We start from the raw sequence: 50,792 nt of genomic DNA, 5'->3' as shown, positions 1-50,792 counted from the left end.
GCCGCGGGGCGTGCCAGGGTGCGCGCGGGGCTGGCGGCCATGTCGGAGGCGCGCTCCTGCAGGCGGCTCGGCGCGGCCTGCTCGGGCGCGTTTTCCAGGCTGGACAGCGTGTCTTCCGCCGTGGCCATGACTTCCACGCCATTGGCGGTGGGGCGGTTGGACAGGATGAGGGTGCCGTCCCCGAAGGCCATGCGCGCCTTGGCCAGGGCCTCACGCGAGGTGGGGGCGGTGAAGCGTTTGATGTTCATGCGGATGCACCTTTGAGGATCGGGCCAATGCGGATGGTGTGGGTTTCAGGGATCTCGCTGTGGGCGAGCACCTGCAGCCGGGGCGCGACGCGGCGCACCAGGCGGGAAATGGCGTTGCGGATGGCGTCGGGCACCAGCAGGCAGGCGGGCATGCCCAGTTCTTCCTGCTTCATGGCGACTTCGGCGGCCTTCTGCGTGAGGATGTCGGCCACGCCCGGGTCGAGCGATGGGCCGGCGTTGTTGCTCAGGGCCTGCACCAGCAGGCGCTCCAGGCCAGGTTCGATGGCGATCACGTTCAGCTCGCGCGTCGGGCCGTAGATCTGCTGCACGATGGCGGGCGACAGCGCGATGCGCACGCGGCGGGCCAGTTCCACCGGGTCGGTGGTGGCGCCGGCATGTTCGGCCAGCGTCTCGATGATGGTGCGGATGTCGCGGATGTGCACAGACTCTTCCAGCAGCAGCTGGAGGACTTTCTGGAACGTTGCGATCGACACCATTTTGGGAACCACTTCCTCGATGAGCTTGGGGGCCAGTTTTGCCACGTGTTCCACGAGTTGCTGGGTTTCGGTGCGACTCAGGAGCTTGGCGGCTTGAACTTGCATCAAGTGTGACAAATGCGTCGCCATCACGGTTTCTGAATCAACGACCGTAAAACCCGCCATTTGTGCCGCTTCCTTCTGGTGTTCGTCGATCCAGTGGGCGGGCAGGCCGAATGCGGGGTCGGTCGTGGGCGTGCCGATCAGGGGGGTGGTGATGCCGCCGGGGTTGATCGCCAGGTGCATGCCGGGGAAGGCCTCGCCTTCGCCCACCACCACGCCGCGCAGGGTGATGCGGTAGGCGCTGGGCTTGAGTTCCAGGTTGTCGCGCACGTGCACGGCCGGCGGCAGGAAGCCCACTTCCTGCGCGAACTTGCGGCGCACGCCCTTGATACGGGTGAGCAGGTCGCCCTGGCGGTTCTTGTCCACCAGGGTGATGAGCCGGTAGCCCAGCTCCAGGCCCAGCAGGTCCACGGGCTGCAGGTCGTCCCAGCTGGCTTCGCCGTCGTGCGCGGGCGGGGGCGCTTCCACCACCGGCTGCGGGGCGTTGGCGCGCTTCATCAGCGTCCAGGCGGCGTAGCCCAAGCCTGAGCCCATGATGAGGAACACGGCGTGCGGCATGCCCGGGATCAGGCCCAGCAGGATCAGGATGCCGGCCGTCACGCCCAGCACGCGGGGCGACATGAAGAGCTGTTGCACGATCTGGTGCCCCATGTCCTCTTCCTTGCCCACGCGCGAGATCACCATGCCGCGGCCACCGAGATCAGCAGGCCCGGGATCTGCGCCACCAGCGCGTCGCCGACGGCCAGCAGGATGTAGCTGTTGGCCGCCTGGCCGGCCGACAGGTCGTGCTGCAGCATGCCGATGGCGAAGCCGCCGACGATGTTGATCAGCAGGATCAGGATGCCGGCGACCGCATCGCCGCGCACGAACTTCGAGGCGCCGTCCATCGACCCGAAGAAGTTGGCTTCTTCCGCCACTTCCAGGCGCCGGCGCTTGGCTTCCTTCTCGTCGATGAGGCCGGCGTTCAGGTCGGCGTCCACCGCCATCTGCTTGCCGGGCATGGCGTCCAGGGTGAAGCGGGCCGACACTTCGGCGATCCGCTCGGCGCCCTTGGTCACCACCACGAAGTTGATCACCACCAGGATGGCGAACACGATCAGGCCGACGGCGAAGTTGCCGCCGATCAGGAAATGGCCGAAGGCCTCGATCACCGCACCCGCCGCGCCCGGGCCGGTGTGGCCTTCCAGCAGCACCACGCGGGTGGAGGCCACGTTGAGCGACAGCCGCATCAGCGTGGTCAGCAGCAGCACCGAGGGAAACGCCGCGAAGTCCAGCGGCCGCAGCATGTAGGCCGCCACCATCATCACCATCAGCGCGACGGCGATGTTCAGGGTGAAGAAGGTGTCCAGCAGCCAGGCGGGGATGGGCAGCACCATCAGCGCCAGGATGGCCACCACCAGCAGCGGGGCGGACATGCCCTGCACGGCCGAGGCGTTGGTGCCGGCCCACTGCCGGACGGATTTGATGGAGGGCGTCATGGGGCGGTCCCTGCGTCGGTGGTGCGGTTCAGCGGATCAAGTTCGGGCGGCACGAACGGGTCGGGCTGGGCCTCGGGCATGCGGCCTTCGCCGCGCATCGCGGCCTTGAGGCGGTAAACGTAGGCCAGCACCTGCGCCACGGCGGCGTACAGCGTGGCGGGGATGGCCTGGTCCAGCTCGGCATGCGCGTAGAGCGCGCGGGCCAGCATGGGCGACTGCAGCACCGGTACCGAATGCTGCGTGGCCATTTCGCGGATCTTGAAGGCGAGCAGGTCGGTGCCCTTGGAGATCACCTGCGGGGCGCTCATCGTGCCTTCTTCGTACTTGAGGGCCACGGCATAGTGGGTCGGGTTCATCACCACGAAGTCGGCCTTGGGCACGGCGGCGATGCTGGCGCGGTCGGCGATCTCGCGGGCGCGCTGGCGCTGGCGGCTCTTGGTCTCGGGGCTGCCCTCGGATTCCTTGTGCTCCTGCTTGATTTCCTCGTGCGACATCTTCTGGCGCGACTTGAAGAAGAACGCCTGCAGCGGCACGTCGACGACCGCCGCGAGAAACACCACCAGCAGCATGAGGCTCACGCCCGAGGTCATCCATTCACCCACCCAGCGCAGAGCCACCGGCGAGGGCTGCAGCACCAGCATGGACAGCTTCTGGATGCTGTTGCCCAGGAAGTTCCAGGCCACGGCGGTGATCACGCCGGTCATGAGCACCATCTTGCCCACGTTGACCAGCTGCTGTTTGGACACCAGGTTGGTGAACCCCGAGATCGGGTTCAGCCGGCTGAACTGGGGCGTGATGGGCTGGAAGCTGAACACCCAGCCGCCGGCGCCGATGGCGCTGACCACGGCGGCGGCGCTGGTGAGAACGGCGAAGACGAGGCTGGCGACCACGCCGATCAGCGCCATCTGATGCAACCGGGTGACCATGCTGCCCGTGGCCTGCACCGTGGCGGCGTTGAACACCAGCTGCTCGCGCACGGCCAGCTGCAGGTGTTCGGTCAGCATGGGCGCCAGCACGAGGACGCTGCAGGCGCCCATGCCAAGGACGGCGATGTGGGACAGGTCCCGCGAGCGCGCAGCCTGGCCGTCCTTGCGCGCTTTCTGGAGCTTGTGCTCTGTCGCGGGGAGGTCTTTGTCTTGGCTGGAGTCCATGGTGGCATGACGGCTGGTGGTCATGCCATTGTCGTGAGCGCCCCGGAAACCTAAAGCGCGAATAGACGGCTTGTCGGGCGGCTATTCAGGGTGGCGGCCGGTGGGGTGGGCCGGCAGGGGCGGGGCGTCACGCACCCCGGTACATCAAAAATGATAGCAATATGCCCTAGTGCTTATTGCCATTGCATGCCAAAAGGCCATGAAATCCCATGTGGATATACGATGGGCGCTCCTTTTTCAGGAGCGCCAGCGCCCGCCCGGCATCAGAAGCCCAGGCTGGCCAGCAGATCGTCCACTTGCGACTGGTCGGTGACCACATCGGGCGTGCCTTCGGGATCGACCACCGGGCCGGCCAGGTGTTCGCGGCGCGCTTCCACCACGGGGGCGACCTGCGCCTGCGCGGCCGGTGGGGCGGTCTGGATGAGCAACTGCACCAGCTGCTCTTCGATCGTGGCCGCCAGGTTGACCACACGGGCGATCACCTGGCCGGTGAGGTCGTGGAAGTCCTGCGCCATCATGATTTCGGTCAGGTGGCCGTCGGCTTCCTTGGTGACGCGCTCCACGTCGTGCAGGAAGTTCATGATCTCGCCCTTGGCGACGGCCGCCACGGGGTCCTTGACCAGCGAGGAGACGACGCGGCGGGTTTCCTCGGCGATGAAGTCGTGCTGGGCCTTGGCCTGCTCCACCCGGCTCAATACCTTCTCTGCCGCTTCGCCCGTGAGGCGCGCGATGTAGGAAAGTCGGCTTTGGGCATCGGGCAACTCGCCCATCGTGCCGCGCAGCTTGTCGGCGTAGCCGAGTTCGTTCAGCGAGTCGTGCAGCTGGCGGGTCAGCTGGCCGATCTTGTTGTGAACGGCGCCGGCTTCCGGAAGGTTGTTGTCCGAGGTATCCATGATCACAGGCCCATTTTCTTGAGGATCAGGGTGACTTTCTCTTCCAGCGTGGCCTTGGTGAACGGCTTGACGATGTAGCCGGCTGCCCCGTTCTGGGCGGCTGCCACGATGTCTTCCTTGCGGGCTTCCGCCGTCACCATCAGCACAGGCAGGTGCTTGAGCTTGTCGTCCTTCTTGATTTCAGCCAGCAGCTGGAATCCGTTCATGTTGGGCATGTTGATGTCGGTGACGACGAAATCGAACTTGCTGTTGCGCAGTTTGTTCAGCGCCACCACGCCGTCTTCCGCCTCATCGGCATCGGCAAAGCCGCTTTCCTTGAGCAGGTTGCGCACGATGCGTCGCATGGTGGAGAAGTCGTCAACGATCAAAAAGCGGAGTGCAGTGGTCACGTGGGACCCTTTCGGTCGGAAATTGCAGTGTGTATTGTCATGGGCCGCAGGTTTGGTGACAAGACGTTACGGCCGAGGGGCGGATGCCGGATTCTCGCGCTTTTCGGCGGTGAACTCCGTGGAAGTGATGGTGGCAGATTTCTTTCCGAGCAGCCGTTCCTCGGCTTCCTGGGTCAAAACCGTGATCGTGATGCGCCGGTTGGCGGGCGCGCGCGGCTCCTTGGGTTCCAGCAAATCGCTGGCCGCCAGCCCGACAACGCGGCCCAGCTTGGCATCCGGCATGCCGGCGGCCACGAGTTCGCGGCGCGAGGCGTTGGCCCGGTCGGCCGACAGTTCCCAATTGCTGTAGCCGCGGTCGCCGTTGCCGTAGGGCGTCGCGTCGGTGTGGCCCGCCAGGCTGATGCGGTTTTGCACGCCGCCGAGCGCGGTTCCGATTTCTCGAAGAATGTCGCGCATGTAGGGTTTTACCAACGCACTGCCGCTGTCGAACATGGGCCGGTTCTGGTCGTCCACGATCTGGATCTGCAGGCCATCGGGCGTCACATCCATGCGGATCTGCGAGCGATACTCATTCAGTTTGGGCGTTTCGGTGATCAGCGCGTCGATTTTGGCCTGCAGCGCCTTGATGCGCATCTCGTCCTGGCGGGCGCGCTCGGCGCGTGCGGCTTCGAGGTTGGCGCGGCGGTTCGTCGATGTCTCCGAGTCGGAGCGCCGAACCTGGCCATGCACCTTGGACAGATCGTTGCCGCCGCCGGGAATCACGCTCGAGCTGTTGCCCGCACCGTCTCCCCCCTGCATGGACACCTTCAGCGGCGAATTGAAGTAGGCGGCGATGCCCTGCAGTTCGCCCTTGGCGGTGGAGCCCAGCAGCCACATCAGCAGGAAGAACGCCATCATGGCCGTCACGAAGTCGGCATAGGCGATCTTCCAGGCGCCGCCATGCACGGCATGGCCGCCCTTCTTGACGCGCTTGATGATGATCGGCTGGAGTTTCTTGTCGGCCATGGCGGCGTCTTCAGCCTACTTCTTGCCCTTCACGTGGCTTTCCAGTTCGGAAAAGCTCGGACGGTCGGTGGAGAACAGGACCTTGCGGCCGAATTCGATCGCGGTGGCGGGGTTGTAGCCCTGCATGCTGGCCAGCAGCGTGGTCTTGATGCATTGCAGTTCCTTGGCGGCATCTTCCAGCTTCTGCTCGACCAGGCCACCGAGGGGTTCCACCACGCCATAGGCCAGCAAGATCCCGAGGAAGGTGCCGACCAGCGCCGAGCCGATCATGCCGCCCAGCACGGAGGGAGGCTGGCCCACCGAGCCCATCGTGTTCACCACGCCCAGCACGGCGGCGATGATGCCGAAGGCCGGCAGCGCGCCAGCCAGGCGGGCCAGTGCCGCCACGGGGGCGTGTGCTTCCTGGTGATGGGTTTCGATCTCGCTGTCCATCAGCGCCTCGATCTCGTGCGCGTTCAGGTTGCCCGAGACCATCATGCGCAGGTAATCGGTCATGAACTCGATCACATGGTGGTCGCTGCCGACCGTGGGGTATTTCTTGAAGATTTCGGATTCGTGGGGCGTCTCGACATCCTTTTCGATGGCCATCAGCCCTTCCTTGCGGGCTTTCTGCAGGATGTCGTAGAGCATCGCCATCAGTTCCATGTACCGTGCCTTGGTGTACTTGGACCCCTTGAGCGCCATGGGCAGCGCCTTCAGCGTGGACTTGAGCACCTTCGGCTGGTTGTTCACCACGAACGCGCCCAGCGCGCCGCCGAAGATCGTGATCATCTCGAAAGGGAGTGCTTTGATGATCACGCTCACATTCCCGCCGTGTACCACGTACACGCCGAAAATGCACCCGAGGCAGACCAGGTAACCGATGATTACAAACATGGGGCCATTCTGGCAGAGTCTTTTTGAAGCGCAAAAACGGAAATGCAGGCGGGATACACCCCAATTCGTTCCCCTTGACAAGTCCCGTTGCCCTGTTGGTGAAACCGGCCGCCCACCGCCAAAACAGGCGGGCAAACCATGGTTTATTGGGGCCACCGCAGGGGCCGGGAGCCCCTAAGATGGACCCCGGCCGTTTCGGTCCACTGCCCCCGATCCCACCCTTTTCCATTGCCTGCCGCCGATGTGCTCCATGCCCACTTCCACCGACGATGCTGACGTGCAAGAGCATGCCGACCTGCTGATCGCGCTCTTTCAGGCCGAGCAGTGCCTGGCGCAGCAGGATCTGGTGGGTGCCCTGACGAAATTCGCCACCGCCCTGGCTTTCGATCCACAGCGTGCGGACGTCTGGATGCATGTCGGGCGCACCTACCTCAAGATGGAAAACTGGGCGCAGGCCATTCCGGCGCTGGAGACCGCCCTGAACCTGCAGCCCGGCATGCCGGATGCGCAGCATGGCCTGTCGTTCGCATTGTTCAACCTGGGCCGGCACGCCGAAGCGTTGCAAATGATCGACGATGTGTGTCGCCGCGGCAACAACCCGGCCATGTGGGTCATGCGCGCCTTCCTGCATGACCAGATCGAGGGCAGTCCCGTCAAGACGCTGGAGGTCTACAGGGACTGGGGCCGGCGCTACGCCGATCCGCTGACGCGCAAGGCCGCTCCCCTCGCCGTGACCGATCGCCGCCCGAAGAAACGCCTCAAGGTGGGCTATGTCACGGCCGATTTCCGGGAGCACTCCATCGCGTTCTTCATGCTGCCCGTGCTGCGCCACCATGACCCGCAGGAGGTCGAGGTGCATGTGTACTCGGGCGGGCGGCGCGACGGCATCACCGATGCCCTGCAGCAGTGCGTGCCCCATTGGCACGAGATGATCCACCTGTCCGACGATGACCTTTACACGCTCATCCGCTCGCACGGCATCGACGTGCTGGTGGACCTGTCGGGCCACACCGCCGGCAACCGCCTGCTGGTCTTCGCGCGCCGCGCGGCGCCCGTACAGGTGACGTGGCTCGGATTCATGAGCCCGCTGGGCATGAAGGCCATGGATTACCGCCTGACCGATGCGGCCATCACCCCGCCAGGCCATGAAGTCTTCTACAGCGAGCGGCTCTTTCGCCTGGCCTGCATGGCGAGCTACGCACCGCCCACCTATGCGCCGCTGTGCGAAGAGCCGCCAATGCTGCGCAACGGCTACCCCACGCTCATCTCGCTGAACAATTCCGCCAAGGTCACGGACCGCATGCTGGGTGTCTGGGGGCGCATCCTGAAGGCGCGCACCGATGCGCGCCTCGTCATCATGGTGAAGGAGCGGTCTGCCGAGGCCGCCCAGGCCAACATGCAGATGCGGGTCGAGGCTCAGGGCCTGCCGCTGGACCGCGTGTTCGTGATGCACCAGCAACCGCTCAACCAGTTCATGGAACTGGGACATATTGCCGACGTGGCACTCGACACGGCCCCGATCTCCGGTGGCACCACGACGCTGCATGCCCTCTGGATGGGACTGCCGATCGTGTCGCTGGACGCCGAGCGCGGTGTGGACGCGAGCACCGCGCGCACGCTGCAGGGCGTGGGCTATCCCGATTGGGTGGCGCGCAGCGACGACCAATACGTCGAGCGGGCTCTGGCGTTCATGGCCGATCCGGAAACCCTGGCCCGCCTGCGCCACGAAACACGGCAACGCTTGTCCGCCTGCGCACTCATGGACTATGCCGCCCGCACGGCCGAGCTGGAAAAGGCGTTCCGGCTCATGTGGCTCAATTACCTGGAAGGCCGCGACCGTTTCCTGGATGTGTTCGCCGATCCGGAGCCGGTCCTGGCACGCCTGGGCGGCGGTGAGAAGCGTGCGCACGGCACGCCCTCCGTATGACCGCCGGCGCTCCCACCGATCCCATTCCTCTGCTGGTGCCGGATGTGCCGGACCCGGTGTCCCTCCTGCCCTATCTGCAGCGCATGCATGCCGCGCGCTACTACTCCAACGGCGGCCCACTGGTGCGCGAACTGGAGGACCGCTTTGCCGAGCGCTTCGGCCTGGGCGCAGAGCAGGTCACGACCGTGGCAAGTGCGACGCTGGGCCTGGAGTTGGTGCTGCAATCGCTGGGGCTGCGCGCCGGCTCCCGCGTGCTCATGCCCACCTTCACGTTCGCTGCCACGGCGACGGCCGTGCTGCGCGCCGGCCACGTGCCGGTACTTTGCGATGTGGATGCCGACAGCTGGCTGCTGACGCCCGACATCGCGCGCGCGGCCCGTGCCACCGGTGCCGTGGATGCCGTACTGCCCGTGGCGGCCCTCGGCATGCCGCACGACATGGCGGCATGGCAGCGCTTCGAGGACGAAACGGGCCTCCCGGTGGTGATCGACGCCGCCGCCGGCTTTGGCAGCCAGTGGCTGGCAGGCGCTTCGGGCACGCTCGTGTTCAGCCTCCATGCCACCAAGTCGCTGCCGGCGGGAGAGGGCGGTTTCGTGGTCTCATCGCGCCCCGGGTTGGCGGCGCGAGTGCGCCAGTCGGCCAATTTCGGCATCAACCTCGACCCGTCCAGCCACCTGCCGGTCGGCGCCCTGGCGGCAGTGGGCACCAACGCCAAAATGAGCGAGTTGCACGCTGCCGTGGCGCTGGCATCGCTCGCTTGCTGGGAGCAGGGCGCGCAGGTCCGGCGCGCGTTGCTGCGGGAAATGCAGGACGCCCTTGCACGCGCGGCGGACGGCCGGATCGCATGGCAGATGGCCGGCCCGGCCGGCGCCATCGCGGCACCGACGCTGTTGTGTGCACGGATGCCCGACACTGCCTGCCGGAGTCGGCTCGAGGCACTGTGTGCCGCGCAGGGCATCGCGACGCGTCGCTGGTACCAGCCCCTCATGCACCGCATGGAAGCGCTGTTGCCCTTCTGTACGCTATTGCCCACGCCCCAGGCGGATGCGCTCGCCGAGACCCTGATCGGCCTGCCGTTCTTTCCGAAGATGGATCCTGCGCAGATGCAGCGGCTCACCCGTGTGATGGAGCAGGCAATGCGCAGCTAGGAAGGGGTCCATTTCAGATCACTGTAGAGACAATGGGCTGCACGAGCCGCCGCTGGCTCGGCAGGCCCCAGACCAGTACCGAACACGGGGCCGCGGTCCTTGCAACATCCATCCAGAAGAGTCGATCCATGCCGACCAGTGTCCTTTCCCCCCACTTTTATCGAGATCCCGATCACCACGCCCGCGAACTGGAGGGGCTGTTCCGCGAAAGCTGGGTTTTCGTCTGCATGCGCTTCGAACTCGGCGGTCTCGTGCACCGTGGTGTGCAGGTGGGCGGGGTGTCGTTGTTGCTCCAGTGCGACAGCCAGGGGCTGCCGCGTGCTTTCCTCAATGTCTGCTCCCACCGGCATGCCCAGTTGTGCGAATCGGGCACGCACCGCGGGCCTGCGCGCTGCCCCTACCATGGCTGGGTGTACGACCGGGAGGGCGTTCCCGTCGGCATTCCGGCGAAACACTGCTTTCCCGAGGTGGTGGCCGAACCTGCCCGCTTTCGCCTGCAGGAATTCAACTGCGAGGCGGTAGGGCAGTTCGTATTCGTGCGTATTTCCGAAAGCGGCCCGGCACTGCGCGAGTATCTGGGCGAGCAATACGCCTTTCTCGAGCGTGCCAGCCAGGGGATGCAAGGCTTGCTGGACGAGTTCCGGGAGCCGGTGGGCGCCAACTGGAAAATCGTGATCGAGAATGCCCTCGAGGGGTATCACGTCCCTGCCGTGCATTCGCGAACCTTCATGCAGGTCGACGGCATGGACCGGGCCGAAACGGCACCCCGCTTCTTCCTCGAAGATCGCCGGCACAGCCATCTGGAGCATGCCGCCGATGCGCAGTGGGTAGCGCGGTTCGCCCGCATGGAGAGCAAGATCGGACAGTGGCCCTGGCGCTTCGCGCATTACACCCACCACCATATCTTCCCGAACCTGACCGTCACGTCGTTCATGGGATACAGCTTCCATGTCCAGTCGTTCGAGCCGACCGCGTCCCGCCAGACCACCGTCCACTCGAGGACCGTTGGCGTGGAGTTCACCGGGACCACGCCTGCCGGCGCCAAGATGATGGAACACATCCATGCCGATGGCCATGCCTTCACGCGCAAGGTGTTCGCGGAGGACGGCGGTATTTGCGCCAAGGTCCAGGCGGGCGTCGATCAGGCGCAGCGCCCGGCGCTCGTGGGCGCAGGGATCGAGGACCGTGTGGCGCATTTCCAGGCGGCCTATGCCCGGGCGCTTCAGGGCTCCGAAACACCGATGGGCGGAAAAGCATGAAGGCCATCATCCTGGCGGGGGGGCTGGGTTCCCGCCTGAGCGAGGAGACGCAGCAAAAGCCCAAACCCATGGTGGAGATCGGCGGCCGCCCGATTCTCTGGCACATCATGAAGATGTATTCGCACCATGGCATCCATGACTTCGTGGTGTGCTGCGGCTACAAGGGCTACGTGATCAAGGAGTACTTCGCGAACTATTTCCTGCACATGTCCGACGTGACGTTCGATCTGGTGAACAACCGCATGGACGTTCACGAGCGGTATGCCGAACCCTGGCGGGTGACTCTGGTGGACACCGGCGATGCCACCCAGACGGGTGGCCGCCTGCGCCGTGTGCGGCGCTACGTGAGCGAGGACGAGGCCTTCTGCTTCACCTATGGCGACGGGGTGGGCGATATCGACATCACCGCGCTCATCCGGTTCCACAGGGCGCATGGACAGCCGGCCACACTCACCTCCACCCGGCAGCCCGGCCGCTTCGGCGCGCTGGACATGGAGGGCGACCGCGTGCTGTCGTTCCGCGAAAAGCCCGATGGCGGCGGCGGCATGGTCAACGGCGGGTTTTTCGTGCTGTCTCCTGCCGTGTTCGATCTGATCGATTCCGACGAGACGGTGTGGGAAGGCCCTCCGCTCGAGGCGTTGGCGCGTTCCGGCCAATTGCGGGCCTATCGTCACGAAGGTTTCTGGCAACCCATGGATACGCTGCGCGACAAGAATTATCTCGAACAGCTTTGGCAGGGGGGGCATGCGCCCTGGAAATCATGGTGAGCGGTCCCGACAGCGGTTTTTGGTCCGGACGCAAGGTGTTCGTCACGGGCCACACTGGTTTCAAAGGCACCTGGCTGTCGCTTTGGCTGCAGCGTTTGGGCGCGCAGGTGACGGGGTATGCGCTGGAGGCGGATTCCATGCCCGCGATGTTCGCGCTGACCCGGGCCGCGCAAGGCATGCATTCGGTCATCGGCGATGTGCGGGATGTGGCGTTGCTTGCAGGCGCGCTGGAAGCAGCGGCGCCGGAGGTCGTGATCCACATGGCCGCACAGCCCCTGGTGCGCAAGTCCTACGCCGATCCGGTCAGCACCTATTCGACCAACGTCATGGGTACCGTGCACCTTCTGGACGCCGTCCGTCGCGTGCCGTCGGTGCGCGCCGTGGTGGTGGTGACGAGCGACAAATGCTATGAGAACCGGGAGTGGCTCTGGGCCTATCGCGAGGACGACGCGCTGGGCGGGTTCGACCCCTACAGCAACAGCAAGGCATGCACCGAGCTGGTGGCCGCCTGCTACCGTGACTCGTTCTTCGCCCCGGCAAGGCACGCGGAGCACGGTGTGGCGCTGGCCACGGCGCGGGCGGGCAATGTGATCGGTGGCGGTGACTGGTCCAGCGACCGGCTGATTCCGGACTTCCTGCGAGCCTCCTGCGGCGGCGATCCGCTGGAGGTGCGCAATCCCGCTGCCGTGCGGCCATGGCAACATGTGCTGGAGCCCCTGGCGGGTTACCTCCAATTGGCGCAGCGACTCTTCGAGAAGGGGCCGGCGGTATCGGGCGCCTGGAATTTCGGGCCCGCCGAGCAGGACGTGCGAAGCGTCGGCGACGTCATCCGGCAACTGGCTGCCGCGTGGCCTGTCCCTGTCGACTACCGCTTTGCAACCGGGCCCGAGGGCGTGCACGAGGCGCAAATGCTCCGGCTCGACAGCAGCAAGGCCTGCTCTTTGCTGGGCTGGGGGCCTCGGTGGTCGCTGGCGCAGGCCGTGGAGCGCATCGCCCAATGGCATTCCGCACACGCTCGCGGCGAAGACATGCGCCAGGTCACCGAGCGTCAGATCGAATCGTATTGCGCCGCTGAGCGCTGAAGTTCTATGGACAAGTTGCACCACATCCGCGAGCAGATCGCCGCGCTCGTTGGCGAATACGCGGCCCACGCGTATCGCGCCCAGCCATTCCTGCCGGGCGCCACGGCCATTCCACCCTCCGGCAAGGTGATCGGGGAGGCCGAACTGCAGAACATGGTGGCCGCATCGCTCGACGGATGGCTGACCACGGGGCGCTTCAACGATGCATTCGAAAAGCGCCTGCGCGAATACCTCGGGGTGCGCCACGCGCTCACGACGAACAGCGGCTCGTCCGCGAATCTGCTCGCCTTCTCGGCGCTCACGTCTCCCGCATTGGGCGAGAGGGCCATCCGCCCGGGCGACGAGGTGATCGGTGTGGCGGCGGGGTTCCCCACCACCGTCAATCCCATCCTGCAGAATGGCGCGGTGCCCGTTTTCGTGGATGTGGAGCTCGGCACGTACAACATTGATGTGGCGCTGATCGAAGCTGCGATCTCGCCGCGCACCAAGGCCATCATGCTGGCCCACACCCTCGGCAATCCCTACAACCTGGAGGCGGTGCAAGCGCTGTGCCGCAGGCATGGACTGTGGCTCGTCGAGGATTGCTGCGACGCCCTGGGGTCCACCTACGGCGGACGGCTGGTAGGCACCTTCGGCGATATCGGGACCCTGAGCTTCTATCCGGCCCACCACATCACCATGGGCGAAGGCGGCGCGGTCTTCACCAACGACGATGAGTTGGCACGCATCGTCACGTCATTCCGCGACTGGGGGCGGGACTGCTATTGCGGGCCCGGCAAGGACAACACCTGCGGAAAGCGGTATGGCTGGCAACTGGGCGATCTGCCGCCAGGCTATGACCACAAGTACACGTATTCGCACGTCGGCTACAACCTCAAGATCACCGACATGCAGGCGGCCTGTGCCCTGGCGCAGATGGACCGTTTGCCCGGCTTCATCGCGGCGCGGCAGCGCAATTTCGAGCACCTCTCCGGCCGGCTGAAAAGCTGCGAGGAGTTCCTGGTGCTTCCCCGGGCCACGGAAAATTCGCAGCCTTCTTGGTTCGGGTTCCCGCTCACGCTGCGCGAAGCGGCCGGTACCCGCCGCGTCGATCTGCTGGAGTACCTGGAGCAGAGCCGCATCGGCACGCGGCTGCTGTTCGCCGGCAACCTGACCCGGCAGCCTTCGATGCAGGGACAGACGTACCGTGTGGCCAGCAGCCTGGCGAATACGGACACGGTCATGGAGCACACGTTCTGGCTGGGCATCTACCCCGGATTGAGCGAGGCCATGATCGACTTTGTGGCCGATCGCATCGAAACCTATTTCGGCGTCAACTTCTAGCACCCACCATGCGCTTCGAAGAAAGCCCGTTGCCGGGCTGCTACCTGATCCAGCCCGAAGTGCGGCCCGATGAGCGCGGGCGATTCGTGAAGACCTTCAACCGCGAGGCGTTCCTTGCCCGGGGACTCGACTGCGACTGGGTGGAGAGTTTCTACAGCGTATCGCGGCGTGGCGTGCTGCGCGGGTTGCACTTTCAGTTGCCGCCGCACCACCATGCCAAGCTGGTGCATTGCAGCCACGGCCGCCTCTTCGACGCGGTGGTCGATCTGCGCCGCGGCTCGCCGACACAGGGCCGTTTTGCCACCTTCGAGCTGGACGCCGAGCTTGGCAACCAGGTCTACATTCCGGCGGGGTGTGCCCACGGCTGCTATGCACTGACCGAAGGCGCGACCATCGTCTATCACGTCACCTCGGCCCACGCGCCTCGGCATGATGCCGGCATCCGCTGGGACTCTGCCGGCATTCCCTGGCCCGATGAACATCCTGTGCTGTCGGTGCGCGACCGCGAGCACCCGCGGATGGAGGATTTCGCCAGCCCCTTCGAGATGCTGGAAGGACCGCCGAATGACCAATGAACGGCATGTGTTCCTGACGGGAGGGACGGGGTTCATCGGCCGGCACGTGCTGGCGTCTCTGCTGGAGGCGGGCCATCGCGTCACCGTCCTGAGGCATCCGGCCGACGCGCCTGCGTCGGTGCACCCTCGCCTTGTGTGGCTCAGCCGCGCCATGGACCAGTTGGCGCCCGCCGATCTGGCCGGGGCGGACGTGCTGATGCACCTGGCGTCGCCCGGCGTCCCGCCGCAGCAGGCCGACTGGCAGACCCTGTTCTACTGGAACGTCACCGTTTTGCTGCAACTGCTCGATACGGCGCGTGCCGCTGGCGTGAAGCGGTCGGTCCTCGCGGGCACTTTCGCGGAATACGGTCGCAGCGCGGATGCCTTCGACTTCATTCCGGCCAGCGCACCGCTGGCACCCGCGTATGGCTACGCGGCATCCAAGGCCGCAGGTTTCCAGGCTGCGCATGCGCACGCGATCGAACACGCCATGGAACTGTGCTACCTGCGGATCTTCTCGGTCTTCGGCGAAGGCCAGTACGCCGGGAACTTCTGGCCCGCGTTGCGTCTGGCCGCGTCGCAGGGACTTGATTTTTCGATGACCCCCGGTGCGCAGGTGCGCGACTACGTCCCCGTGGAAACGGTCGCCCGGGCATTCCGGCATGCGGCTGAGCGCCGCGATGTCGAGGCGGGCAGGCCCTGGGTGCGCAATGTGGGATCGGGCAGGCCGGTATCGATGCAGGATTTCGCGCAGCACTGGTGGTGTGTCTGGAAGGCGTCGGGCCGGCTGCTCGTCGGCGCCCTGCCGTACCGGCCCAACGAGGTGATGCGCTGCGTCCCCGAGATGGAGGCCGACCTGTTCCTGTCTGGATCTGAGCATGAGGGGCAACGATTTGCTTGAATTGAACGAACTGGACGCCCTGGAGGGCTCGCGCATCCTGATCACGGGTGCGGGCGGAATGCTCGGGCAGGCTTTCGCTCGCCGCTTGGCTGAGCAGGTACCCACTGCCTTGGTCGCGGCCCTCGACCGCCACGCGCTCGATGTGCGCCAGCGCGAGCAGGCCCAGGACTTGCGCGCCTGGCGGCCCGATATCGTGATCCATTGCGCCGTGTGTTCCGACGTCAACTGGTGCGAGGACCATGCGGACGCGGCGGCGCAGGTGCAGATCGAAGGAACCCGCCACGTGGTCGAGCTGGCCCGCGAATGCGGAGCCCGGTTTTTTTACCCGCAGACTTTCCTGATCTACGACGGAAGCCAGCCGGTGGACGAGGCCACGCCCCCCCGTCCTTTGAGCGTGTACGGACGCCTCAAGCTGGAGGCGGAGCACATCGTGCTGGAGGCGTCGCCGCAGGCGCTCACTGTGCGCATGGGCGGGTTTTTCGGAGAGCATGCGCGCGACAAGAATTTCGTCGGCAAGCTGATTCCGCACCTCGCGGGACTGCTGCGCTCCGGCGTGGACCGCATGGAGATCGGTGACCGCATCTGGCAGCCCACGCTCACGGACGATCTGGCCTACAACAGCCTGCTGCTGCTGGCGCGCGGCGAGACGGGCCGTTTCTGCATGGCTTCCCATGGGCAAGCCTCTTTCTTCGAACTGGCGCGGGAGATCGTGCTCCGATTGGGGCTGGATCGCCGCATCGAGATCGCGCGTGTTCCTGCGGAAACCATGGCCCGCAAGGAAAAAGCCGTGCGCCCCGATGCGGTGGTGATGCGCAACGCCGCGCTGCAGGCCCGCGGGCTGGATCGTCAGCGCACATGGCAGGACAGCCTGGCCGCCTATCTCGACCACCCTTATTTCACTGGAATGTTCGCCCCATGAGCCTGCAACTGCTGAGCCCCTTCGTTCACCACGACATGTTCGGTCCGATGCGCAACCGTGTGGCCATGGCGGCCATGACGCGTGGTTTTGCCGATGCGCAGCACCGCTGCACGGCCGAAATCGCTGCCTACTACGCGCGGCGTGCCGCTGCCGGCGTATCGCTCATCCTGACGGAAGGCATCGTGGTCCATCCTTCGGCGGATGGTTACCGGAACGTGCCCCACCTGCAGAACGACGAGCAGGCCGACAGCTGGATCCCGGCCGTCCGGCAGGTGCAGGAGGCCGGCGGGCGCATCGTGGCGCAACTGTGGCATTGCGGGCGGATCTCGCACCCGGACTTCACTGGCGGGTTGGCGCCGGTCAGTTCCACGGACCGGCCAGCGGCGGGCATCAACCGCCAGAACGGCCAGCCCTACGGGCAGCCCCGTGCACTGCATGCGTCGGAGATGCCGGGCATCTACCGTCTTTTCGAGGAGGCCGCGCAGCGGGCCCTGAATGCGGGCTTCGACGGCGTGCAGGTCCATATGGGACATGGATACCTGATTGACCAGTTCCTGGATGCACGCATCAATGACCGGACCGATGCCTATGGCGGATCGGTCGAAAACCGCTGCCGCATCGTGCTGGAACTGGTGGAGCGCCTGTTGCCCATTTGCGGCCCCCAGCGCCTGATGATCCGCCTCTCGCCCGCACGGATGATGGGCGGACTGTACGAGTGGCCGGACCTCGACGACATGCTGCACCATCTCATCCCCCGGCTGGATCGCCTGGGGCTGAGGCAGCTGGACATCAGCTGCGCGGATGCGCCCTATGCCGAAACTTCCGGCAGGATCGTGCGCCGCGTGCGTCCCCTCTGGCCCCACTTCCTGATGGGTGGCGCGTCGCTATCCGCTGCGGAGGCCGAGCGCGAAATCCAGGAGGGGCATCTGGACATGGTCACCTGGGGCCGCGCGCTCCTTGCGAACCCGGACTTCGTGCGAAGGCTGGAGCGTGGAGAAGCCCTCGAGCCCATGACGCCCGAGCGGCGCGCCGTGCTCTATTGATCAGTTGGAGGGGCAGTCAGCCGACCCGGCCACTGAAGAATTCGGCGATCGTGAAGTCCTGAGCGCTTTCCTCGTGCGCCTGCCGCATGGCCGAGGGCAGATCGGCATAGACCTCCCGCCACCAGGCGGGCGTGCCCACGAAGCCCTTGTTGAGGGTCAGGTTGAAGAGCGGGACGCTCTTGAGCGACAGGACATCGGCGTACTCGTCCATCGGCAGAAGATGGTTCGCGGCGAACCGGTAGCCATCGGCGAGGTCCCGGGCCGGCTCACCCCACTTGCGTGCCAGGCTCTGCCACAGCAGGCATTCGACGGCCGCCTTCTGGATCTGCTGGTAGGGCTCGTCGGTCCGGTGCTGGATCTCGGACGCACCGCGCAGGTCTTCCGGCAGCGCCCACAGCTCGCACATGTCCTGGGTGCGGCTCACGAGAAAACGCTCGGAGAAATGGAAGGGAATCTGCTTCCAGGACGAATGCGCCAGGAAGCCGAATTTCCCCTCGTTCCTGCTGCCATCGTCGAACAGTTCTTCCACCGCTCGGTAGAGCGATCCGGTGACGACCGTATCGCTTCGCATGCGCACGGAGTACGGCACGCCCACTTCGGCCAGATGCCGGGCGCCGCCTTGGCCGAGCGAATGATGGCATTGCGGCTGTCCACCATGTTCTGGGGCTGGGGAAGCGTGATCACGGCGTCCACCCATGGCCGGCAGGCATCGAGGCTGGCGGCGGACTGGTGATCCCAGGTGACGAAGCACAGATGCGCCTCGGGACACGCCATTCGCTGCCAGGCCAGTGCCATGGGGGTATAGGGAAACACCGGGCCCTGCACGAAGATGCCAAGTGAAGGCGTTCGCACGGGCGGTTTGCGCTGCAGGGACAGGCCTTCGAACACCCTGGAGAACGCCTGGAGCTGGTCGATGTCTCCATGCCGGCCGCTGTGGGTGAGGGCCGGCACGCAGCGGTAGTCGCCCCACAGGTTGCGGATCTGGTTCATGATTTCCGCCGAATGCGCTGCGAAGATCACCAGAAGCACATCCTCGTGCGGTTCCTTCATGAGCGCTTCGGGGCTGCGGACGGGAACACCATGGATCTGCCTGTCCTGGTGAGCGGTGAACGGGCACACGGTGTATTCCACCGGCAGGCCCAGCAGCGGATAGTAGTCCGTGAACGCCTGTCCAGCGCCCCAGCCGATCAGCCGGACCTTGGCCGGGTCGATTTCCGGATATTTCAGTAGAACGCGGTCGAGGCCGCCCCGAATCTTGGCCATCCTGCGGTGTCCTCTGGATAGTGGAGTGAATGCCTCTGCAGCCGCGTTTCAGCGATGGAAATACAGGCAGGTATCCCAGCGATCTTCGGTGTGGTGCTGCAGCCCGATCGAGTACCCGGGGGCCACGGCATCCACCAGCGCCGGGATGTCCAGCAGGTCGGTCGCGCGGTGATAGGCGGAGATCGCCATCTTGGGCAGGCCGGCGCGGATGGCCGCCTGGGCGCCCCGCAGCGCCGGAATCTCGAAGCCTTCGATGTCCATCTTGATGAAGGTCGGAGGCGCATCGATGAGATCGTCAATGCGCCGGATGCGCACGGTCTCCAAGGGCGCGCTCGGATCGACGGCGATGCTGCCCCCATGCCCCCCCAGATGGTGGAACGGGGCTTCCGCGTCGCTCTCCCCGACGGCGAAGGGATGCAGCGAAATCCGGGATTCGAGCGCGGTGCCGGCGTAGCCCTGCTGCAGCTTGCGCAGCACCTCGATGTTCAACCGGTCGGGCTCGATCATCCAGGAGTGTTCGATGCGATCGCCCGTGAGGCCCAGCAGCCCGGTCGTGGATTCGCCGATGGAGGCGCCGCAATCGACGAACCTCTCGTGGTCCGAGAACGTCAGCAGGCCCGAGCGGAAGTACAGGGTCGAGTAGGGCCTGGCCACAGTGAGATACCACTCGGGATTGCAGCTCAGGTGGAACAGAAGCACGCTGCGCAACGTGTTCACGGAGTGCGCATCCGCAAGCCGCCGCTCCAGCGCCAGGAATTCATCGAATCTGCTGCTGATGGCGGGGGCCCAGTCGGCCGTGCGGTAGTCCACCCGATCATTCATGCCGAAGAGCCGGGTGACCTGCTCATGGTTCAAATGGGCGATGCCGTGGCGGGTACAAAGCCGGTCGAAGAACCGCCGTGAATAGTCCGTTCGGCAGCAGTTGATGGCGATGATGTCCGGGTCCTCGCGCAGCATCGCAAGGAAACGGTCGGTGGAAATGATGTCCACGCCGTAGTAGTCCTCGCCGCTGGCGTATTTGAAATCGTCGACCACGGCCAGTGCCCAGCCTTGGTCACGGGTCGCACGGATGAAGACTTCCGCGAAGGTCTTCGTTCCCAGCAGGATGAAGCGTGTCCGGTCCCCGCGCCGGGCGAAGATCTCGCGCGCCTGCTCAGGTATGCAGAAGTGCGGATCGCGGCGGTAGAGGTCCAGCATGGCGAGCAGCGCTTCATCCAGCTGGAAGCGATCCAGGTTGATGCGGCTGACCAAGGCGTCGGGCAGGAAGGAAGGGGGCATGGAGGCCATGGTGGGTTGCTCGCGGTCGGGCATGCGGAGCCTGGGGAGACGTTCAGCTCCAGGAAAAGCGCCGGGCCGGATTGCCCATGATGGTGATGTTGGGCGGGATGCGGCCATACACCACGCTGCCGGCACCGACCTTGACGTGGTCGCCAATGACGGTGCCGCTGGTGATGACGCAATTGGGATGGATCGACACGAAGTTGCCGATCTTCGCGCCACCACCGATGGAGCAATGGCTGTTGATCTGGCACCAATCCCCGATGCGAACGTCGTGCCCGATGACCGTGTATTCCTGCACGCAGACGAAATCGCCCAGCTGGACATCCACCGAAATGCCGACACGGGGACCGATGATGCAGCCGCGGCCCAGCCGGGCATGCCGTGTCACATGGGCCTGCGGATGCACGACCGTGGCGAAGTCGACGTCGTGGACCGACCGCAGCACTTCGGTGTATTTGTGCCGCGCCATCGGATCGCCCAGTGCCGCCATGAAGACGTCGCCATGTTCCGGAACATAGGTCAGGGGATCACCCACGATCCCGATCGAGCGCTGCATGCCGTTCAGGGCCGACGTGCGCGAATCCAGAAAGCCCTTGGGTCGGAACAGCGGGTTGTCGTCTTCGATGTACGTCAATACTTCGCGGCCGAAGCCGCCGGCGCCCACGATGAGCAGGTTCCGATGCGGGGAGGACGTATCCGTGCAGGGTGCAGCCATGGTGGTGGATCAACTGATGGTGAGGCCGCCGTCCATCACCAGCGTCGTGCCGGTGATCCATCGGCTGGCCTGGGACAGCAGGAACACGGCGGCATTGGCCACGTCTTCCGGTTGGCCGAAACCGAGCGGGTAGTTGCCCCGCTCTTTTTCCATCGAACCCACGAGCGTGGCGGTGGCATCGAGCAATGGCGTTTCAACCAGGGCGGGCGAAAGGCAATTGGCCCGGATGCCCCGCTTGACGACTTCCATCGCGAGGCAGCGCATCATCGCAATCAGTGCGGCCTTGGTGCCCGAATAGGCGGCCACTCCCGGCACGCCGATGTGTGCGGCGATCGATGCGATGAACACCATCGATCCTCCCGGCGCGATCAGATTGCGCTTGAGAAGTGCCTGCGTCAGCAGCATCGGGGCGTCCACGTTGATGCTCTGGACTTCGCGCAGATGCTGTTCGGTGATCATCCGCACGGGAGACAGGCGCGAGATGCCTGCGCTGTGAACGATGCCGTTCAACGGCTCGGAAGCGATCTGCTCCACCAACTCGGAGCGATCGGCAGACTGGGTCAGATCCGCTCGCACCACGAGGTGGCCGGCAGCCGGTGCGGCGGATTGCAGTGCCTGCAGCGTGCGAGCGAGCCGCTGCTCGTCGCGGCCCACACCAATGACCTGGGCTCCCATGCGTGCGCAGGCGAGGGCGGTGGCGTGGCCCAGGCCCGAAGTGGCCCCCGTGACGAGGATGCGCTGTCCCTGCAGGTGAAAAGGCGTGGGCGTTGCGTCCATCGGGTCAGGACTCCAGCATGGCCGGGAAGCGAGCCCCTGCAATGTCCAGGATGCATGTGCCCCAGGACAGGCCGATGCCGAAGCCGCTCAGCAGCAGTTTGTGCGTGCCGCTGGCCAGCGTTTCGTTCAGGCGCGCGGTCATGGTGACCGGCAGTGTCGCCCCACTGGTGTTGCCATAGTCGGCCAGCGTCGATGGGACTTTCTCAGGGGGGAGTGCCAGCTTCTTGCGGATGGTTTCGTTGATCATCCGGTTGGCCTGATGGAAGACGAAGTAGTCCACATCGTCCTTGGACACCCCTGCATATTGCAGCGTGCGCTCCACGGCCGGAGGGATTTTCTGGGTGGAGAAGCTGAGCACGGCCGGTCCATCGAGGAGGAGGCGGTCTGGCCATTGCAGCTCCCCATCCTCGTCGCGCGTGGGGATGCTGTGATGAAAGGCATAGGGCTCTCGATGCCCACCCACCGGCTTGATGATGGCCTTGTAGCCACTGCCGTCGCTGTTGAGGTCGAAATACATGGGCGCGGCCGAAGGATCGAATTCCAGTGCGGTCGCCGTGCCGGCGTCGGAGAACAGCGGGTCCTTTTCGCTTGCGGAGCGGTCTCCCACCAGCAGCAGGCCCTTTTTCACCGTGCCGGACGCGATCATGCTGCCCAGCAGGTGCAACCCGAACGGGTAGCCAGAGCAGCCGAGATTCACGTCGAAAGCGATCGTGGACTGCGACAGCCCGAGCTTGTCCTGCAAGATGATGGCGGTGGAAGGAATGGGATAGTCGGGCGACTGCGTCACGACGATCAGCGCGTCCACTTCTTCGCGGGCCCACTGCAGTTCCTCCAGCAGCTTTTCGGTGGCGTCCTGCGCCAGGTCGGAAAAGCATTGCCACGACGCGCACAGGCGGCGCTGCTGGATGCCGATGTTGCGAACCAGCCTTTCCCGCTCCGAGCGGATTTTTGGAGGGCAATCCTCAAGGTTGGAAACCACGCGCTTGGGCACGCAGCTCGCCATGCCCGCAAAGCGCACGTTGTGCAGGGTGGACAGGCCCATGGTGTTTTACCCCAGCAGCTTGTAGAGGTCCGTGACCGTGGTGCAGTTCTTCAGGTCGTCGCCCACGATGGTTTTACCGTATTCCACGTCGAACATCACGATGACGCCCAGGGCGGCGAGGGAGTCCCACTCCGGCAGAGCACGCAGTTCGGTATCCGGGGTGACTTCCACCGGATCCTGGAAGTCAACAGCGGTCAGAAAGCTTTCGATGAATTGCTCGATGGAAGGCGAAGGCATGCGTACTCCAGAATAAAAATATCGCTGAGACCGAAGATTTCGGCCTCCACCGGCAGTGTATTAGCCCCGGATGCCTTCTTCTTCAGCCCTGCAGGAGTTTCAGCACCTGCTGGGGCAACTGGTTCGCCTGGGCCACCATCGCGGTTCCTGCCTGCTGCAGGATCTGCGTACGCGACAGGTTCGCCGTTTCCTTGGCAAAGTCGGCATCCACGATACGGCCACGGGCTGCCGCCATGTTCTCGCCCTGGATGTCGATATTGGCAATGGCGTTTTTCGAAGCGGCTTTGCAGGGCCCCGAGGTCGCGCGCGCCGAATTGACCTGATCGATCGCGCTGTCGATCTTCTTGAGGGCCACCCAGGCCTGGCTCTGCGTTCCGACATCGACGCTGTCGATGCCTTTCTGACCGGTGCCGGTGGCATTCGTCAGCGTGGGCGGGGTAAAGCCCGTGTTGGCCACGGTGAACCCGGTGGTGCCGCCGAACGTGATGGTCTCCGGCACGGGGGGAACGGCATTCGTCAGCTTCGAAGAGGCGAACTCGAGTCCGTAGCTGCCGTCATCGTTCTTGGTCAGGAAGGCGGTCACGCCCGTATCGGCCGTCTTGTTGTTGATCGCCGAGATCACCTGGCCGAGACGTTCCACGCCGGAGCCAGCGGCCTTGATGCTTCCCAGGTCGATGGCGGAACCCGAACCGACCTGGATCGTCAGTCCGCCCGCGGGAATCGCGCTGCCGAAGGCGGAGATCGACGTGTCCGACGCATCCACGGCGATCGCGGTGCTCGTGCTCGAGTACATGATGCTGGACAGGCCCGAGGCGCGGGTGTCTGCCAGGGCGCCGAGCGTGACGTTGTCGCCGGAGTTGGCGCCCACCTGGAACAGGGCGCCCGCGAAGCTGCCGTCCAGGATCTTCTGGCCGTTGAAACTGGTCTGCTTGGAAACGCGGTCGATTTCGTCGGTGAGTTGCTTGACTTCGGATTGCAGCGCGGCCCGGTCGGCCTTGCTGTTCGTGGCGTTGCTGGCCTGAACGGCCAACTCGCGCATCCGCTGCAGCATGTCGCCGACCTTGCCCAGGGCGCCTTCTGCCGTCTGGGCCAGCGAGATGCCGTCGTTGGCGTTGCGGGAGGCCACGGCCAGGCCCTTGACCTGGGTGTTCATGCGCTCGGCGATGGCCAGGCCGGCCGCATCGTCCTTGGCACTGTTGACGCGCAGGCCGGAAGACAGCCTCTGCATGGTGGTCGTCAGCGAAGCTGCCGACATTCCCAGATTGCGCTGGGCGTTGAGTGAGGCGATGTTGGTGTTGATCGTCGAGGCCATTACGGAACTCCTTCGCAAAAGGGACAAGGCACAGCTGCCGTGGCCAAGGACACCACCATCAGCGGGCAACCCTAGCGTTGGGAGAATTCTCCTCAGGTGGGGTTTTCCTGGCGTGGGGAAAAAAGGGCGGAAAACCATCCATATCCACCCTTGTGGGAGCTGGCTGACCCGGGCGGTGCCGGGGAAAGCCGATTTTTTTGCATGGAGACGCTCAAGTTCTCCAGGGGCTGCCCGATAACCTAACCAACAGGTTCAAGCGAATTTGTTGACCGGCAAGCGATGGATGGGTTCACGTGACTGCCGCCCCGGTCTTGGCAGCTGGCCATGGGGGTCAGCGTTGTGATCGGCGGTCTAGCCGGAATTTAAGTTACCAAGGAGCATTTCAATGGCCTCTACCATCAACACCAATATTGCTTCGCTCAACGCACAGCGCAATCTGGGCATGTCTGCGAACTCTCTCACCACCTCGATGCAGCGCCTGTCTTCCGGCCTGCGCGTCAACAGCGCCAAGGACGATGCCGCCGGCCTGTCGATCGCCGAGCGCATGAACACCCAGATCAAGGGTCTGACCGTGGCAGCCCGCAACGCCAACGACGGCATCTCGCTGGCCCAGACGGCAGAAGGCGCCCTGGGCAAGGTCGGCGACATGCTGCAACGGATGCGTGAACTGTCGGTGCAGGCCAGCAATGCCACCAACAGCACCAAGGACCGCGCTGCACTGCAGTCCGAAGTCAAGCAGCTCACCGACGAAATCGACCGTGTGGCCAAGCAAACCAGCTTCAACGGCCAGAAGATCCTGGACGGCAGCTTTGCGGGCGCCCTGTTCCAGGTCGGTGCCAACTCCGGTGAAAACATCACCGTCGGCGCTCTGACCAATTCGTCGGCTTCCGGCCTGTCGAACATCGAATACTCCACGGGCAGCGTGACCGCCCTGAATGCTTCCGACACGACGGTCACGGGCTTCGGCACCAAGATCGCCGCCGGTGGCCTGACCATCCAGGTGGGCTCGGCATCCGCCATCGATCTGGGCGAAATCAAGGCCGCTGGCTCTGGTGTGGAACGCCTGGGCCAAGTGGTGTCCGCCATCAACAACAAGTCCGCCGACACCGGTGTGACCGCCTTCCTGACCAAGAAGGACGACGGCACGTACGACCTGGAATTTGCTTCGTCCAAGCTGACCAGTGCAACGCCTCCTGTGCCGGAAACCATCACCTTCGGCGGCACGACCGGCTTCTCCGTGGCGAACACGGGCTTCGCCGCCCCGACGCTGGCGGCCGCCACCGGTACCGACAAGAAGGGTATCGACACCGTGACTGTCGCGACGCAAAAGGACGCATGGGTTTCCCTGAAGAAGATCGACAGCGCGATCGACCAGGTGAACTCCGCACGTGCCGACCTCGGCGCTCTGCAAAGCCGCTTCGAAAACTCGGTGGGCAACATCGACATCCAGGCCGAAAATCTGTCGGCATCGCGTGGCCGGATCGTGGACGCCGACTTCGCCAAGGAAACGGCGAACCTGTCGCGCACGCAGATCCTGCAACAGGCGGGCACTGCGATGGTGGCCCAGGCCAACCAGCTGCCCCAGGGCGTGCTGTCACTGCTGCGTTAATCGGTGGCTTATAAAGGGGATCGGAACGGTCCGAACCCTTTTAAGCGGCGACAGGGCCACTCCTGTCGCCGCTTTTCCTGCTTTTAGATCGAAGCGATTCTCGCCACAATCGTGTATTGATTGTTGATGGCGGCCCCGGCTGCCTGGGAGACCAAAATGGGTATTACCTCGATAGGCATTGGCAGCGGGCTCGACGTCGAAACCATCGTCACCAAGACGGTGGCGCTGGAAAAGCAGCCCCTCGTTCAGCTGCAGGCCAAAGCGGACACCATCCAGACCAAGATTTCCACGTTCTCCCAGGTGAAGTCGTTGCTCTCGACCTTGTCGGATGCCGCGGCCAAGCTGACCCGGGACAGCGCGTGGAACGGCATGGCGGTCAGTTCTTCCAACAGTGCGGCCGTCACGGCCACCGTGTCGGGGATTGCCAGCGCATCGTCGTTCGGCGTGAGTGTGCAGCAACTGGCCCGCGCGCAATCGAATGCGTCCACCGCCGTGGCCAAGGACTCCGTCATTGGCGCAGGCACCATGACCATCCAGCTGGGGACTTGGGACTCCACCGCGAATCCACCGACCTTCGGCGTGGGATCCACGAAGCCGATCAATGTCTCGGTCAGCGCGACCGACACGATCACGAACATCGCCGCCAAGATCAACGAAGGCGATGTCGGCGTCACGGCCACCGTGTTGCGCGATGCCTCCGGCGAGCGGCTCCTGCTGCGCTCCAAGACCACCGGGGAAGCGTCAGGGTTTCGCGTGCAGGTGGCGGAGGACCCGGCGGCGCCGGGCCTCTCGAAGCTCGCCTTCGATCCGCAGAACTCCCCAGGCGTGGGCCTGGCGGCCAATACCATCCAGTACGCACAGAACACGCAGGCCAAGATCAACGGCATCAGCGTGACGTCCAAGGACAACACGTTCACCGAGGCCATTCCCGGGCTGACCCTGACGGTGTCGCAAGTGACCACGACCGACGTGGAAATGGGAGTGAAGGCCGATACCGCGACGATGAAGAAGAACATCCAGGATTTCGTGGATGCCTACAACGCCGTCAATGACCTGCTGGGTTCCTCGACCAAGTACGACAGCGAGAGCAAGACCAAGGGCGTTCTGCAGGGCGACAGCACGGCGGTCGGGCTGCAGAACTCGCTGCGGGCGGCCATCGGTGCCGCTGCGGGCGGCACCGCTGCCCTGCAGACGCTGTCCGACATCGGCCTGGAAGTCCAGCGTGGCGGCAAGCTGACGGTGGACAACACCAAGCTGGACAACGCGCTGAAAACGCCCGACACGCTCAAGCAGTTGTTCGCATCCGACCCAGCCTCGGGCGGTACGGGCACCGGCGCCGCGGTTCGCATGAAGTCGTTCACCTCCGGACTGCTGTCGCTCGACGGCCTCATGAATAACAAGGCCGATGCCCTGGACCTGGAAGTCAAGCGCAACACCTCCGATCAGGACAAGGTGAACAATCGCGCGGCCGTATTGGAAAAGCGCATGCGGGCACAGTACACGGCGCTGGATACCCAGATGGGCAATCTTTCGGCCCTCAACAGCTACATCACGCAGCAGGTCGCCCAGTGGAACAAGTAAGCCCGGCGTCCAGGCCACCCGCCCCCGCGCGGGCTGGCCTGAACCCTGGATAAATCACCGCTGCGCCACTCTGTCAGAACGCCAAAACACCTCGTAAATGTCCTTGAGTTCCTTCTTGATCTGCCGATATTGAATGTAAGTAGCATGAAGGAGTTCTCGATGTACACGCCAGTCAGTTCCCGCGCCGCCTCGGTCTATCGGCAGGTCGGTGTGCAATCCAGTGTGGATGGCGCCTCGCCCCATCAATTGATCCAGATGTTGTTCGATGGCCTGGTGCAATCGCTCAACGCCGCCCGTGGCTCCATGCAGCGCGGCGACGTGGAAGAAAAGGGCCGCCACCTGGGCAAGGCCGTGCGCATCATCGAAGAAGGCCTCAAGGGCGGCCTCAACCCTGTGCAGGGTGGTGAGCTGGCTGCGAATCTCCGTGCGCTGTATGACTACTGCGTGGGCCGGCTCACCATGGCCAACCTGCGCAACGACGTCACCCTGGTGGAAGAAGTGGTCAACCTGATCGTGCCGGTGGCGCAGGGTTGGGGCGAGATCGGTGCCGGCGGCCGTCCTTCGGCCTCCGGTGGGAGAAACTAAGAATGTCTGAAATGCTCATCGATTACTACAAAGCCATCGAAGACAGCAGTGCCAAGATGCTGGAGGCTGCCAAGCTCAAGGATTGGGACGGCGTGGTTCGCTATGAAGGCGCCTGCGCGGTGCTCATCGAGCAACTGCGATTCAAGGCCCAGGAGCACGATCTGTTGCCGGAGCACCGCCGGGAAAAGACGCGCATCATGCAGCGCATCCTGAGCAACGATGCCCAGATTCGCTGCCTGGCGGAACCCTGGCTGTCGCAGTTCGAGCATTTGCTGGAGCGCCAGCCGCAGATGATGCATTGAGGAGGGGTGGGGCCCGCCCTTCGCCGGGCTGTCTGCCCGGCCAGTGCCTCCCGGCGCCACCGCGCAGCGCAGCGCAACGAACGGCAAGCCGGCATGCCTGGCGCGCAGTGCGCCTTCGGCCGTGTTGTTTTCAGGATCGCCGCCGCCGAGAGGGTTTGATGTGGGCGGTGCAGGGAATCGAAAACCCATGCGGCGGATGTATCAGCCGCAGCGGTGCAAGGTACTACCAGTCAAATGGCCTTCCAGTGCAATAAGCACTAGGGCATTAAGCTATAAAAATAATAGCAAATGATGGGTTGGATGTTGCGGGCTGGCGTCAAACCTGCATGTTCATGATGTCGGTGTAGGCCTGAACCATGCGGTTGCGCACGTGCAGCGTGGCCTGAAAGCCGATCTGGGCCTTCTGGATCGCCACCATGGTTTCTTCCAGGCTGACAGCCGGATTTTCCATCTGCACTTCCTTTTGCAGGTCGGCCGCCCGGTTCTGGGAGGCGCTGACCGACTGCAGTGCGCCCTTGAGCGCCGAGGAAAACCCCACTTCCTGCGAGTCCTGCGGTGCCGCGGCACGGCGCGCAAGGCCGGCGCCTGCAAGTGGCGTGGTGGGGCTTGATATGCGGAGGTCCATGGCTGTGTCCGAAGGAATGGCGGGATGGTGCAATCCTAGGGGGCCGGCGCCGCGCCATCCTGGGGAATAGATGGTGAAACGACGGCCTTATCTCGGCTACGTCGGCAAGGGGCTCGTCCAATAATCGCCCCACGCCAACCCTCTGCCGGGTCGGACCTTTTGGAAAGCACCATGTCCGCAGTTGCTGAAGTCCCTGTCATCAGTCCCGCCAACCCCTCGTGGATGCAGCGGTTTTCCGCGCTCGAACGGGGCCAGCGGATGCGCCTGGGCGCAGGCATGGTCTTGCTGATCGCTGCCGTGGTCGCCGCGGTGGTCTTCAGCCGCCAGCCGGACTACCGGGTGCTGTTCGCCAACCTGAGCGACAAGGATGGCGGTGCCATCGTGGCCCAGCTGTCCACGATGAACGTGCCCTACAAATATGCCGAGGGCGGCGGCGCCATCCTGATTCCGGCCGAGCGCGTGCACGACGTGCGCCTGCGCCTGGCCACCCAGGGCTTGCCCAAGGGCTCGGTGACGGGCTTTGAGCTGATGGAGACGAACCGGTTCGGCGTCACCCAGTTCCAGGAGCGGCTGAACTTCCAGCGCGGCCTGGAGGGCGAGCTGACCCGCTCGATCCAGGCGCTGTCTTCGGTGCAAAGCGCACGCGTGCACTTGGCACTGCCCAACCAGAACGGGTTCTTCCGCGAGCAGCAAAAGCCTTCCGCGTCGGTGCTGCTGAGCCTGTTCCCCGGCCGTTTCCTGGACCGCACGCAGCTGGCTGGGATCGTTCATCTGGTGGCCTCCAGCGTGCCGGAGCTGTCGCCCTCCGCCGTGAGCGTGCTGGACGATACCGGCAAGCTGCTGTCGCAGTCCCCCGACACGGCCGCCGGTTCGGGCGTGGACGCACAGCAACTGAGCTACGTGCAGCAGATCGAGCAGCAGTACACGCGCCGTATTTTGGACATCCTGGAGCCGGTGGTGGGCAAGAACAACGTCAAGGCGCAGGTGACGGCCGAGGTCGATTTCAGCCAGACCGAATCCACCTCCGAGCAGCACCGCCCCAACCAGACGCCCGACGCCAGCGCCGTGCGCAGCCAGCAGGTCGTGGAAAGCGCCGGCACCCAGGGCGCCCAGCCGCCCAGCGGTGTGCCCGGCGCCACCAGCAACCAGCCGCCCCAGCCTTCGACCGCGCCCATCAATGGCGCCAACCCCGCACCGACGGCCGCCGGTCAGCAGGGCGCGCAGGGCACGGGCAGCAAGCGCGAATCCATCACCAACTACGAAGTGGACAAGACCGTCCGCGTGACGCGCGGCGGCAGCGGCGCCCTCAAGCGCGTGAGCGCGGCGGTGGTGGTCAACTACCAGGCCGTGGCGGAAGCCGCGGGCAAGGCGCCCACCAACAAGGCCTTGTCGCCCGAGCAACTGGAGCAGATGACGGCGCTGGTGCGCGAAACCATCGGCTTCAACAAGGAGCGTGGCGACTCGGTGAACCTCATGAACACGCCGTTCCTGGTCGATTCCACGCCGGTGGTGGACCTGCCGCTGTGGAAGCAGCCCGAGATGATCGAGCTGGCCAAGAGCCTGGGCTGGCCCGTGGGCATGTCCCTGTTCGCGGCCATGGTACTGCTCGGCCTGGTGCGCCCCGCCATCAAGGGCATGGGCAAGCCCCGGGCGATTCCGGTGGCCCAGGGTGGCCAGCTCGACGCCATCGAGGCGGAAGAGCCGCAGCGCCCGGCGCTGGCCGCGCCGTCCAAGCCCGAGGAGGTCGCCCAGACGCCCGAGCAGCTGCGCCTGGAAGAGGCCCGTGTGCTGGCCAAGGAGAACCCGATGGCCGTGGCGAATATCCTCAAGACGTGGGTCAACGGCGAGTCGTGACGCGGCGCCGTGCGATGATTTCCCACCGACGCATGAAACCACGAGCTTTCCATGGATGACCAAGGCCTGAACGATGCTGCGATTTTGCTGATGTCCCTCGGCGAAGAGGAAGCCGCCGAGGTCTTCAAGCATCTGTCGCCGAAGGAAGTGCAGAAACTGGGCGAGACCATCGCCCGCATGCGCTCGGTTTCGCGCGAGAAGGTCGATTCGGTCATCAACCGCTTTTCCGGCGATGCCGCGGCGCAGAGCCTGCTGGTGTCCGACACCAGCAACTACGTGCGCTCGGTGCTCAAGCGCGCGCTGGGCGACGACAAGGCCGCGTTGCTGATCGACCGGATTCTCCAGGGCGGCGACGTTTCCGGCATCGAAAGCCTGAAGTGGATGGACCCGCTGTCGGTGGCCGAACTGCTGCGCAACGAGCACCCGCAGATCGTCGCTGCCATCCTGGTGCACCTGGATTCCGAGCAGGCCGCTGCCGTGCTGATGCAGCTCACCGACCGCCAGCGCAGCGAGGTGCTGCTGCGCGTGGCCACACTGGAGGGCATCCAGCCCACTGCGCTCAAGGACCTCAACGAGGTGCTGTTCAAGGTGCTGGCGGGTGGCGACAAGATCCGCAAGAGTTCGCTGGGCGGCGTCAAGGCAGCGGCCGAGATCATCAACCTGCTGGGCTCCAACATGGACAGCGTGGTGCTGGAGTCGATCCGGGGCTACGACCCCGACCTGGCCCAGAAGATCATGGACAAGATGTTTGTCTTCGACGACGTGGCCAAGCTCGACGACCGTGCGATTCAGACCGTGCTCAAGGAAGTGGCGTCCGAAACGCTCATCGTGGCGCTCAAGGGCGCCGTGCCCGAGCTGCGCGAGAAATTCCTGGCCAACATGTCGTCGCGCGCCGCCGAGGCCATGCGCGAAGACCTGGAGTCGCGTGGCCCGATGCGGCTGTCCGAAGTCGAGGCCCAGCAAAAGGAAATCCTCAAGACCGTTCGCCGCCTGTCGGATGAAGGCCAGATCGTGATCGGAGGCGGCGGTGATGACGCATTCGTATAACCCGCGCAGCTACACGCGGTTCATCCCCAGCGAAGAGGTCGGGGAGGTGACCCAGTGGCAGTTCGGCGCCGTGGACGGATCGGACCTGCTGCCCCCGGCGCCAGAGCCCGAACCGGAGCCCCTGCCAGTCGTCTTTGACGAGGCCACGCACCTGAGCGCCCTGGAAGCAGCGCGGCAGGAGGGCTTCGAGCAGGGCCAAGCCCATGGCGAGGAAAAGGCTGGGCTGGAATGGCAGCAGCGCATGGACGACTACATCGCCGGCCAGGGACAGGAGGTCGCGCAGCGGATGGACCAGGTGGTGCAGGCGGCCCAGGCCAGCCTCGTCCACATGCAGCAGCATGTCGCGCAGGAAGTGCTGCAGCTGGCCTGCGACATTGCTCGCCAGGTGATCCGCCAGGAACTGTCGAGCCAGCCGCAGGCCTTGCTGCCCGTGGTGCGCGAAGCCCTGGGGATGCTGATCGCCGAAGGCCGCCCGGCCACGGTGCGCATGAATCCCGCCGACTGGGAGGTGCTTGAAAAACCGCTGGGCGAAGCCTATGCGGGGGCCAAAGTGCAGTGGCTGCCCGATGCGGCCGTGGCCGCAGGCGATTGCTTCGTGGAGTCGGCCGGGACGGTGATCGATGGCTCGCTGGGCCGGCGCTGGGAGCGTGCGATCGCCGCGCTGGGCCTGGCGTCCGCCTGGGATGCCGAAGGGGAGAAGGCCCATGGCTGACACCCTCCCTGAAACTTCGCTGTTGCCGGATGCACCCGCTGGGGCTGATGTCCAGAGCCCGGCGGACACGGCCTGGGGCCGTTTCATGGCGGATGCGCGGGCCCGCGTCGCGCAGGGCGCGCCCCTGGAAACCCGCGGCACGCTCACCCGATTGACGGGGCTGGTGCTGGAGGCCGTTGGTATCCGCGTGCCCGTGGGGTCGCAGTGCATGGTGCAGATGCCTGGCCACGAGCCGGTGCTGGCGGAGGTCGTCGGGTTCTCGGCCGACCGCGCTTTCCTGATGCCGGCGGGTGACATCCACGGGCTGTCCAGTGGGGCCAGCGTGGTGCCTGCGGCGGCATATGTGCCCCAGCCGAGGCTCGGCGAGGACGCCCGGCCATCGCCGGCCGCCGGCGTGCTGCGGCTGCCGATGGGTGACGGGCTGCTGGGGCGCGTGATCGATTCCCAGGGCATTCCGCTGGACCATGGCGGTGCCGTGGTCAACGTGAATTCCGAGCCCATGGACCGGCGCCAGATCAACGCCATGGACCGCGATCCCGTGCGCGAGACCCTGGACACGGGCGTGCGTGCCATCAACGCCCTGCTCACCGTAGGGCGCGGCCAGCGCCTGGGGCTGTTCGCCGGCTCCGGCGTGGGCAAGAGCGTGCTCCTGGGGATGATGGCGCGCTACACGCAGGCCGATGTGATCGTCGTCGGCCTGATTGGCGAACGTGGCCGCGAGGTCAAGGAATTCGTGGAAGACATCCTCGGAGAGGAAGACCGGGGTCGCGCCGTCGTGGTGGCGGCGCCGGCCGATGCGCCGCCGCTGCTGCGCATGCAGGGCGCCGCGTACGCCACGGCGATTGCGGAGCACTTTCGCGACAAGGGCAAGCACGTGCTGCTGCTGATGGATTCGCTCACCCGCTATGCCATGGCGCAGCGCGAGATCGCGCTGGCCATCGGCGAGCCGCCCGCCACCAAGGGTTACCCGCCCAGCTGCTTTGCCAAGCTGCCGGCGCTGGTGGAGCGCAGCGGCAACGGATTGCACGGGGTGGGCTCCATCACGGCCTTCTACACAGTGCTGTCCGAAGGCGATGATCAGCAGGACCCGATCGCCGATGCGGCGCGCGCCATCTTGGATGGGCACATCGTGCTGTCCCGCGCGCTGGCGGAAACGGGGCACTTTCCGGCCATCGACATCGAGCAGTCGGCCTCGCGCGTGATGCACAACGTGGTGTCGCGGGAGCATTTCGAACTGGCCCGGCGGTTCCGCGCGGTGTATTCGCGCTACCAGAAGAGCCGTGACCTGATCCAGGTGGGCGCCTACATGAGCGGCTCCGACCCGGCGCTGGACGAAGCCATCCGGCTGCAGCCCGCCATGGCGGACTTTTTGCAGCAGAACATGTTCGAAGCGGCGCCCATGGGCGAAAGCCTGGGCTTCATGGGCGCGGTGCTCAACCATTGATGGGCCAGGGGTGAACCGACCATGTCTTCGCTGAATGCTTTTCTGGTGGCCGTCGAAATGGCCGAGCGCAAGCGCGACGAGGCGCGGCAGGTGCTGCAGGACGCGCAGCGCGCGCGCCAGGCATCGCAGGCCCAACTGCAGCAACTGGAAGGCTACGCGCTGGAAACCCAGGGACGCTGGGGCGCGCAGGCCGACACCACCGTCAAGCCCGAAGTCATGTACCACCACTACCAGTTCATGGACCGGCTCGCCCATGCGGTCGGCCTGCAGACCGGGGTGGTGGGCGACCAGGCCGGGCGCGTGGAACATGCCACCCGTGCCGTGCTTGCGGCCGAGTTGCGGCTGTCGGCATTGAGGAAAGTGGTCGAGAAACGGCGCCGCGAGATGGACAAGCTCCAGGCGCGTCGCGATCAGAAGCAAACCGATGAGCGCGCTGCGCTGCAATTCGGCAAGGAAAATGCAACCCAGGGCCAGCAGGGGCCGAAGGAGTGGTGAACATGGAACCGACACGCATCAACAGCTCGCACACGACCCACGAGACGCGCGGCGCGCGTGCCGCCGGCAAGGCCAGCTCAGCGCAGGATGCTACGCAGCAGGCCGCGGGGCAGGGTGGCTTCTCCCTGCTGCTGGCCGCCATGGATACCACTGCATTCGGGGATGGCACCGCAGGGGCCCTGCCGGCCGATCCAAGCGCGGCCCAGGCCACCTGGCTGCAGGCCGGCGAAGCCGGTGCACTGCCGTTGGACCCTGCCGCACTGGCGGCGCTGCAGGGGGGGCAGTTTCCTACCCAGCTGCCCCAAGGCCAGGGGCAGATCCTGGCACAGGCTGGTGCGCAGCAGGGCATGCTGGGCCAACCGCTGGGCCGGGTGTTGGGCGACAACGCTGGAACGGGCGCCTGGGCCAATGGATTCAACGGCCTGATGGACTCGGGCAGCCTGGTCGGACAGACGGCCTGGATGGACCGTGCAACGGATCTGTCCGATGCGGCTGCACCGGTGGTCCCTGGCAGCACGCCTCATAAGGGCCTGCAGGCGCGCCTTTCGGCGGCTGCGGGTTCCTCAGCTGCCGGTTTGGGCGTGGACCCATCCGCGGCAGGAACGGGTGCTGCCGGCCTGCGCAATGCGCTGGGCAAGGAAGACAGGAAGCCGGCTTCGGCAGAGATGCCTGGCGCATTGACCGCAGCGGTCGCTGCCTTGGCGCCGGACCGGCGCGATGGAGCGGGCGCCGCCGGGGGGGCCGGCATTGGCGCGGGCACCGCAGGATGCCCTGGGTGCGGCTGTGCCGGTCGCTGGCGCGCTGGCCGAAGCGGTGGCGTTGCGCTCTTCGGAGCGTGGCATGGAGTCCGGGGCCTCCGATGGGCCATCGTCACGGGGTGGCGCTTCCGGAGCGGAGTCCGGAATGGGCTTTTCCCTGAGCGACGCGCCGGTGGCCAACGATGGCTCAGGTGTGCTGGCCGACCCATCCCAGGTGGGGGTGGAGGACCAGATCGCCGAACAGGTCGCCTACTGGGTGCACCAGAAAACACAGAACGCCGAACTCACCATCGATCGTGAAGGCCAGCCCGTGGAGGTCATGGTGTCGCTGTCGGGCAATGAAGCGCATGTCACGTTCCGCAGTGACCAAGCCAACACCCGCGAATGGCTGGACTCCAGCGCGGCGCAACTGCGGGATCTGTTGCGCAGCGAGGGGCTGGAGTTGTCCGGTGTCACCGTGGGGCAGTCGGGTAGCGACGGTGCAGGGGCTTCGGGCAGCGACGGCCGCCGCCCCGCTTCGGACCGCGACGGACCGGCACGGCACGCCCAGGTGCAGGCCGCCGCCGGCGTGGGCTCGGGAGCGGGCTTGGCCGTGAAGAGCCCCTCGGGTTCCGCCCGCGCGCTGGACGTCTTTGCCTGAACGCGAGCCGGCCCAGGCGCACCGGGCCGAAGAATGGCCGCAGGCGGCATGTCCGGGTGGGCCGGCATCCCGCTCGGTTCTGGACGAAGCGCCGCCCTAGGAGGCTGAAAGCCATGGTTTTGGGCTTTTATTCTGGCTATTATCGAAAGCCGGGACGCCCAATAATGGGGACATCGAATGAGGTGTGCCGCCTGTGCGGCCCTCGCTGTGCCGCCCTGTCCTGAATTTGTTGCGCAAGGAATCCCAACGTGTCTGCCAATCCTGCCGCCGCAGCGCCACCCAAGGCCAAGAGCAAGAAGATGCTCATTATCGGTGTGGTCGTTGCCCTGCTGGTCATCGCTGGTGCAGGCGCGGCCTGGTTCATCATGAGCAGCCGCAGCCACGCCGAAGACGAAGAGGGCGCGGAGGCCCGCCCCCACGCTCCGGCAGCGCCCAAGGTGGCACCCACCTTCCTGCCCATCGACAACATGGTCGTGAACCTAGCCGATACTGGTGGAGAGCGATTCGCCCAGATCGGTCTCACGCTGGAACTGGCCGATGCGAAAACGGCAGAGCAGGTCAAGCTCTACCTGCCGAGCATCCGCAGCGCCATCCTGATGCTGGTGTCGCAGCGCACCTCCGAGGAGTTGCTGGGCCGCGAAGGCAAGGAAAAACTGGCGACCGACATCCGGCGCGAAGTCTCCAAGCCCTTGGGATACACGGTACCCAAGCCCCGCAAGCGCCCCGCCAGCCAGGAGGTGGAGGACGAAGAAGAGGCACCGCGTGCCAAGCCTGCCGCTGATACGAATCCTGTGCGGCAAGTCCTTTTCTCCAGTTTCATCATCCAGTGACGGCGACAGGAGACTGCCATGAGTGATTCATTTCTGTCGCAGGAAGAGGTCGATGCCCTTTTGGAGGGTGTCACGGGTGAGAGCCAGAAGTCGGTCGAGGAAGTGGCCGAGACCGGAGCGGTCCGCAATTACGACATCTCCAGCCAGGAGCGCATCGTGCGCGGCCGGATGCCGACGATGGAAATCGTCAACGAGCGGTTCGCGCGCAACTTCCGCATCGGCCTGTTCAATTTCATCCGGCGCAGCCCGGAAATCTCGGTGGGCACGGTGTCGGTGCAGCGTTACAGCGCTTTTCTGCGCGAGCTGGCGGTGCCGACCAACTTCAACATCGTCGCCATTCGTCCGCTGCGCGGCAGCGGGCTGATCGTGTGCGAACCGTCTCTGGTGTTCGGCATCATCGACACGCTGTATGGCGGCGTGGGCAAGTTCCAGACCCGCATCGAAGGGCGGGACTTTTCTCCGACCGAGCAGCGGGTCATCAACCGCCTGGTCGATGTGATCTGCGCCGAGTACAAAAAGGCATGGCACGGCATCTATCCGCTCGAACTGGAGTACCAGCGGTCGGAAATGCAGCCACAGTTCGCCAACATCGCGACCCCCAGCGAAATCGTGGTCTCCACGGCGTTCCAGCTGGAGATCGGGGACCTGTCCGGCGCGATTCATATCTGCATGCCCTATGCGACGCTGGAGCCTATCCGCGATGTGCTGTATTCGTCCACGCAGGGCGACTCCATCGAAGTGGACCGCCGGTGGGTGCGTGTGCTCACGCGGGAAATCCAGGCCGCAGAGGTGACGCTGGTGGCTGAACTGGCCAAGGCCGATGCCACGGTGGAGCAGTTGCTGGCCATGAAGCCCGGCGATTTCATCGAACTCGACCGCGAACCCCGCATCCGTGCCTCCATCGGAGGCGTGCCCATTTTTGAGTGCCAGTACGGCACGCACAACGCGAAATACGCCATTCGAATCGAGGAATGCCTGCGCAATTCCGATCTGAGCTGGCTGGGAGAAAAGAATGTCAACTGAAGGCGACAACGACAACAAGGACGCCAGCGCGGACGATCCATTTGCCGGCTGGGCCGAGGCGCTGGAAGAGCAAAAGCGCACGGACGAGCCTGCTGCGGACCAGGGCGGCCCCCTGGCTGGCGACCCGGTGCGGCCTTTCTCGGCCAACTCGGACTCTCCGGTCAACGACATCAACATGGTGCTGGACATTCCGGTGCAGCTGTCGGTGGAGCTGGGCCGGACCAAGGTGCCGATCAAGTACATCCTCCAGCTGGCGCAAGGCTCGGTGGTCGAACTGGACGCGTTGGCCGGCGAGCCCATGGACGTGCTGGTCAATGGCTATCTCATCGCCCAGGGCGAGGTGGTGGTGGTGAACGACAAGTTCGGTATCCGCCTGACCGATGTGGTTACGCCGTCGGAACGCCTGCGAAGGGTCAGCCGTGGATAGCGCGGGCGGCAACATGACGCAGACGCTGGTCATCGTCGTGCTCTTCGTGGCGGCCATTGCCACGCTGCCCTGGTGGATCCGGCGCATGCAGCAACGCCAGGGTGGCGGGCCGGGAGTGGCGGCGAGCGCCGCGTCCAAGGTGGTCTCCACCGTGGGCATCGGGCCGCAGCAGCGCGTGATCACGGTGGAAGTGGGGCCGGAGCACCAGCGGACCTGGCTGGTCCTGGGGGTCACGGCGCAGCAGATCCGGTGCCTGCATGTGATCGACCCTTCCGTGTCTGCCGGAGCGCCCCGGGGCGCGATTCCTGCGCCGTCCTTTGCCGATGAGGTGGCCGCAGCCAGGTTGCGGGGGCAAGAGGCGCCCCATGGCTGATCGCCGGCGCGCTTGGAGCGGGTGGGCGTTGGCGGTTGCCGCCACGGTTTTCGCTCCGGCGGCACTTGCACAAGCGGCACCGGGTTCGTTGCCCGTGCTGGTCGGTTCGGGCAACGCGGGCGCGAGCTTTTCGGTGCCCATTCAGACGCTGCTGTTCTTCACGGCCCTGTCATTTTTGCCGGCAGTGCTGCTCATGATGACGGGCTTCACCCGTATCGTGATCGTGCTGTCACTGCTGCGCCAGGCCATCGGCACCCAATCGGCACCGCCGAACCAGGTGATCGTGGGCCTGTCGCTGTTTCTCACGTTCTTCGTGATGGGACCCACCTTTGATCGCGTGTACCAGGACGCCTACGTGCCCTATACATCGAACACCATCACGTTCGAGCAGGCGCTGGAGAAGGCGGAGGCCCCCATGCGCGGCTTCATGCTCAAGCAGACGCGCCAGTCCGACTTCGCACTGTTCGCCCGCCTGGCCAAGCTCGATGCAGGGGCCACGGCGGAAACCGCGCCCCTTCGCGTACTGGTGCCGGCATTCGTGACCAGCGAGCTCAAATCGGCGTTCCAGATCGGGTTCATGATCTTCATACCGTTCCTGGTCATCGACATGGTGGTTTCCAGCATCCTGATGTCCCTGGGCATGATGATGCTGTCGCCCGTGCTGGTCGCATTGCCGTTCAAGCTCATGCTGTTCGTGCTGGCGGACGGCTGGAATCTGCTGATCGGTTCCCTGGCCGCCAGTTTCGTCACCTGAGGAGCCCGCATGACCTCGCAAATGGTTTTGACGATGGGGCGAGACGCCCTGACCTTGCTGCTGATGATTTCGATGCCGGTGCTGGGCGTGGTCATGGTGGTGGGTCTGCTCGTCAGCATCTTTCAGGCGGTGACGCAGATCAATGAGGCCACGCTCGCCTTCGTGCCCAAGCTGATTGCTGCCATGGTGGTGTTCGCCATCGCCGGCCCCTGGATGATCACTTCGCTCGTGGACTTCATCCGCAGAACCATCGAATCCATTCCGTCGGTCGTGTCGTGATCACGTTTTCAGAGGCCCAACTGGTGGCTTGGCTGTCGCCGATCCTGTGGCCTTTCCTGCGCATCCTGGCCATGTTCATGGTGGCGCCAGTATTCTCCATGCGCGTGATTCCGATGCGGGCCAAGATCGGGCTGGCCTTCCTCATTTCGGTTTGCGCGCAGGCCGCTCTACCGGATCAGCCCATCATCAACATCAACGGGCGCGAGGCACTGGGTGCCGTGGCCCAGCAACTGGCCGTGGGGGCCGCCATTGGCTTTGCGGTGCGCCTCGTATTTACGGCGGTGGAACTGGCGGGCGAGGTGATCGGACTGCAGATGGGTCTCAACTTCGCATCGTTCTTCGATCCCTCCAGCAACACGCAGGTAAGTGCCGTGGCCCGGTTTTTCGGGCACATGGCCATGCTGCTCTTCGTTGTCATCAATGGCCACCTGATGGTGCTGATGGCGGTGGTCAAGAGCTTCGACAGCTTTCCTGTGAATGGCCATTTCATGCAGGCCCTGGGCCAGTTGCGATTGCATGATCTGGGTGCTTCGCTCTTTTCCAGCGCCCTGTGGATCGCCTTGCCCATGATTGCCCTGTTGCTGTTCGTGAACATGGCCATGGGCATCATCTCGCGCGTGGCGCCGCAGATGAACATCTATGCGGTGGGCTTTCCCGTGACGCTGACCGTGGGCCTTCTGGGCATCGCGGCGACCCTGCCCATGCTCGAGCAGCCCGTCATGGCGTTGATGCAGCAATCCATCGATCTTTTCGCTTCACAGCGGTAGACGGCCTGGCCTTCAGACCAGCTGGTTTCGAATGGCGTAAACCGTCAGTTCCGCGTTGTTGGTGAGCTTGAGTTTTTCCAACACGCGAGACCGGTAGACACTGACCGTTTTCGGGCTCAGCATCAGTTCTTCCGCGATGTCCGACAGGCGCCTTCCGGACGCTATCTTGACCAGGGTCTGCAGTTCCCTCTCCGACAACGCCTCGTGGGGCAACTCGGGACTCGGCTGCGCCAAGCTGTCCGCCAGCATCTGCGCCACTTCCGGGGTGAGGTACTTGCGGCCTTTCATCACGGTGCGCACGGCTTCGATCAACTCCACGGGATCGCCCGCTTTGTTGGCATAGCCCTGTGCGCCCGCTCGCAAGCACCGCAGCGCATACTGGTCCTCGGGATACATCGATACAACCAGTACCTTGACGGCGGAGTCCGTCTCGCGCAGGCTGGCGAGCACCTCCAGGCCACTGCGGCCGGGCATGTTCAGATCAAGCAGCAGCACGTCGCAGGGCGCGGTGCGCAATACCTCCCTCAGTTCGGAGTAGCCGCCGGCCTCGCCGGTCACCTGAATGTCCGGTGCTTCCGAGAGCGTGTCACGGATGCCCCGCCGCAGGACCGCATGGTCATCACACAGCACGACCTGGATCATGGTGCCTCCTCTGAAATTTTTTGGGCTGTCAGTGGCACCGACAGGATGACGGCGGTTCCGCGGCCGGGATGGCTGCTGATGTCGAGCCATCCTCCCACGGTGCGCGCTCGCTCTTGAAGGCCCTTGAGACCGAATGATTTGGGCTTCTCCCGCATGGCGGGCTCCATGCCTCGGCCGTCGTCGGTGACTTCCAGTGTCAGCACGCCCTCACTGTCCGACAGGTCGACAGAGACATGCCGTGCTTCGGCATATTTGAAGACATTGGTCAGGGCTTCCTGTGCCGCGCGGTAAGCCACCAGCTGAATGGCTGCGTCCACGTGGATTGTGTCCTTGTTGGTAAGAACCCGGGTGGGAATACCAGTGCGCCGCTCGAAACTTTCCGCCAGCCATTGCACTGCAGCCACCAAGCCCTGGTCCAGGATGGGGGGGCGCAGGTTCATCATGATGCGCTGACTTGCCTCAATGGCGTGCTGCAGCATCTCGGTGGCGGCCGCCGCGTGGGCCTGGGTCCCGTCGTCCTTGGCATGCCGGCTGATCCAGCCCACATCGAAGCGAACGGCACTCAGTGCACCACCAATGTCATCGTGGATCTCGCGGGCAATCGCGGCCCGTTCTTTTTTCGATCGAGCTTTGCAGATGCTCGGTGAGTTCTGCCAGCCGCCTTTCGGACGCAGCCAGATCCGCCGTGGCTTTCTCCCTCGCGCGCCGAGCCTCGTGCACTTCGATGGCGCGGTCAATGACATGCGGCAACCTCGCCATGTCGTCTTTGAGAAGGTAGTCCGCAATGCCCAGCCGCATTGCATCCACGGCCGCTGCCTCGCCGATGGCGCCAGACAGCAAAACGAAGGGCGGGTGGGGCTCCCGCTGTGCCACCACACTCCAAGCGTCCAGCGCAGTGAAGCCAGGCAGGCGGTAGTCCGCAAGGATCAGATTGAAAGGCTCTGCATCGAGTTGCGCTATGAACGATGGCAGTGTGTCCACGTGGTGGATTTCATACACCACGTTGGCGCGGCGCAACGTAATGCAAGCCAACTCATGATCCGCCACAGAATCTTCTAAATGCAGGATGCGCAAGGGTTGATCCGTTACTCCTGATGGCATGGGGAACGCTATCATAGGATACATATTGGAACAAACAAGGGTGTTTGTCCCGTGCGGCGGTGATCGAGGAAAGTCGAGAGAATGGTTTGCATGGGACGTCTTTGCCAGTGGATTCCGCCACCAGCGTCTTGCCGAATTGGAATTTGTTTGCCCTGCAGCCGCTTGCAGTTCTGGAGAAACGATGCAATCTACGCTAACTAGCCCTGGCGGCCCAGGGGTTCAAGTGCCAGTCATGGTTGCTGCAGAATTGCAAGACTCCTTGTTGGTCGTCATGCATGATCTGCACCGCCTGGAGGGCTTGCTCAGCCATGCGACCGACAACCTGCTGGCACGCTTCGGCGAAGCCAACGGTGCATTGACCGACGATGTGGTTGGCGATTCGGCGGAACTCGCCGCGCTGCGGACGGCATTGCGCAGTGCCGTCACTGAGCTGCAATTTCAGGACATGGCCTCCCAGCTGATCTGGCACACCACGAAGGTGCTCCAAGGATGCGCTTTCCGTCTGGCCTCCGAAGCCATGGGCACCGAGGAGGGCGAAGAAGCCGCGCCCTTCGCTGAAATGGCCCCCGACCGTCCCAATCCTGTCACGCAGAGCGAAATGGATGCAGGATCAATCGACCTGTTCTGAGCACGCGCCCGTAATTGGTTACCTTATATATTCAAGTGAGTGGAGCCCTACATGCAATCGATTCTTGCCGTTGATGATTCACCGTCCATGCGAAAGATGGTGTCCTTCACCCTGACCGGGGCGGGGTACCACGTGGTGGAAGCGGTCGACGGGCAAGACGCGCTCGAAAAGGCCGAAACCCACGATATCCATCTGGTGCTGGCCGACCAGAATATGCCGAGGCTCGATGGAATCGGCTTGACCCGCAAGCTGCGTGAGCACCCCCGGTTCAAGACCATACCCATTCTGATCCTCACCACCGAGTCAAGCGATCAGATGAAGCAGGCGGGACGTTCCGCTGGCGCCACAGGCTGGTTGGTCAAACCTTTCGATCCGAACCGTTTGATTGAAGTGATTCAAAAAGTCATTCGCTAACGCCATCGCGTGCAGATAACCTAAGTACTGGAGCCCCTAATGGCGGATACCTATCAAGAAGGCGCGGGCGGTGGCGCGGACTTCGATCTCAGTCAGTTCTATCAGATCTTCTTCGAAGAGGCGGGCGAGAACCTGGACCAGATGGAGCACATGCTCCTGGACCTGGATCTGAGTGCGGCCAATGACGAAGAATTGAACGGTATTTTCCGTTGCGCGCATTCCATCAAGGGAGGGGCTGCAACCTTCGGATTCTCCGATGTTGCAGAGCTGACCCACCAAATGGAATCGCTGCTGGATCGCTTGCGGCGCCATGAATTGCAGCCCATTCCCCAAATGGTGGATGTGCTGCTGGAGTCTGCCGATGCGTCCCGCAGTCTGCTCGCGAGGCACCAGGCGGGAGGCCAGGGCGAAGCCGTATCCACTGCGGAACTGGTTCGCCGAATCAGTGAATTGGCTGCCGGCAATGTTCCTGCCGAACCTGTGGCGGCCGTGGCGCCTCCCCCCCCGCCGCCAGCGCCGGCTCCTGCGCCAGCTCCGGTCTCGCCTGCCCCATCCATTCCCGCTGCGGCAGCCGCACCGGGCAGCACGCGCTCTCTCGAGATCCGTATCGGTCCGCTGGAGCGTTTGGAACAGGCTGACGCGATCAAGGAATTGTTCCGCGATATTCCCGGCCTCGGTTCCATTCGCGACGTCCCTTCTGACGAGCAGGGTGTCCGGCTGTTCGCGGTCGAGACCACTTCCACCAACGATGACCTGCTGGATCTGTTCGCCTTCCATGTGTCGAAAGACCAGGTCAGGATCGGTGCAGAAGACGGTTCGGCCAGTGTGGAAGCTGATCCGGAAGCAGCCCTGCTGCAAGCGGGCGAGGTGTCCACAGAAGCACCCTATGGATTCTTCAATGGGTCCCCTGGTATGCCGAGCGATCGGACGGAGGTGGCCGTTGCAAATGTGTCGGATGCCCCGTCTGCCAAGCAGCCTGCAGCCGCAGCCCGCGCCGCGGAGCCGAAGGCAGTCAGCCAAGCGCAAATGGAGTCCACTACCATTCGTGTGGCGGTGAATAAGGTCGACCAGTTGATCAATCTGGTGGGCGAATTGGTGATCACCCAGGCCATGCTGGCGCAGAACAGCCGCGGCCTCGATGCAGGCGCGTATCAGCAATTGCTGGCGGGCCTGGCCGATCTGGATCGCAACACACGGGATTTGCAAGAGTCCGTGATGTCGATCCGCATGATTCCCATGTCGATCGTGTTCAGTCGCTTTCCGCGGATGCTCAGGGACCTAGCCAACAAGCTGGGTAAGAAAGTCGAGATGGTCACCTTGGGTGAAGCCACCGAACTGGACAAGAGCCTGGTCGAGAAAATCACCGACCCCTTGACGCATTTGGTTCGCAACAGCTGTGACCATGGCATTGAAATGCCTGCTGACCGGCTTGCTGCAGGGAAGTCCGAGCATGGAACGATCACGTTGTCCGCCTCGCATCAAGGCGGCTCCATCGTGATTGAAGTGCGCGATGATGGTCGAGGTCTTTCTCGCGAGAAAATCATGCGAAAAGCCAGAGAGCGGGGGCTGGATGTCTCTGACCAGATGACCGATGCGGATGTGTGGGGACTGATTTTCGCGCCAGGCTTCTCCACCGCCGATGAAGTGACCGACGTTTCGGGGCGCGGGGTCGGCATGGATGTGGTGAAGCGGAATATCGCTGCACTCAACGGGTCGGTGGAAATCGATTCTGCCGAAGGTTATGGCATGCGCGTGTCCGTGCGGTTACCGCTGACGCTGGCGATCATGGATGGCATGTCCGTAGGGGTGGGTGAAGAGGTCTACATCCTTCCGCTGTCTTCTGTCGTGGAGTCGTTCCAGGTCAATCCCGACGATGTCAATACAGTTGCGCAAGGATCTCAGTTGGTCAAGGTGCGGGATGAATACATGCCCGTCATTGCCCTGGAGAAAACATTTCAAGTCCCCCGCCTGGACCAAAGCAAATCCAGCAACATCATGGTGGTTGTCGAGGCAGATGGCAGCCGGGTTGCATTGTTGGTGGATGAGTTGCTCGGTCAACACCAAGTCGTTGTGAAGAACCTGGAAACCAACTATCGCAAAGTGCCCAATGTTTCCGGCGCCACCATTCTCGGGGACGGAACTGTGGCACTCATCCTGGACACAGGTGCTTTGGTGCGGCGCGCTCGCCACTGAGCCCGCGACCCGTTGATATAAGGAGAGCCCTATGGCTGGAGTGATGGAAAAAACCAATGAAGCGGCTGTCTCTGGCGCCCGGGAGTATTTGACTTTCCGGCTGGATCAAGAGGAGTATGGGATCGACATCCTGAAGGTGCAGGAGATCCGCGGCTATGAGCCGCCGACACGCATTGCCAATGCGCCAGACTTCATCAAGGGCGTGACGAATCTGCGCGGCACCATCGTTCCCATCGTTGACATGCGGCTGAAGTTCAGCTGTTCCAAAGCGGATTACAACAGTTTCACGGTGGTCATCATCCTGAATCTGCGTAACCGGGTTGTCGGGATCGTGGTGGACTCGGTGAGTGACGTCATGGAACTGAATTCCGATCAGATACGCGTTGCTCCGGAGGTGGAAAGCACCATCGACACCAACTGCATCGTCGGCCTGGGCTCGGTGGGTGAGCGCATGCTCATCCTGTTGGACATCGAGAAACTCATGGCTAGCATGGACATGGGTTTGGTCTCCGCCAACGAGTGAGACCGACATCTCGCCGCCACGCAACGGTTTAGGAATCGACGTGGCTGCATCTGTAACCACTGGCCTGTGGACCACCGACCTCTCGAAGTGAAAAGCAACATGCGCCAGACCTCCAGTCATCCCCCTTCTGCGCGAGGCGTGGCGGAATCACCAGCGGTTTCGCCTACATCGGGGCCTTTGGCCCAAGGGAGAGAATTCGTCTGGACCAACGCAGATTTTTCACGTGTCCAAGCGCTCATTTATCAGCGAGCTGGCATCAGCTTGCACGATGGCAAACATGCAATGGTCTACAGCCGCTTGTCGCGGCGGTTGCGCGATACCGGGCATACAAGCTTTCACGAATATCTGAGCTGGCTGGAAACCCATGATGGCCCAGAGTGGCAGGAGTTCGTGAATGCGCTCACGACCAATCTGACTGCGTTCTTCCGGGAGCAGCACCACTTTGAGATTCTGGCCAATCTCCTGCGCACACGGCCTGCTGGCCCGTGGAGTGTGTGGTGCAACGCTGCATCCACCGGGGAAGAACCATATTCCATCGTGATGACAGCCATGGAGTCGTTGAGCAGTAACGGCTCGTTCAAATTAACGGCCAGCGATATCGATTCCCGGGTGTTGGCTACGGCAGCCGAGGGGGTGTACCGCCTGGACAGCGTGAAAGGGTTGAGTCCTGAACGCCTTCAACGATTCTTCTTGCGGGGCAAGGCCTCAAATGCCGGGTTTGCACGTGCAAAACCTGAGTTGCGCCGAAGCATCGATTTCCTGAGCGTGAATCTCATCCGCGACGACTGGCCTTTTCGGGAGCCGTTCGATGTCGTTTTTTTGCCGTAATGTCATGATCTATTTCGATGCGCCCACTCAGCGCAAGGTTCTGGAGCGCATCCATCGCGTATTGAAACCGGGCGGCATGCTGTTTGTCGGGCATGCTGAAAACTTCAGCGAGTCCCGTGACCTTTTCACTTTGCGCGGCAAGACCGTGTATGAGCGCCGTTGACCGATAGTCTTCCGCAAGAGTCCACATGACCAATACCCGCCCTGGCTTTCCCCCTCCGTCTGGCGCACCTCCGTCCGCCTATGGTGGAACAGTAGAGCGGCGTCGTGCGCCGCGAATTGCGCCGCTCAGTGCCGATATTTACACTGGCGCTCCGGCCGCCGTCGCGAGGCAATCAACGTTGCCAGAGCTGAAGGCGCAGGCCCGTCGTCCGGGAGAGGCCTCATTTTTCTTTTTTGATCATCATTTTCAGCACAATGCGGTCAAAGTGCTCCCCGGGGAGTATTTCGTCTCGGATGAAAATCTGGTGATCATGACCGTGCTCGGCTCATGCATTGCAGCTTGCCTGTGGGACAGCCGCAGCCGCGTCGGCGGTATGAATCACTTCATGTTGCCCGATGGCGATTCGTCCGATGTATCCGGCCGCTATGGCTCGTATGCCATGGAGTTGCTGATCAACGAAATGCTGAAACTTGGAGCTCGCCGGGAAAGCATGCAGGCCAAGATATTTGGTGGGGCGCAGGTGATGCATAACTTCACCACGATGAATGTGGGGGAGCGCAACACCAACTTTGTGCTCAACTATCTCCAGACAGAGCGAATCCCGATTGTTTCGGAAGATGTGCTCGATATCTATCCTCGCAAGGTCGTTTTCTTTCCGGTGACAGGAAAAGCGATGGTGAAGCGGCTCGCCCATGCGCATCCAGAGACACTGGTGGAGCAGGAAGTTCGCGGCAACGCTGCGACGGTTGCCAAAGCGACCGCAGGTGGATCAGTGGACCTCTTTTGAGAAATGAACAAGGACATGAGGGAATGAGCAGGAAGATCCGGGTGATCGTTGTGGATGATTCGGCGTTGGTGCGCAGTCTTTTGGCCGAAATCATCAATCGCCAGCGGGACATGGAGTGCATTGGAACCGCCAACGATCCTCTGATTGCGCGCGAAATGATTCGCGAAATGAACCCCGATGTCATTACCCTAGACGTCGAGATGCCGCGCATGGACGGGATTGATTTTCTAGGGCGACTGATGCGACTTCGGCCCATGCCCGTGGTGATGATTTCCACACTCACGGAGCGAGGGGCTGAAGTCACTATGAAGGCGCTCGAACTGGGAGCGGTTGACTTCGTTGCCAAACCCCGGGTCGGCCTTTCCAGTGGTCTGAATGAATTGGCGACCCAGATCGTTGAGAAGATTCGGGTGGCCGCTGTCGCACAGGTCCGAAGAGCGCCGGTGCAGAGCTCAACCCGTTCGCACTCTCCAGCAACTGGTTCTGTAGAGGGGGCACATGCTCCGACGCATACGACCACATTGCTGGGCCGTTTGTCGACGGAAAAGCTGATTTGCATCGGTGCATCCACTGGTGGAACAGAGGCTATTCGCGAAGTGCTGATGCAGATGCCTGCAGACTCGCCCGCGATCGTGATCACACAGCACATGCCTCCAGGTTTCACCACAAGCTTCGCAGCCAGACTCAACGGCTTGTGCCAGATCACAGTGAAAGAAGCAACCAATGGAGAACGTATCTTGCCCGGTCATGCCTACATAGCGCCGGGAGGAAAGCAGTTTCATATCGCCCGCAGCGGAGCCAACTATGTGGCCGTGGTGGACGATGGTCCTCCCGTCAATCGGCACAAGCCTTCGGTGGAGGTTCTGTTCAAGTCGGCTGCCGGGGTCGCGGGGCGCAATGTTTTCGGCATCATGCTGACCGGCATGGGAAATGATGGCGCCGCCGCGATGCGCGAGATGAAGGATGCTGGCAGTTACAACTATGTGCAGGACGAGGCAAGTTGCATCGTTTTCGGTATGCCACGGGAAGCCATTGCACATGGCGCCGCAGATGAGGTTTTGCCTTTGACGCAGATTGCACCGGCTTTGATCGCCAAGCTGCGTGGCGCAACCGATCGATTGCACCATCGCATCTAGGTATCGGTGCGTAAGAAGACAGGGAGTCAGGACGACAAAGCGGTCCAGCGCTCCAGCGCAATCATCAGTTGATTTTCGATCTCTCCCTCCCTTGCATGGAGGGCTGCTGCTCGCGCACCATCTTTGGCATACAAGGAACCGTCAGCCAGTGCTGACTGAATTGACTGTTGCTCTGTCTCTAGTGTCGCAATTTGAGTTGGGAGCTGTTCAAGTTCCCGTTGCTCTTTGTAGCTCAACTTCTTTTTGGGAAGATGTGCTGGCTTTTCCTCTACGTCCACAGTGTCATTGCGCTCAGCTGCCGCCTTGGAGGGTGGCAAAGACGTGGGATTGAGCTGCCCACTGCGTCGGGACTGGATCAGCCAGTCTTGAACACTGCCTTCGTACTCACGCCAGAGCCCATTTCCTTCATATGCAATGGTGCTGGTCACCACATTGTCAAGGAAGGTCCGATCGTGGCTTACGAGGAAGACGGTGCCGTCATACGTCTGAAGCAATTCCTCCAGAAGATCCAGCGTGTCAATATCTAAGTCATTCGTGGGCTCGTCGAGCACCAGCACATTGGCAGGGCGGGCGAAGAGGCGGGCCAAAAGCAGTCGGTTGCGCTCTCCTCCTGAAAGTGAGCGGACGGGTGAGTGAGCTCTGGCAGGGGAAAAAAGAAAATCGCTGAGGTAACTTTTGACATGCTTGCGTTGCTTGCCAATCTCGATCCATTCGCTGCCAGGGCTGATGAAGTCTTCAAGGGTCGCGTCGAGGTTGATCGCATGTCGCATCTGATCAAAGTACGCTACCTGCAGATTGCTTCCGCGCCGAACGGTGCCCTCATCTTGAGCCAGCTCACCTAGGATGAGCTTGAGCAAAGTGGTTTTTCCTGCGCCATTGGGGCCGATCAAGCCCACTTTATCGCCGCGGAGGATCGTTCCAGAAAAACCGTTGACAATGACTTTGTCTCCGAAAGATTTTCTGACGTCAGACAACTCCGCAACGATCTTGCCTTGATAGCCATTTTGGGCACCTGAGGCAATATCCATCTTAACGCTGCCTAGGACCTCTCTCCTAGCACTGCGGTCAGCCCTGAGGGCCTCAAGGCGTCCGATGCGGCTTTGACTGCGAGTTCTTCGGGCTTCAACACCCTTGCGTACCCAAATTTCCTCTTGAGCGAGCAACTTGTCGGCCTTGGCCGATACAACGGCCTCCTGTGTAAGCTGCTCACCCTTTTGGAGCACGTATTGAGCGAAATTTCCCGGATACGATCGGAGTTGACCTCGATCGAGCTCCACAATCCGTGTGGCCACTCTGTCCAGGAATGAGCGATCGTGGGTGATCGTGATGACGCTGCCTTTAAAATCAATCAATAGATCTTCTAGCCATTCAATGGAGTCCAGGTCGAGGTGATTGGTCGGCTCGTCCAGTAGCAGAACATCCGGTCTTGACACCAAAGCCTGTGCAAGAGCGACTCGTTTTTTCGTACCTCCAGACAGAGTGCCTACGATCGAGTGGGGGTCTAGCCTAAGTCGCTGCAAGGTTTCTTCGACCCGCTGCTCCCAGTTCCAAGCGTCGTACGCCTCGATCTGCGACTGCAGCGCATTGAGGTCCAATCCTGGCTCGCCAGAGAGGTAAAGATCTCTTATCTCTGCTACTTCGCGCAGCCCTTCTGAGGCCGCAGCGAAAACACTGGCCTCCATCTCTAAGGCCGGCTCCTGAGCTACGTAGGCGATTCGAATTCCCTGTTGGATTTGTAAGGAGCCATCATCGGGCTTGGCAAGGCTGCCCAAGATTTTCAATAGCGATGACTTTCCTGCTCCGTTACGCCCTATCAGTCCGACGCGTTCGCTGGCTTCCAGGGAAAATCCAGCGTGATCTAGCAGTGCAACATGACCGAAAGCCAGTTGGGCGTTAATTAAGGTGAGAAGTGCCATATCGGCGGAATTATCCGGCTTCGCGCTCACGGAAGCGCAAGACAGCTGCGACAAGGCACGTTGCAATTTTTTTGTCATCTTTCTCCTAACGGGGGTGAGGAAAGTTGGTCTATACTTGCGGGTTGGCAGGTGAGACGGATGACTGAGTTGTTCGGAGAGTCTGACAA

At 63.5% G+C, this 50,792-nt stretch carries 49 protein-coding genes and 4 pseudogenes; 34 read left to right on the top strand and 19 right to left on the bottom strand.

Annotated features, from left to right (window positions below; translation table 11 throughout):
• The 7 genes and pseudogenes from AC27IO_RS04130 to motA all read right to left on the bottom strand — a co-directional run.
• Positions 1-248: pseudogene (locus tag AC27IO_RS04130) on the bottom strand (flagellar biosynthesis protein FlhF); the annotation flags it as partial.
• A pseudogene (flhA, locus tag AC27IO_RS04125) lies at positions 245-2,325 on the bottom strand (flagellar biosynthesis protein FlhA). The pseudogenes flhA and AC27IO_RS04130, both read right to left, overlap by 4 nt.
• Positions 2,322-3,476 carry an EscU/YscU/HrcU family type III secretion system export apparatus switch protein gene (locus tag AC27IO_RS04120; protein WP_272569821.1) on the bottom strand — a complete coding sequence of 385 codons (1,155 nt, stop codon included), beginning with the start codon at positions 3,474-3,476 and terminating at the stop codon, positions 2,322-2,324. Before AC27IO_RS04120 ends, flhA begins: the two are co-directional and overlap by 4 nt.
• A 263-nt stretch (positions 3,477-3,739) precedes the next feature.
• The gene (locus AC27IO_RS04115; RefSeq protein WP_272565428.1) at positions 3,740-4,369 is read right to left on the bottom strand and encodes a protein phosphatase CheZ; all 630 of its coding nucleotides are present in this window, start codon (positions 4,367-4,369) and stop codon (positions 3,740-3,742) included.
• Positions 4,370-4,371: 2 nt separating this feature from the next.
• The gene (gene cheY, locus AC27IO_RS04110; RefSeq protein WP_092745669.1) at positions 4,372-4,758 is read right to left on the bottom strand and encodes a chemotaxis response regulator CheY; all 387 of its coding nucleotides are present in this window, start codon (positions 4,756-4,758) and stop codon (positions 4,372-4,374) included.
• Between the two features lie 66 nt (positions 4,759-4,824).
• A complete protein-coding gene (motB, locus tag AC27IO_RS04105) occupies positions 4,825-5,763 on the bottom strand; it encodes a flagellar motor protein MotB (RefSeq protein ID WP_272565427.1) in 939 nt (312 codons plus the stop codon).
• A gap of 15 nt (positions 5,764-5,778) precedes the next feature.
• Positions 5,779-6,639, bottom strand: a complete 861-nt coding sequence (gene motA, locus AC27IO_RS04100) for a flagellar motor stator protein MotA (RefSeq protein WP_284431688.1) — start codon at positions 6,637-6,639, stop codon at positions 5,779-5,781.
• Positions 6,640-6,889: 250 nt separating this feature from the next.
• Here motA and AC27IO_RS04095 point away from each other — a divergent pair, with 250 nt between their 5' ends.
• The 10 genes from AC27IO_RS04095 to AC27IO_RS04050 all read left to right on the top strand — a co-directional run bounded on the left by AC27IO_RS04095 (position 6,890) and on the right by AC27IO_RS04050 (position 17,562).
• A complete protein-coding gene (locus tag AC27IO_RS04095) occupies positions 6,890-8,566 on the top strand; it encodes an O-linked N-acetylglucosamine transferase, SPINDLY family protein (RefSeq protein WP_498737439.1) in 1,677 nt (558 codons plus the stop codon).
• A complete protein-coding gene (locus AC27IO_RS04090) occupies positions 8,563-9,714 on the top strand; it encodes a DegT/DnrJ/EryC1/StrS family aminotransferase (RefSeq protein WP_317354866.1) in 1,152 nt (383 codons plus the stop codon). The genes AC27IO_RS04095 and AC27IO_RS04090 overlap by 4 nt, the downstream gene beginning before the upstream one ends.
• Positions 9,715-9,842: 128 nt before the next feature.
• Positions 9,843-10,973 (top strand): aromatic ring-hydroxylating oxygenase subunit alpha, encoded by a 1,131-nt coding sequence (locus tag AC27IO_RS04085; RefSeq protein ID WP_317354863.1) that lies wholly within the window; start codon positions 9,843-9,845, stop codon positions 10,971-10,973.
• Positions 10,970-11,740: a glucose-1-phosphate cytidylyltransferase gene (gene rfbF / locus AC27IO_RS04080; protein WP_317354861.1), complete on the top strand. Its 771-nt coding sequence runs from the start codon at positions 10,970-10,972 to the stop codon at positions 11,738-11,740. Before AC27IO_RS04085 ends, rfbF begins: the two co-directional genes overlap by 4 nt.
• Positions 11,734-12,822, top strand: coding sequence for a CDP-glucose 4,6-dehydratase (gene rfbG / locus AC27IO_RS04075; RefSeq protein ID WP_498737436.1), 1,089 nt, complete (start codon positions 11,734-11,736; stop codon positions 12,820-12,822). Before rfbF ends, rfbG begins: the two co-directional genes overlap by 7 nt.
• Positions 12,823-12,828: 6 nt before the next feature.
• Complete coding sequence (gene rfbH, locus AC27IO_RS04070; protein WP_498737434.1) at positions 12,829-14,145, top strand: lipopolysaccharide biosynthesis protein RfbH; 1,317 nt, start codon at positions 12,829-12,831, stop codon at positions 14,143-14,145.
• Between the two features lie 8 nt (positions 14,146-14,153).
• The gene (gene rfbC, locus AC27IO_RS04065) at positions 14,154-14,720 is read left to right on the top strand and encodes a dTDP-4-dehydrorhamnose 3,5-epimerase (RefSeq protein ID WP_317354851.1); all 567 of its coding nucleotides are present in this window, start codon (positions 14,154-14,156) and stop codon (positions 14,718-14,720) included.
• Entirely contained in the window at positions 14,710-15,600 is an 891-nt protein-coding gene (locus tag AC27IO_RS04060) for an NAD-dependent epimerase/dehydratase family protein (RefSeq protein WP_498737431.1), read from the top strand. The genes rfbC and AC27IO_RS04060 overlap by 11 nt, the downstream gene beginning before the upstream one ends.
• Entirely contained in the window at positions 15,578-16,519 is a 942-nt protein-coding gene (locus tag AC27IO_RS04055) for an SDR family oxidoreductase (RefSeq protein ID WP_498737429.1), read from the top strand. The genes AC27IO_RS04060 and AC27IO_RS04055 overlap by 23 nt, the downstream gene beginning before the upstream one ends.
• Positions 16,516-17,562, top strand: coding sequence for an oxidoreductase (locus tag AC27IO_RS04050; RefSeq protein WP_498737427.1), 1,047 nt, complete (start codon positions 16,516-16,518; stop codon positions 17,560-17,562). The genes AC27IO_RS04055 and AC27IO_RS04050 overlap by 4 nt, the downstream gene beginning before the upstream one ends.
• A gap of 16 nt (positions 17,563-17,578) precedes the next feature.
• Here AC27IO_RS04050 and AC27IO_RS04045 read toward each other — a convergent pair whose 3' ends face one another.
• The 8 genes from AC27IO_RS04045 to AC27IO_RS04010 all read right to left on the bottom strand — a co-directional run bounded on the left by AC27IO_RS04045 (position 17,579) and on the right by AC27IO_RS04010 (position 24,189).
• Positions 17,579-17,986, bottom strand: a complete 408-nt coding sequence (locus AC27IO_RS04045; protein ID WP_498737426.1) for a hypothetical protein — start codon at positions 17,984-17,986, stop codon at positions 17,579-17,581.
• Complete coding sequence (locus tag AC27IO_RS04040; RefSeq protein ID WP_498737424.1) at positions 17,983-18,825, bottom strand: hypothetical protein; 843 nt, start codon at positions 18,823-18,825, stop codon at positions 17,983-17,985. The genes AC27IO_RS04045 and AC27IO_RS04040 overlap by 4 nt, the downstream gene beginning before the upstream one ends.
• Before the next feature lie 48 nt (positions 18,826-18,873).
• On the bottom strand, positions 18,874-20,103 hold the full coding sequence (locus AC27IO_RS04035; protein WP_498737422.1) for an FkbM family methyltransferase: 1,230 nt from the start codon (positions 20,101-20,103) through the stop codon (positions 18,874-18,876).
• Positions 20,104-20,155: 52 nt separating this feature from the next.
• Positions 20,156-20,821 carry a NeuD/PglB/VioB family sugar acetyltransferase gene (locus AC27IO_RS04030; protein WP_487089047.1) on the bottom strand — a complete coding sequence of 222 codons (666 nt, stop codon included), beginning with the start codon at positions 20,819-20,821 and terminating at the stop codon, positions 20,156-20,158.
• A gap of 9 nt (positions 20,822-20,830) precedes the next feature.
• A complete protein-coding gene (locus tag AC27IO_RS04025; RefSeq protein WP_284431701.1) occupies positions 20,831-21,598 on the bottom strand; it encodes an SDR family NAD(P)-dependent oxidoreductase in 768 nt (255 codons plus the stop codon).
• Between the two features lie 4 nt (positions 21,599-21,602).
• The gene (locus AC27IO_RS04020) at positions 21,603-22,640 is read right to left on the bottom strand and encodes a ketoacyl-ACP synthase III (RefSeq protein ID WP_284431702.1); all 1,038 of its coding nucleotides are present in this window, start codon (positions 22,638-22,640) and stop codon (positions 21,603-21,605) included.
• 6 nt (positions 22,641-22,646) lie between these two features.
• Positions 22,647-22,877: an acyl carrier protein gene (locus tag AC27IO_RS04015; RefSeq protein WP_284431703.1), complete on the bottom strand. Its 231-nt coding sequence runs from the start codon at positions 22,875-22,877 to the stop codon at positions 22,647-22,649.
• Between the two features lie 82 nt (positions 22,878-22,959).
• Complete coding sequence (locus AC27IO_RS04010) at positions 22,960-24,189, bottom strand: flagellin N-terminal helical domain-containing protein (protein ID WP_498737418.1); 1,230 nt, start codon at positions 24,187-24,189, stop codon at positions 22,960-22,962.
• A gap of 385 nt (positions 24,190-24,574) precedes the next feature.
• Here AC27IO_RS04010 and AC27IO_RS04005 point away from each other — a divergent pair, with 385 nt between their 5' ends.
• The 4 genes from AC27IO_RS04005 to AC27IO_RS03990 all read left to right on the top strand — a co-directional run bounded on the left by AC27IO_RS04005 (position 24,575) and on the right by AC27IO_RS03990 (position 28,266).
• Positions 24,575-25,798, top strand: coding sequence for a flagellin (locus tag AC27IO_RS04005; RefSeq protein WP_284431705.1), 1,224 nt, complete (start codon positions 24,575-24,577; stop codon positions 25,796-25,798).
• Positions 25,799-25,954: 156 nt separating this feature from the next.
• Positions 25,955-27,379: a flagellar filament capping protein FliD gene (fliD, locus tag AC27IO_RS04000; RefSeq protein WP_498737416.1), complete on the top strand. Its 1,425-nt coding sequence runs from the start codon at positions 25,955-25,957 to the stop codon at positions 27,377-27,379.
• A gap of 159 nt (positions 27,380-27,538) precedes the next feature.
• Positions 27,539-27,964: a flagellar export chaperone FliS gene (gene fliS / locus AC27IO_RS03995; RefSeq protein WP_284431706.1), complete on the top strand. Its 426-nt coding sequence runs from the start codon at positions 27,539-27,541 to the stop codon at positions 27,962-27,964.
• 2 nt (positions 27,965-27,966) lie between these two features.
• Positions 27,967-28,266 carry a flagellar protein FliT gene (locus AC27IO_RS03990; RefSeq protein ID WP_092745692.1) on the top strand — a complete coding sequence of 100 codons (300 nt, stop codon included), beginning with the start codon at positions 27,967-27,969 and terminating at the stop codon, positions 28,264-28,266.
• A gap of 316 nt (positions 28,267-28,582) precedes the next feature.
• On the opposite strand, the gene fliE is transcribed toward AC27IO_RS03990, so the two are convergent.
• A complete protein-coding gene (fliE, locus tag AC27IO_RS03985; RefSeq protein ID WP_272565395.1) occupies positions 28,583-28,891 on the bottom strand; it encodes a flagellar hook-basal body complex protein FliE in 309 nt (102 codons plus the stop codon).
• 171 nt (positions 28,892-29,062) lie between these two features.
• Here fliE and fliF point away from each other — a divergent pair, with 171 nt between their 5' ends.
• From fliF to fliR, 13 genes are all read left to right on the top strand, one after another.
• Positions 29,063-30,745, top strand: coding sequence for a flagellar basal-body MS-ring/collar protein FliF (gene fliF / locus AC27IO_RS03980; protein WP_284402654.1), 1,683 nt, complete (start codon positions 29,063-29,065; stop codon positions 30,743-30,745).
• A gap of 51 nt (positions 30,746-30,796) precedes the next feature.
• A complete protein-coding gene (gene fliG, locus AC27IO_RS03975) occupies positions 30,797-31,792 on the top strand; it encodes a flagellar motor switch protein FliG (RefSeq protein WP_272565391.1) in 996 nt (331 codons plus the stop codon).
• Positions 31,776-32,504, top strand: a complete 729-nt coding sequence (locus tag AC27IO_RS03970) for a FliH/SctL family protein (RefSeq protein WP_284414736.1) — start codon at positions 31,776-31,778, stop codon at positions 32,502-32,504. The genes fliG and AC27IO_RS03970 overlap by 17 nt, the downstream gene beginning before the upstream one ends.
• Positions 32,505-32,589: 85 nt before the next feature.
• Positions 32,590-33,948: a flagellar protein export ATPase FliI gene (fliI, locus tag AC27IO_RS03965; protein WP_284402669.1), complete on the top strand. Its 1,359-nt coding sequence runs from the start codon at positions 32,590-32,592 to the stop codon at positions 33,946-33,948.
• A gap of 21 nt (positions 33,949-33,969) precedes the next feature.
• A complete protein-coding gene (gene fliJ, locus AC27IO_RS03960) occupies positions 33,970-34,443 on the top strand; it encodes a flagellar export protein FliJ (RefSeq protein WP_284414737.1) in 474 nt (157 codons plus the stop codon).
• Positions 34,444-35,346: 903 nt separating this feature from the next.
• Positions 35,347-35,841 (top strand): flagellar hook-length control protein FliK, encoded by a 495-nt coding sequence (gene fliK / locus AC27IO_RS03955; RefSeq protein ID WP_498737411.1) that lies wholly within the window; start codon positions 35,347-35,349, stop codon positions 35,839-35,841.
• Positions 35,842-36,089: 248 nt separating this feature from the next.
• Positions 36,090-36,671, top strand: coding sequence for a flagellar basal body-associated FliL family protein (locus AC27IO_RS03950; RefSeq protein WP_272565383.1), 582 nt, complete (start codon positions 36,090-36,092; stop codon positions 36,669-36,671).
• Positions 36,672-36,689: 18 nt separating this feature from the next.
• A complete protein-coding gene (gene fliM, locus AC27IO_RS03945) occupies positions 36,690-37,694 on the top strand; it encodes a flagellar motor switch protein FliM (protein ID WP_272565382.1) in 1,005 nt (334 codons plus the stop codon).
• On the top strand, positions 37,684-38,121 hold the full coding sequence (fliN, locus tag AC27IO_RS03940) for a flagellar motor switch protein FliN (RefSeq protein ID WP_284407477.1): 438 nt from the start codon (positions 37,684-37,686) through the stop codon (positions 38,119-38,121). Before fliM ends, fliN begins: the two co-directional genes overlap by 11 nt.
• Before the next feature lie 13 nt (positions 38,122-38,134).
• On the top strand, positions 38,135-38,494 hold the full coding sequence (locus AC27IO_RS03935) for a FliO/MopB family protein (protein ID WP_284431717.1): 360 nt from the start codon (positions 38,135-38,137) through the stop codon (positions 38,492-38,494).
• Entirely contained in the window at positions 38,487-39,248 is a 762-nt protein-coding gene (gene fliP, locus AC27IO_RS03930) for a flagellar type III secretion system pore protein FliP (protein ID WP_498737408.1), read from the top strand. Before AC27IO_RS03935 ends, fliP begins: the two co-directional genes overlap by 8 nt.
• A gap of 9 nt (positions 39,249-39,257) precedes the next feature.
• A complete protein-coding gene (fliQ, locus tag AC27IO_RS03925; protein ID WP_272565375.1) occupies positions 39,258-39,527 on the top strand; it encodes a flagellar biosynthesis protein FliQ in 270 nt (89 codons plus the stop codon).
• Entirely contained in the window at positions 39,524-40,294 is a 771-nt protein-coding gene (fliR, locus tag AC27IO_RS03920) for a flagellar biosynthetic protein FliR (RefSeq protein WP_272565373.1), read from the top strand. Before fliQ ends, fliR begins: the two co-directional genes overlap by 4 nt.
• Before the next feature lie 12 nt (positions 40,295-40,306).
• Here fliR and AC27IO_RS03915 read toward each other — a convergent pair whose 3' ends face one another.
• Together AC27IO_RS03915 and AC27IO_RS03910 are read right to left on the bottom strand one after the other, a co-directional pair.
• Entirely contained in the window at positions 40,307-40,936 is a 630-nt protein-coding gene (locus tag AC27IO_RS03915) for a response regulator (RefSeq protein ID WP_284431709.1), read from the bottom strand.
• Positions 40,933-42,052: pseudogene (locus tag AC27IO_RS03910) on the bottom strand (hybrid sensor histidine kinase/response regulator). Before AC27IO_RS03910 ends, AC27IO_RS03915 begins: the two are co-directional and overlap by 4 nt.
• A gap of 166 nt (positions 42,053-42,218) precedes the next feature.
• On the opposite strand from AC27IO_RS03910, the gene AC27IO_RS03905 reads away from it, so the two are divergent.
• The 7 genes and pseudogenes from AC27IO_RS03905 to AC27IO_RS03875 all read left to right on the top strand — a co-directional run bounded on the left by AC27IO_RS03905 (position 42,219) and on the right by AC27IO_RS03875 (position 48,709).
• Positions 42,219-42,665 carry a hypothetical protein gene (locus AC27IO_RS03905; RefSeq protein WP_272565370.1) on the top strand — a complete coding sequence of 149 codons (447 nt, stop codon included), beginning with the start codon at positions 42,219-42,221 and terminating at the stop codon, positions 42,663-42,665.
• A 51-nt stretch (positions 42,666-42,716) separates the two neighbouring features.
• Positions 42,717-43,079, top strand: a complete 363-nt coding sequence (locus tag AC27IO_RS03900) for a response regulator (RefSeq protein ID WP_092745705.1) — start codon at positions 42,717-42,719, stop codon at positions 43,077-43,079.
• Between the two features lie 39 nt (positions 43,080-43,118).
• A complete protein-coding gene (locus AC27IO_RS03895; RefSeq protein WP_498737404.1) occupies positions 43,119-45,272 on the top strand; it encodes a chemotaxis protein CheW in 2,154 nt (717 codons plus the stop codon).
• A 31-nt stretch (positions 45,273-45,303) separates the two neighbouring features.
• The gene (locus AC27IO_RS03890; RefSeq protein WP_498737402.1) at positions 45,304-45,795 is read left to right on the top strand and encodes a chemotaxis protein CheW; all 492 of its coding nucleotides are present in this window, start codon (positions 45,304-45,306) and stop codon (positions 45,793-45,795) included.
• A gap of 99 nt (positions 45,796-45,894) precedes the next feature.
• A pseudogene (locus tag AC27IO_RS03885) lies at positions 45,895-46,786 on the top strand (CheR family methyltransferase).
• Positions 46,787-46,811: 25 nt separating this feature from the next.
• Positions 46,812-47,573, top strand: a complete 762-nt coding sequence (gene cheD, locus AC27IO_RS03880; protein WP_317354804.1) for a chemoreceptor glutamine deamidase CheD — start codon at positions 46,812-46,814, stop codon at positions 47,571-47,573.
• Positions 47,574-47,596: 23 nt separating this feature from the next.
• On the top strand, positions 47,597-48,709 hold the full coding sequence (locus tag AC27IO_RS03875; protein WP_498737400.1) for a protein-glutamate methylesterase/protein-glutamine glutaminase: 1,113 nt from the start codon (positions 47,597-47,599) through the stop codon (positions 48,707-48,709).
• A gap of 26 nt (positions 48,710-48,735) precedes the next feature.
• On the opposite strand, the gene AC27IO_RS03870 is transcribed toward AC27IO_RS03875, so the two are convergent.
• Entirely contained in the window at positions 48,736-50,625 is a 1,890-nt protein-coding gene (locus AC27IO_RS03870; RefSeq protein ID WP_498737443.1) for an ATP-binding cassette domain-containing protein, read from the bottom strand.
• Positions 50,626-50,792 lie beyond the last annotated feature (167 nt).

Source organism: Acidovorax sp. KNOB132, from assembly GCF_057541515.1.
The sequence above is the reverse complement of the archived record's forward strand: the minus strand, read 5'-3'. Positions and strand labels throughout refer to the sequence as shown.

Excerpts from the sequence above, each read along its gene's own strand:
- AC27IO_RS03900 (WP_092745705.1), top strand. The coding sequence starts at position 42,717 with ATGCAATCGATTCTTGCCGTTGATGATTCACCGTCCATGCGAAAGATG.
- fliE (WP_272565395.1), bottom strand. The coding sequence starts at position 28,891 with ATGGACCTCCGCATATCAAGCCCCACCACGCCACTTGCAGGCGCCGGC.
- AC27IO_RS03915 (WP_284431709.1), bottom strand. The coding sequence starts at position 40,936 with ATGATCCAGGTCGTGCTGTGTGATGACCATGCGGTCCTGCGGCGGGGC.
- AC27IO_RS04055 (WP_498737429.1), top strand. The coding sequence starts at position 15,578 with ATGAGGGGCAACGATTTGCTTGAATTGAACGAACTGGACGCCCTGGAG.
- AC27IO_RS04005 (WP_284431705.1), top strand. The coding sequence starts at position 24,575 with ATGGCCTCTACCATCAACACCAATATTGCTTCGCTCAACGCACAGCGC.
- fliF (WP_284402654.1), top strand. The coding sequence starts at position 29,063 with ATGTCCGCAGTTGCTGAAGTCCCTGTCATCAGTCCCGCCAACCCCTCG.
- AC27IO_RS03870 (WP_498737443.1), bottom strand. The coding sequence starts at position 50,625 with ATGGCACTTCTCACCTTAATTAACGCCCAACTGGCTTTCGGTCATGTT.
- motB (WP_272565427.1), bottom strand. The coding sequence starts at position 5,763 with ATGGCCGACAAGAAACTCCAGCCGATCATCATCAAGCGCGTCAAGAAG.
- AC27IO_RS03875 (WP_498737400.1), top strand. The coding sequence starts at position 47,597 with ATGAGCAGGAAGATCCGGGTGATCGTTGTGGATGATTCGGCGTTGGTG.
- fliP (WP_498737408.1), top strand. The coding sequence starts at position 38,487 with ATGGCTGATCGCCGGCGCGCTTGGAGCGGGTGGGCGTTGGCGGTTGCC.
- fliN (WP_284407477.1), top strand. The coding sequence starts at position 37,684 with ATGTCAACTGAAGGCGACAACGACAACAAGGACGCCAGCGCGGACGAT.
- AC27IO_RS03990 (WP_092745692.1), top strand. The coding sequence starts at position 27,967 with ATGTCTGAAATGCTCATCGATTACTACAAAGCCATCGAAGACAGCAGT.
- rfbG (WP_498737436.1), top strand. The coding sequence starts at position 11,734 with ATGGTGAGCGGTCCCGACAGCGGTTTTTGGTCCGGACGCAAGGTGTTC.
- AC27IO_RS04040 (WP_498737424.1), bottom strand. The coding sequence starts at position 18,825 with ATGGCCAAGATTCGGGGCGGCCTCGACCGCGTTCTACTGAAATATCCG.
- AC27IO_RS04030 (WP_487089047.1), bottom strand. The coding sequence starts at position 20,821 with ATGGCTGCACCCTGCACGGATACGTCCTCCCCGCATCGGAACCTGCTC.
- fliJ (WP_284414737.1), top strand. The coding sequence starts at position 33,970 with ATGTCTTCGCTGAATGCTTTTCTGGTGGCCGTCGAAATGGCCGAGCGC.
- AC27IO_RS03970 (WP_284414736.1), top strand. The coding sequence starts at position 31,776 with ATGACGCATTCGTATAACCCGCGCAGCTACACGCGGTTCATCCCCAGC.
- fliG (WP_272565391.1), top strand. The coding sequence starts at position 30,797 with ATGGATGACCAAGGCCTGAACGATGCTGCGATTTTGCTGATGTCCCTC.
- fliQ (WP_272565375.1), top strand. The coding sequence starts at position 39,258 with ATGACCTCGCAAATGGTTTTGACGATGGGGCGAGACGCCCTGACCTTG.
- AC27IO_RS04050 (WP_498737427.1), top strand. The coding sequence starts at position 16,516 with ATGAGCCTGCAACTGCTGAGCCCCTTCGTTCACCACGACATGTTCGGT.
- AC27IO_RS04015 (WP_284431703.1), bottom strand. The coding sequence starts at position 22,877 with ATGCCTTCGCCTTCCATCGAGCAATTCATCGAAAGCTTTCTGACCGCT.
- rfbF (WP_317354861.1), top strand. The coding sequence starts at position 10,970 with ATGAAGGCCATCATCCTGGCGGGGGGGCTGGGTTCCCGCCTGAGCGAG.
- AC27IO_RS03895 (WP_498737404.1), top strand. The coding sequence starts at position 43,119 with ATGGCGGATACCTATCAAGAAGGCGCGGGCGGTGGCGCGGACTTCGAT.
- AC27IO_RS04095 (WP_498737439.1), top strand. The coding sequence starts at position 6,890 with ATGCCCACTTCCACCGACGATGCTGACGTGCAAGAGCATGCCGACCTG.
- AC27IO_RS04120 (WP_272569821.1), bottom strand. The coding sequence starts at position 3,476 with ATGGACTCCAGCCAAGACAAAGACCTCCCCGCGACAGAGCACAAGCTC.
- fliI (WP_284402669.1), top strand. The coding sequence starts at position 32,590 with ATGGCGGATGCGCGGGCCCGCGTCGCGCAGGGCGCGCCCCTGGAAACC.
- AC27IO_RS03935 (WP_284431717.1), top strand. The coding sequence starts at position 38,135 with ATGACGCAGACGCTGGTCATCGTCGTGCTCTTCGTGGCGGCCATTGCC.
- AC27IO_RS04085 (WP_317354863.1), top strand. The coding sequence starts at position 9,843 with ATGCCGACCAGTGTCCTTTCCCCCCACTTTTATCGAGATCCCGATCAC.
- AC27IO_RS04060 (WP_498737431.1), top strand. The coding sequence starts at position 14,710 with ATGACCAATGAACGGCATGTGTTCCTGACGGGAGGGACGGGGTTCATC.
- AC27IO_RS03890 (WP_498737402.1), top strand. The coding sequence starts at position 45,304 with ATGGCTGGAGTGATGGAAAAAACCAATGAAGCGGCTGTCTCTGGCGCC.
- AC27IO_RS04010 (WP_498737418.1), bottom strand. The coding sequence starts at position 24,189 with ATGGCCTCGACGATCAACACCAACATCGCCTCACTCAACGCCCAGCGC.
- fliD (WP_498737416.1), top strand. The coding sequence starts at position 25,955 with ATGGGTATTACCTCGATAGGCATTGGCAGCGGGCTCGACGTCGAAACC.
- AC27IO_RS04025 (WP_284431701.1), bottom strand. The coding sequence starts at position 21,598 with ATGGACGCAACGCCCACGCCTTTTCACCTGCAGGGACAGCGCATCCTC.
- AC27IO_RS04035 (WP_498737422.1), bottom strand. The coding sequence starts at position 20,103 with ATGCCCCCTTCCTTCCTGCCCGACGCCTTGGTCAGCCGCATCAACCTG.
- motA (WP_284431688.1), bottom strand. The coding sequence starts at position 6,639 with ATGTTTGTAATCATCGGTTACCTGGTCTGCCTCGGGTGCATTTTCGGC.
- AC27IO_RS04020 (WP_284431702.1), bottom strand. The coding sequence starts at position 22,640 with ATGGGCCTGTCCACCCTGCACAACGTGCGCTTTGCGGGCATGGCGAGC.
- rfbC (WP_317354851.1), top strand. The coding sequence starts at position 14,154 with ATGCGCTTCGAAGAAAGCCCGTTGCCGGGCTGCTACCTGATCCAGCCC.
- fliM (WP_272565382.1), top strand. The coding sequence starts at position 36,690 with ATGAGTGATTCATTTCTGTCGCAGGAAGAGGTCGATGCCCTTTTGGAG.
- fliS (WP_284431706.1), top strand. The coding sequence starts at position 27,539 with ATGTACACGCCAGTCAGTTCCCGCGCCGCCTCGGTCTATCGGCAGGTC.
- cheD (WP_317354804.1), top strand. The coding sequence starts at position 46,812 with ATGACCAATACCCGCCCTGGCTTTCCCCCTCCGTCTGGCGCACCTCCG.
- AC27IO_RS04090 (WP_317354866.1), top strand. The coding sequence starts at position 8,563 with ATGACCGCCGGCGCTCCCACCGATCCCATTCCTCTGCTGGTGCCGGAT.
- fliK (WP_498737411.1), top strand. The coding sequence starts at position 35,347 with ATGGGCTTTTCCCTGAGCGACGCGCCGGTGGCCAACGATGGCTCAGGT.
- AC27IO_RS04115 (WP_272565428.1), bottom strand. The coding sequence starts at position 4,369 with ATGGATACCTCGGACAACAACCTTCCGGAAGCCGGCGCCGTTCACAAC.
- rfbH (WP_498737434.1), top strand. The coding sequence starts at position 12,829 with ATGGACAAGTTGCACCACATCCGCGAGCAGATCGCCGCGCTCGTTGGC.
- AC27IO_RS03905 (WP_272565370.1), top strand. The coding sequence starts at position 42,219 with ATGCAATCTACGCTAACTAGCCCTGGCGGCCCAGGGGTTCAAGTGCCA.